Annotated in this window: 43 protein-coding genes and 1 pseudogene; 26 read left to right on the top strand and 18 right to left on the bottom strand. The window is 71.2% G+C overall.

What is annotated here, in order from left to right:
* Positions 1-86: 86 nt before the first annotated feature.
* The 3 genes from AC5WRT_RS23085 (at position 87) to AC5WRT_RS23075 (ending at position 6,886) form a co-directional block, all read left to right on the top strand.
* Positions 87-2,315, top strand: coding sequence for a bifunctional glycosyltransferase/CDP-glycerol:glycerophosphate glycerophosphotransferase (locus tag AC5WRT_RS23085; protein WP_496100567.1), 2,229 nt, complete (start codon positions 87-89; stop codon positions 2,313-2,315).
* Positions 2,316-2,467: 152 nt separating this feature from the next.
* Positions 2,468-4,669 carry a bifunctional glycosyltransferase/CDP-glycerol:glycerophosphate glycerophosphotransferase gene (locus AC5WRT_RS23080; protein WP_496100566.1) on the top strand — a complete coding sequence of 734 codons (2,202 nt, stop codon included), beginning with the start codon at positions 2,468-2,470 and terminating at the stop codon, positions 4,667-4,669.
* Between the two features lie 6 nt (positions 4,670-4,675).
* Positions 4,676-6,886 (top strand): bifunctional glycosyltransferase/CDP-glycerol:glycerophosphate glycerophosphotransferase, encoded by a 2,211-nt coding sequence (locus AC5WRT_RS23075; RefSeq protein ID WP_496100565.1) that lies wholly within the window; start codon positions 4,676-4,678, stop codon positions 6,884-6,886.
* A gap of 72 nt (positions 6,887-6,958) precedes the next feature.
* On the opposite strand, the gene AC5WRT_RS23070 is transcribed toward AC5WRT_RS23075, so the two are convergent.
* The gene (locus tag AC5WRT_RS23070; protein ID WP_496100564.1) at positions 6,959-7,372 is read right to left on the bottom strand and encodes an organic hydroperoxide resistance protein; all 414 of its coding nucleotides are present in this window, start codon (positions 7,370-7,372) and stop codon (positions 6,959-6,961) included.
* A gap of 105 nt (positions 7,373-7,477) precedes the next feature.
* Between AC5WRT_RS23070 and AC5WRT_RS23065 the strand changes: the two genes are divergently transcribed.
* Positions 7,478-7,960, top strand: a complete 483-nt coding sequence (locus AC5WRT_RS23065; protein ID WP_496095499.1) for a MarR family winged helix-turn-helix transcriptional regulator — start codon at positions 7,478-7,480, stop codon at positions 7,958-7,960.
* A 202-nt stretch (positions 7,961-8,162) separates the two neighbouring features.
* On the opposite strand, the gene AC5WRT_RS23060 is transcribed toward AC5WRT_RS23065, so the two are convergent.
* Complete coding sequence (locus AC5WRT_RS23060) at positions 8,163-9,884, bottom strand: glycosyltransferase family 39 protein (protein ID WP_496095536.1); 1,722 nt, start codon at positions 9,882-9,884, stop codon at positions 8,163-8,165.
* Positions 9,885-10,128: 244 nt separating this feature from the next.
* On the opposite strand from AC5WRT_RS23060, the gene AC5WRT_RS23055 reads away from it, so the two are divergent.
* The 3 genes from AC5WRT_RS23055 (at position 10,129) to galE (ending at position 14,251) form a co-directional block, all read left to right on the top strand.
* Complete coding sequence (locus AC5WRT_RS23055; protein ID WP_496095500.1) at positions 10,129-11,397, top strand: glycosyltransferase 87 family protein; 1,269 nt, start codon at positions 10,129-10,131, stop codon at positions 11,395-11,397.
* 44 nt (positions 11,398-11,441) lie between these two features.
* A complete protein-coding gene (locus tag AC5WRT_RS23050) occupies positions 11,442-13,127 on the top strand; it encodes a glycosyltransferase family 2 protein (protein ID WP_496095537.1) in 1,686 nt (561 codons plus the stop codon).
* A gap of 143 nt (positions 13,128-13,270) precedes the next feature.
* Positions 13,271-14,251 (top strand): UDP-glucose 4-epimerase GalE, encoded by a 981-nt coding sequence (gene galE / locus AC5WRT_RS23045; protein ID WP_496100563.1) that lies wholly within the window; start codon positions 13,271-13,273, stop codon positions 14,249-14,251.
* 244 nt (positions 14,252-14,495) lie between these two features.
* Here galE and AC5WRT_RS23040 read toward each other — a convergent pair whose 3' ends face one another.
* Positions 14,496-15,122: a TetR/AcrR family transcriptional regulator gene (locus tag AC5WRT_RS23040; RefSeq protein ID WP_496095502.1), complete on the bottom strand. Its 627-nt coding sequence runs from the start codon at positions 15,120-15,122 to the stop codon at positions 14,496-14,498.
* Between the two features lie 200 nt (positions 15,123-15,322).
* Between AC5WRT_RS23040 and AC5WRT_RS23035 the strand changes: the two genes are divergently transcribed.
* The 4 genes from AC5WRT_RS23035 to AC5WRT_RS23020 all read left to right on the top strand — a co-directional run bounded on the left by AC5WRT_RS23035 (position 15,323) and on the right by AC5WRT_RS23020 (position 21,071).
* Complete coding sequence (locus AC5WRT_RS23035; RefSeq protein WP_496095503.1) at positions 15,323-16,237, top strand: ABC transporter permease; 915 nt, start codon at positions 15,323-15,325, stop codon at positions 16,235-16,237.
* Complete coding sequence (locus AC5WRT_RS23030; RefSeq protein ID WP_496095504.1) at positions 16,230-17,054, top strand: ABC transporter ATP-binding protein; 825 nt, start codon at positions 16,230-16,232, stop codon at positions 17,052-17,054. Before AC5WRT_RS23035 ends, AC5WRT_RS23030 begins: the two co-directional genes overlap by 8 nt.
* A 148-nt stretch (positions 17,055-17,202) precedes the next feature.
* Positions 17,203-19,410: a CDP-glycerol glycerophosphotransferase family protein gene (locus AC5WRT_RS23025; RefSeq protein ID WP_496100562.1), complete on the top strand. Its 2,208-nt coding sequence runs from the start codon at positions 17,203-17,205 to the stop codon at positions 19,408-19,410.
* Positions 19,407-21,071, top strand: coding sequence for a glycosyltransferase family 2 protein (locus AC5WRT_RS23020; protein WP_496095506.1), 1,665 nt, complete (start codon positions 19,407-19,409; stop codon positions 21,069-21,071). Before AC5WRT_RS23025 ends, AC5WRT_RS23020 begins: the two co-directional genes overlap by 4 nt.
* Positions 21,072-21,197: 126 nt before the next feature.
* Here AC5WRT_RS23020 and AC5WRT_RS23015 read toward each other — a convergent pair whose 3' ends face one another.
* From AC5WRT_RS23015 to AC5WRT_RS23005, 3 genes are all read right to left on the bottom strand, one after another.
* Positions 21,198-22,709, bottom strand: coding sequence for a hypothetical protein (locus AC5WRT_RS23015; protein WP_496095507.1), 1,512 nt, complete (start codon positions 22,707-22,709; stop codon positions 21,198-21,200).
* Complete coding sequence (locus tag AC5WRT_RS23010; protein WP_496095508.1) at positions 22,690-23,169, bottom strand: GtrA family protein; 480 nt, start codon at positions 23,167-23,169, stop codon at positions 22,690-22,692. Before AC5WRT_RS23010 ends, AC5WRT_RS23015 begins: the two co-directional genes overlap by 20 nt.
* Before the next feature lie 137 nt (positions 23,170-23,306).
* Positions 23,307-28,247 carry an NAD-glutamate dehydrogenase gene (locus AC5WRT_RS23005; RefSeq protein ID WP_496095509.1) on the bottom strand — a complete coding sequence of 1,647 codons (4,941 nt, stop codon included), beginning with the start codon at positions 28,245-28,247 and terminating at the stop codon, positions 23,307-23,309.
* A gap of 725 nt (positions 28,248-28,972) precedes the next feature.
* On the opposite strand from AC5WRT_RS23005, the gene AC5WRT_RS23000 reads away from it, so the two are divergent.
* Positions 28,973-29,539, top strand: coding sequence for a DJ-1/PfpI family protein (locus AC5WRT_RS23000; RefSeq protein WP_496095510.1), 567 nt, complete (start codon positions 28,973-28,975; stop codon positions 29,537-29,539).
* A 25-nt stretch (positions 29,540-29,564) separates the two neighbouring features.
* On the opposite strand, the gene AC5WRT_RS22995 is transcribed toward AC5WRT_RS23000, so the two are convergent.
* Together AC5WRT_RS22995 and AC5WRT_RS22990 are read right to left on the bottom strand one after the other, a co-directional pair.
* Positions 29,565-30,233 (bottom strand): HAD family hydrolase, encoded by a 669-nt coding sequence (locus tag AC5WRT_RS22995; RefSeq protein WP_496095511.1) that lies wholly within the window; start codon positions 30,231-30,233, stop codon positions 29,565-29,567.
* An 81-nt stretch (positions 30,234-30,314) separates the two neighbouring features.
* Positions 30,315-30,827 (bottom strand): DUF6912 family protein, encoded by a 513-nt coding sequence (locus AC5WRT_RS22990; RefSeq protein WP_496100561.1) that lies wholly within the window; start codon positions 30,825-30,827, stop codon positions 30,315-30,317.
* A gap of 332 nt (positions 30,828-31,159) precedes the next feature.
* Here AC5WRT_RS22990 and AC5WRT_RS22985 point away from each other — a divergent pair, with 332 nt between their 5' ends.
* Entirely contained in the window at positions 31,160-31,684 is a 525-nt protein-coding gene (locus AC5WRT_RS22985; RefSeq protein WP_496095513.1) for an Rv3235 family protein, read from the top strand.
* Positions 31,685-31,773: 89 nt separating this feature from the next.
* On the opposite strand, the gene secA is transcribed toward AC5WRT_RS22985, so the two are convergent.
* Positions 31,774-34,584: a preprotein translocase subunit SecA gene (gene secA, locus AC5WRT_RS22980; RefSeq protein ID WP_496095514.1), complete on the bottom strand. Its 2,811-nt coding sequence runs from the start codon at positions 34,582-34,584 to the stop codon at positions 31,774-31,776.
* Between the two features lie 252 nt (positions 34,585-34,836).
* Here secA and AC5WRT_RS22975 point away from each other — a divergent pair, with 252 nt between their 5' ends.
* The gene (locus tag AC5WRT_RS22975) at positions 34,837-35,409 is read left to right on the top strand and encodes a GNAT family N-acetyltransferase (protein WP_496095515.1); all 573 of its coding nucleotides are present in this window, start codon (positions 34,837-34,839) and stop codon (positions 35,407-35,409) included.
* 49 nt (positions 35,410-35,458) lie between these two features.
* The gene (locus tag AC5WRT_RS22970) at positions 35,459-36,634 is read left to right on the top strand and encodes a winged helix-turn-helix domain-containing protein (protein ID WP_496100560.1); all 1,176 of its coding nucleotides are present in this window, start codon (positions 35,459-35,461) and stop codon (positions 36,632-36,634) included.
* A gap of 16 nt (positions 36,635-36,650) precedes the next feature.
* On the opposite strand, the gene AC5WRT_RS22965 is transcribed toward AC5WRT_RS22970, so the two are convergent.
* The 8 genes from AC5WRT_RS22965 to AC5WRT_RS22930 all read right to left on the bottom strand — a co-directional run bounded on the left by AC5WRT_RS22965 (position 36,651) and on the right by AC5WRT_RS22930 (position 45,677).
* Positions 36,651-37,394: a response regulator gene (locus AC5WRT_RS22965; protein ID WP_496095517.1), complete on the bottom strand. Its 744-nt coding sequence runs from the start codon at positions 37,392-37,394 to the stop codon at positions 36,651-36,653.
* 206 nt (positions 37,395-37,600) lie between these two features.
* A complete protein-coding gene (hpf, locus tag AC5WRT_RS22960) occupies positions 37,601-38,290 on the bottom strand; it encodes a ribosome hibernation-promoting factor, HPF/YfiA family (RefSeq protein ID WP_496095518.1) in 690 nt (229 codons plus the stop codon).
* Between the two features lie 312 nt (positions 38,291-38,602).
* A complete protein-coding gene (locus AC5WRT_RS22955) occupies positions 38,603-39,487 on the bottom strand; it encodes a ComF family protein (RefSeq protein WP_496095519.1) in 885 nt (294 codons plus the stop codon).
* Between the two features lie 121 nt (positions 39,488-39,608).
* Positions 39,609-41,444: an LpqB family beta-propeller domain-containing protein gene (locus AC5WRT_RS22950; RefSeq protein ID WP_496095520.1), complete on the bottom strand. Its 1,836-nt coding sequence runs from the start codon at positions 41,442-41,444 to the stop codon at positions 39,609-39,611.
* Entirely contained in the window at positions 41,434-43,533 is a 2,100-nt protein-coding gene (gene mtrB / locus AC5WRT_RS22945; RefSeq protein ID WP_496095521.1) for an MtrAB system histidine kinase MtrB, read from the bottom strand. Before mtrB ends, AC5WRT_RS22950 begins: the two co-directional genes overlap by 11 nt.
* 1 nt (position 43,534) lies before the next feature.
* Positions 43,535-44,224: a two-component system response regulator MtrA gene (gene mtrA / locus AC5WRT_RS22940; RefSeq protein WP_187279108.1), complete on the bottom strand. Its 690-nt coding sequence runs from the start codon at positions 44,222-44,224 to the stop codon at positions 43,535-43,537.
* Positions 44,225-44,420: 196 nt separating this feature from the next.
* On the bottom strand, positions 44,421-44,699 hold the full coding sequence (locus tag AC5WRT_RS22935; RefSeq protein ID WP_496095522.1) for a ScoMcrA-related endonuclease: 279 nt from the start codon (positions 44,697-44,699) through the stop codon (positions 44,421-44,423).
* Positions 44,700-44,966: 267 nt separating this feature from the next.
* A complete protein-coding gene (locus AC5WRT_RS22930; protein ID WP_496100559.1) occupies positions 44,967-45,677 on the bottom strand; it encodes an SDR family oxidoreductase in 711 nt (236 codons plus the stop codon).
* An 88-nt stretch (positions 45,678-45,765) separates the two neighbouring features.
* On the opposite strand from AC5WRT_RS22930, the gene AC5WRT_RS22925 reads away from it, so the two are divergent.
* The 6 genes and pseudogenes from AC5WRT_RS22925 (at position 45,766) to AC5WRT_RS22900 (ending at position 50,419) form a co-directional block, all read left to right on the top strand.
* A complete protein-coding gene (locus tag AC5WRT_RS22925; RefSeq protein ID WP_496095524.1) occupies positions 45,766-46,359 on the top strand; it encodes a TetR/AcrR family transcriptional regulator in 594 nt (197 codons plus the stop codon).
* A gap of 3 nt (positions 46,360-46,362) precedes the next feature.
* A complete protein-coding gene (locus AC5WRT_RS22920) occupies positions 46,363-47,199 on the top strand; it encodes an SDR family NAD(P)-dependent oxidoreductase (RefSeq protein WP_496095525.1) in 837 nt (278 codons plus the stop codon).
* 787 nt (positions 47,200-47,986) lie between these two features.
* Positions 47,987-49,030: pseudogene (gene repSA / locus AC5WRT_RS22915) on the top strand (replication initiator protein RepSA); the annotation flags it as partial.
* Positions 49,027-49,215 carry a helix-turn-helix domain-containing protein gene (locus AC5WRT_RS22910; RefSeq protein ID WP_496095526.1) on the top strand — a complete coding sequence of 63 codons (189 nt, stop codon included), beginning with the start codon at positions 49,027-49,029 and terminating at the stop codon, positions 49,213-49,215. The pseudogene repSA and the gene AC5WRT_RS22910, both read left to right, overlap by 4 nt.
* Positions 49,215-49,688 carry a tyrosine-type recombinase/integrase gene (locus tag AC5WRT_RS22905; RefSeq protein ID WP_496095527.1) on the top strand — a complete coding sequence of 158 codons (474 nt, stop codon included), beginning with the start codon at positions 49,215-49,217 and terminating at the stop codon, positions 49,686-49,688. The genes AC5WRT_RS22910 and AC5WRT_RS22905 overlap by 1 nt, the downstream gene beginning before the upstream one ends.
* Positions 49,667-50,419: a tyrosine-type recombinase/integrase gene (locus AC5WRT_RS22900; protein WP_496095528.1), complete on the top strand. Its 753-nt coding sequence runs from the start codon at positions 49,667-49,669 to the stop codon at positions 50,417-50,419. The genes AC5WRT_RS22905 and AC5WRT_RS22900 overlap by 22 nt, the downstream gene beginning before the upstream one ends.
* A gap of 305 nt (positions 50,420-50,724) precedes the next feature.
* On the opposite strand, the gene mtnA is transcribed toward AC5WRT_RS22900, so the two are convergent.
* Entirely contained in the window at positions 50,725-51,861 is a 1,137-nt protein-coding gene (gene mtnA, locus AC5WRT_RS22895; protein ID WP_496095529.1) for an S-methyl-5-thioribose-1-phosphate isomerase, read from the bottom strand.
* A 140-nt stretch (positions 51,862-52,001) separates the two neighbouring features.
* Between mtnA and AC5WRT_RS22890 the strand changes: the two genes are divergently transcribed.
* The 5 genes from AC5WRT_RS22890 to AC5WRT_RS22870 are packed head-to-tail and all read left to right on the top strand — an operon-like array spanning position 52,002 to position 57,633.
* Positions 52,002-53,360 (top strand): glycerophosphoryl diester phosphodiesterase membrane domain-containing protein, encoded by a 1,359-nt coding sequence (locus tag AC5WRT_RS22890; protein ID WP_496095530.1) that lies wholly within the window; start codon positions 52,002-52,004, stop codon positions 53,358-53,360.
* Positions 53,361-53,364: 4 nt separating this feature from the next.
* On the top strand, positions 53,365-54,141 hold the full coding sequence (locus tag AC5WRT_RS22885; protein WP_496095531.1) for a DUF4129 domain-containing protein: 777 nt from the start codon (positions 53,365-53,367) through the stop codon (positions 54,139-54,141).
* The gene (locus tag AC5WRT_RS22880) at positions 54,138-55,334 is read left to right on the top strand and encodes a DUF4350 domain-containing protein (RefSeq protein ID WP_496095532.1); all 1,197 of its coding nucleotides are present in this window, start codon (positions 54,138-54,140) and stop codon (positions 55,332-55,334) included. The genes AC5WRT_RS22885 and AC5WRT_RS22880 overlap by 4 nt, the downstream gene beginning before the upstream one ends.
* Positions 55,334-56,323, top strand: coding sequence for an AAA family ATPase (locus AC5WRT_RS22875; RefSeq protein WP_496095538.1), 990 nt, complete (start codon positions 55,334-55,336; stop codon positions 56,321-56,323). The genes AC5WRT_RS22880 and AC5WRT_RS22875 overlap by 1 nt, the downstream gene beginning before the upstream one ends.
* The gene (locus tag AC5WRT_RS22870) at positions 56,323-57,633 is read left to right on the top strand and encodes a DUF58 domain-containing protein (RefSeq protein ID WP_496095533.1); all 1,311 of its coding nucleotides are present in this window, start codon (positions 56,323-56,325) and stop codon (positions 57,631-57,633) included. Before AC5WRT_RS22875 ends, AC5WRT_RS22870 begins: the two co-directional genes overlap by 1 nt.
* Positions 57,634-57,671: the final 38 nt, after the last annotated feature.

Here is a 57,671-nt window from a genome sequence, read left to right as displayed (position 1 = left end):
ATGCCGTACGAACCGTAACCAATTCACTCCATCGGCCGTTCCCGGTCAGAAATCCCGCGCCGACCGACGACCCATGGATGCCCGCCTTGCCCAGGTTCAGTGTCATTGTCCCCGCGCACAAGGTCCAGGCGTATCTCTCCGAGTGCCTGGACTCGGTGCTGTCGCAGTCGTACCCCGATCTCGAACTGATCGCCGTGGACGACTGCTCGCCGGACGCCTGCGGGGAGATCATCGACGAGTACGCGGCCCGGGACGCGCGCGTGCGGCCCGTGCACCTGGCCGGGAACCAGGGGCTCGGACCGGCGAGGAACGCGGGGACGGCCCAGGCGACCGGTGACTATCTCGTCTTCCTGGACAGCGACGACACGCTCGCCCCGGACGCGCTGCGCGCGATCGCCGACCGCATCGAGGAGTCCGGCGAGCCGGACGTGCTGGTGTACGACTACGCGCGCACGTACTGGGACGGCCGGTCGGTGCGCAACCAGTTCTCCGGCCCGCTCACCGAGCAGGGCCCGGCGCCCTTCCGTCTCCAGGACCGGCCCGGGCTGCTGCGGGTGCTGATGGTGGCCTGGAACAAGGCCTGCCGGCGGGAGTTCGTCGAGCGCCACGGCTTCGCGTTCCCGCCGGGCTACTACGAGGACACCCCGTGGACGTTCCCGGTGCTGATGGCGGCGGAGTCGATCGCCACCCTGGACCAGGTGTGCGTGCACTACCGGCAGCGCCGGCAGGGCAACATCCTCGGCACCACCAGCCGCAGACACTTCGATCTCTTCGAGCAGTACGACCGGGTGTTCGCGTACGTCGACGCGCATCCCGAACTGGACTGCTGGCGGCCGGAGTTGTTCCGTCGCATGATCGACCACTACGCGACGGTGTTCACCAAGAGGGGCCGGCTGCCGCGCGGCAGCCACGGTGAGTTCCTGCGCCGCGCCCGCGCCCACTACCGCCGCCACCACGCCCCCGGCGCCCGGATGCGGCGCCGCAACATCCTGGTCCGCTTCGGACTGCACCGCACGTTCCGTGCCCTCCGGCTGGCCTCGGCCGTGCGTCGGCGCACGCGGAAGGCCGCGGTGCGACTGGCCCGCGTCCTGCGCACCGGTGCGCTGCGGCTGCACTACCGGATCCAGCGGCGGCTGCCCGTCCGCGCCGACCGGGCGGTGTTCGCCCCGGGCGCGGGCCGGGGTTACGGCGGCGACCCGGGCGCTCTGGAGGAGGCGTTCCGCACCCACGTCCCGCATGTCCGCACCGCCTGGATCGCCCGCCCCGAGCACGAGCACACGGTGCCGCCCGGCCCGCGCCGGCTGCACCCCGGCACGGCCGCCTACTGGACGGCGCTGGCCCGTGCCAAGTACCTGGTCACCGACGACGCCCTGGACCGGGGCCTGCGCAAGCGGCGCGGGCAGATCCTGGTCCGCAGCCTGCCCGGCACGCCGCTGGGGCACACGGGCCTGGACCTCCAGGAGCACCCGGCCGCCGCCCGCGACACCGACTTCGCCCACCTGCTGCGCGACGTCGACCAGTGGGACCTCGTGCTGTCCGGCAACCGGCACTCGACGCTCGTCTGGGAGCGGGTCTTCCCGGGCCGCTACCGCACGCTGGAGTACGGCTCGCCGCGCAACGACGTCTTCCAGCGGGCCACCCCGGCGGACGTGGCCCGGCTGCGCGAGTCGCTCGGCATCGCCGAGGGCGCGGTCGCGATCCTTTACACGCCGGCCCACCGGGACCATCTGCGCACCCAGCGCCCGCCGCTGGACCTGGAGCGGCTCGCCCGCCGGCTCGGCCCCCGCTTCGTGATCCTGGCCCGCACCCACGGCGAGCGATGTCCCGGGGACCCCCGGATCATCGACGTCCGCGACCACCCGAGCGTGCAGTCCCTGTGCCTGGCATCGGACGTCCTGCTCACCGACTACGCGTCGATCATGTTCGACTACGCCGGCCTGGACCGGCCGATCGTGCTGCACACGGGCGACTGGGAGACGTACCGGGCGGCCCGTGGCACCTACTTCGACGTGCGCGGCATCCCGCCGGGCGAGGTCGCGCACAGCGCGGACGAGCTGGTCGGCATCTTCGCGACCGGCCACTGGCGCGACGCGCGCTCGTCCCGGCTGCGGGCGGTGTTCCGGGAGCGGTTCTGCCCGTACGACGACGGACGCGCCGCCGAGCGGGTCGTACGGCGTGTGGTGCTGGGCGAGACGGATCCGCCGCCGATGATCCCGTTCGCCGGACGCAAGCCGGTGCCGTCGGCCTGCGCCGGGTCGCCGCCGGCCACCGTGCCGCAGCCGTCCGGTCCCCTCACCGTCACCGAGAGGTGCTGAACGGCGTTGGTCCCTGAGGGAGTTCCCGTGCCCCTCGGCTCGACGCGGCCCGCCCCGAGCCGGCCGCCCGGCCGCCGTCCGGCGGGGCGGCCCGGGCGCGCGACAGGTCCCGTCCGCAGCACACGCGTCCGCAAGACAACAGAGAGAACAGCATGCCCCGCTTCAGCATCATCGTCCCGTCCCACGGGGTCGCCGGCCGGCTGTCCCAGGCGCTGGACTCGGTCCTCGGCCAGTCCTTCGGCGATCTGCAGCTGATCCCGGTCTGCGACGCCCCCGACTCCCCGGCCGTCGAGGTGGCCGCCGGCTTCGCGGCGCGGGACTCTCGGGTGACCCCGGCCGACTCGCCGCCGTCCGCAGGTCTCAGCGGGGCCCGCAACGCGGGGATCCGGGCGGCGACCGGCGCGTACGTGCTGTTCCTCGACGGCGATGACCTGCTGTTGCCGGGCGCGCTCGCGGCGCTGGACGCCCGGCTGACCGAGACCGCCGACGTGGACGTGCTCTACGTCGAGCACGAGCGCGTGCCCTGGTGGGAGGGCGAGCCCACGAACCCGGCCGCGCCGCTGTTCGCGCGCGCCCCGAAGGGCGCCTTCGCCCCCACGGAGCTGCCGGAGCTGACCGGCGTGCAGCTTCCGGCGTGGAGCGCGGTGTACCGCCACACCTTCCTCACCGAGCACGAACTCGCCTTTCCGAACGGCTGCTTCACCGATCTGGGCTGGGGCGGGCTGACGACGCTGGCCGCCGGGCGGATCGCGGTGCTGCGCCGGGTCGTCGTACGGCACCGACTGCGCCGGCAGGGCAGCCGGCTCAATCTGCCGGGGCCGCACCAGCACGATCTGCTCGACCAGGTGGACCTGGTGCTGACGCGGGCCGCCGAGCGGGAGCTGCCCGCCGAGCGGACGTGCGCACTCTTCGAGCAGTTGTTCGGCCAGGTGCTGAGGACGGCGGCCCGGCCGGAGCGGCTGCCGTCCGGGCACCGGGCGTTCTTCCGCCGCGCCGCCCATCTCTACCGGCGCCACCGGCCGGCCGGTTTCCGGGCGCCGGGCGGCAGCCTGGGCGTGCAGCACCGGCTGCTGGCGACCGGCGCGTACAGCGCGTTCCGGGCGCTGCGCGGCGCCAACCGGGTGGCCGCGAACACCGCCGGAAGTCTGCCCCGCCCGCGCGCGGTGCGCACCCGGCTGCGCTACGCCCGCGACCTGCGCCGTCCCCTCGACGAGAACCTGGCCGTGTATTGCGCCTACTGGGGCCGCGGCTATGCCTGCAACCCGGCCGCGATCCACGCCAAGGCCCGTGAACTCGCCCCGCACATCCGCTCGGTGTTCCTGGTCGAGGCCGGCCAGGCGCACGCGATGCCGAAGGACGTGGAGTACGCGGTGATCGGCTCGCGCCGCTACTGGGAGGTGCTGGCCCGCGCCAAGTACCTGATCAACAACGCCAACTTCGCCGAGGGGATCGTCAAGCGCTCCGGCAGTGTGCACCTGCAGACCCAGCACGGCACCCCGCTGAAGACCATGGGCGTGGACCAGTCGCCGTATCCGGTGGTGGCGGCGCAGTCCGGCAGCTACACCCGGCTGCTCGGCCGCGTCGACCGCTGGGACTTCAACCTCTCCGCCAACCGCCACTCCACACAGATGTGGGAGCGCGCCTTCCCCGGCTCCTGGGAGGCGCTGGAGTACGGCTATCCGCGCAACGACGTCTACTACACGGCGACCGCGCAGGACGTGGCCCGCGTCCGGCGGGAGCTGGGGGTGCCCGAGGGCGCGACGGCCGTCCTCTACGCGCCGACCCACCGCGACCACCACACCGGCTTCGAGCCGGGCCTCGACCTGGAGGCCTTCTGCGCGGCGGCGGGCGAGGACGTCGTCGTGCTGCTGCGCGCCCACTACTTCTACGACCAGGGGTCCGAGAAGAGTTCCGGCCGGATCATCGACGTCACCGCGCACCGCTCCTCGGAGGACGTGTGCCTGGCGGCGGACGCGCTGGTCACCGACTACTCGTCGATCATGTTCGACTATGCCAACCTGGACCGGCCGATCGTCGTGCACGCCGACGACTGGGACGTCTACCGGGAGACCCGGGGCGTCTACTTCGATCTGACGGCCGAACCGCCGGGGCCGGTCACGCGCACCCCCGAGGAACTGGCCGCCGTCTTCCGCGACGGCTCGTACGCGGGCGCGGACGCGGCGGCACTCAGGACCGCGTTCCGGGAGCGGTTCTGCGAGTTCGACGACGGCCGGGCCGCCGAGCGGGTGGTACGGCGGGTGCTCCTCGGGGAACCTGCCGAGGCCGTTCCGCCGGTGGTGCCGCTCGCGCGGCGCGTCCCCGCCCCCGCCGCCGCGACCCTCGTGAGGAGCTGACCCGCCGTGCCCCGCTTCAGTCTGATCGTGCCCTGTTTCAAGGTGCAGGGCTTTCTGCGCGAGTGCCTGGACTCGGTGTTGCTGCAGTCCTTCAACGACTTCGAGCTGATCGCCGTGGACGACCGCTCACCGGACGGCTGCGGCGCCATCCTCGACGAGTACGCCGAACGGGACCCCCGGGTGAAGGTGCTGCACCTGCCGGAGAACGTGGGCCTCGGCCGCGCGCGCAACGCCGGGATGCCGCACGCCACCGGCGACTATCTGTTCTTCCTGGACAGCGACGACACGCTCACCCCGGGCGCACTGGAGGCGACGGCCGACCGGCTGACGGAGGCCGGTGACCCGGACGTGCTGGTCTTCGACTACGCCCGCACGTACTGGTGGGGCGGCACCCGGCGCAACGCCCTGGCCGAGGTGCTCGCGGAGGCCGGCCCGGGCACCTTCGCCGTGGACGAGTTCCCCCGGATCCTGGACCTGCTGATGGTGGTGTGGAACAAGGTCTACCGGCGGGAGTTCATCGAGGCGGAGGGCTTCGAGTTCCCGCCGGGCTACTACGAGGACACCCCCTGGACCTTCCCGGTCATGCTCAGCGCCCGGCGGATCGCCACGCTGGACCGGATCTGCGTGAACTACCGACAGCGCCGGCAGGGCAGCATCCTGTCCACCACCAGCCGCAAGCACTTCGACATCCACGACCAGTACGACCGGGTCTTCGCGTTCGTCGGGCAGCACCCGGAACTGGCGCGCTGGCGGCCGTGTCTGCACCGCAAGATGGGCGAGCACTGCCTGGACATCCTGGCCAAGCCTGACCGGCTGCCGGCTGCCGACAAGGCCGAGTTCTTCCGGCGTACGGCGGCGAAGTTCCGCGCGTACCGGCCCGAGGGCGTCCTGGCCGACGGAGAGCTGCGCCTGCTGGAGGGCTCCTGGACGGGATACCGGATCAAGCGGCAGGCGGCGCGGGCCGGCGGGGAGGCGGCCCGGCTGGCCGGACTGGCGCGGGGCGCGGCGGCCGCACGGGCCCGCTCCGGCTGGGCGGCCCTGCACGCGCACCGCCCGCTGGATCCGGACCTGGTCGTCTACTCGGCGTCCTCGCACCGGGGGATGCTCGGCGACCCGGCCGCCGTGTATGCCAAGGCTCGGGAGATCGCCCCCCGGCTGCGCGGGGTCTGGGTGGTGAGGGACGAGGAGACGGCGGCGCAGCTGCCGTCCGGCGTGGAACACGTGATCGTGGGCTCGCGGCGGTGTCTGGAGATCACCGCGCGGGCGACGTACTTCGTCAACGACGTCAACTGGCCCGGCACGCTGGTCAAGCGGCCCGGCAGCGTGCACATCCAGACCCACCAGGGCACCCCGCTGAAGTACATGGGCGCCGATCTGCTGGACAGGCCGGGCGCCCGGCTCGGCTTCGACGTGCCGCAGATGCTGCGCCGGGCCGATCGCTGGGACTACAGCCTGGTCGCCAACCGCCATTCCGAACTGGTCTGGGAGCGGGCCTACCCCTGCCGCTTCACCTCGCTGCGCACCGGCAGCCCGCGCAACGACGTGCTGGTGAACGGCGGTGACAGCGACTTCCGGCAGCGGTACGGCATCCCGGAGACGGACACGGTGGTGCTGTACGCACCGACCCGCCGGGACTACCGCCGCAGCGGGCATGCGGACCGGATCGATCTGGCCCGGTTCGCAGCCGACCTGGGCGAGCGGCACACGCTGGTGGTCCGGCTGCATCCGTCGCTGGCGGCGGGCCCCGCACGCGGGATGGGCCTCGCGGAGCTGGCCCGGCGCGGGATCGTGGTCGACGCGACCGACGAGCCGCGCGCGGAGGACGTCCTGCTCGCGGCGGACGTGCTGGTCACCGACTACTCGGCCGTGATGTTCGACTACGCCAACCTGGACCGGCCGATCGTGGTGCACGCCGACGACTGGCCCGCGTACGCGGCGAGCCGGGGCGCCTACTTCGACATCACCGCCGAGCCGCCGGGCCATGTCTCGCGTTCCCACCGGGAGCTGGCCCGGCTTTTCGCCTCGGGGGCCTGGCAAGACGAGGAGTCGGCGCGGCTGCGGGCGGTCTTCCGGTCCCGGTTCTGCGAGTTCGACGACGGCCGGGCCGCCGAGCGGGTCGTACGGACGCTGCTGCTGGGCGAGCCGCTGACCGGGCCGGGTGCGGTACGGATCCCGGGGCAGCCGGACGGCCGGAACGCGATGGCGCCGGCCTGGTAGTGCCTCGCCCTGAGGCCACGCGCGCGAGGGTGCCGGCCGGGGACCGGCACCCTCGGCAGGTTTCTCGCGGGCTTACTCGATGACGAGGTCGACGTCGATGTTGCCGCGGGTGGCGTTGGAGTAGGGGCAGACCTGGTGGGCGGTCTCGACGAGCTTGCGTCCGGTCTCATGGTCCACGGTGTCGGGCAGTTCGACGCGCAGCGTCACCTTCAGCCCGAAGCCCTCCCCCTGCTTGCCGATGCCGACCTCGGCGGTCACGGCCGCGTCGCTGACGTCGACCTTGGCCTGCCGGCCGACCAGGCCGAGGGCGCTGCCGAAGCAGGCGGCGTAACCGGCGGCGAAGAGCTGCTCGGGGTTGGTGCCCTCGCCGTTGCCGCCCAGCTCCACCGGCGGGGCCAGCTTGAGGTCGATCCTGCCGTCGGAGGAGACGGCGCGACCGTCACGGCCGTGGGTGGCGGTGGCGACTGCGGTGTAGAGCGCGTCCATGGTGACCCGTCCTTCTCGATGCGGTTCTGCGGGCTTGCGGAGACAAGTAGAGCACACAATTAAGTTGTGCACAACCAAATGGCCCACCAGCGCTACCCTGGACACATGACCGCCTCGCCCGCTTCCCCCGCCGCCGGCTGGCTCCGCCTGGACCGCCAGATCTGCTTCTCCCTGCACGCCGCGTCCCGCGCCTTCAACGGCCTCTACCGCGTGCTCCTCAAGGACCTCGGGCTGACCTACCCGCAGTACCTGGTGATGCTGGTCCTCTGGGAACAGGGCGACCTGCCCGTCAAGACGCTCGGCGAGCATCTGCGGCTCGACTCCGGCACGCTGTCGCCGCTGGTCAAGCGGCTGGAAGCGGCCGGCCTCGTGCGCCGGGAGCGCAGCGTGCGGGACGAGCGCTCGGTGCAGGTGCGGCTCACCGAGGAGGGCGCGGCGCTGCGCGAACGGGCCCTGGAGGTGCCGCGCCGCATCATGGGAGCGACCGGCTTCGACCTGACGGAGATCACCGAACTGCGCGAACGCCTCGACCGCCTCACGACCGCCCTGGACGCGGCAGTCCTGACAGCGGAGAGCGAGGCCGGCTAGGGCGTGTTTCGAAAGTGGCGTCGTCCGCCCGGAGGGCGGGGTCCGCGGCGTCTGGTGCGGTGCATCGCAAGGCGGAGGGTCGCCCTCGTACCGGGCGTACGTGGACGATCCCGACAACGCGGCGAGGTGCCTGGCCAGGCGTCGCGGACCAGACGGGACTTTCGAAACACGCCCTGGTGCCGCGGCAGGCAACGTTTGCCCGTCAAGGAGCGGCGTCCGGTGCGTGCTCTCGGCGTGCCGGGTGCACGCCCTCGTACTGGATGTACTTGGATTTGTGCCCGGTGCGGCGAGTGGGGGCACCTCCCACGCCCTTGAGGCAGTGGGGGAGCGTGCCGGGCGTCGCGACGGGGCGAACATCGCCTGTTGCGGCACCAGCGGGTCCCGGCAGTGGGTTGCGCACATACAGCCGTACGACCAGCCCTCCTCGCCGGGTCCCTTCCTGCCCGGTGAAGTCCCGGCGCAGCACGGCGAGTTTGGCCCGCTCGACGGGGCTCGCCGGGCTCCAGTGCCCGGCGAGCAGATCCGGGTCCGCCACGACCCACACCCGGTCCAGCAGGTGCACCCTCCGCCGCACCTCACGTGGCCCGGCCTCGCGGCCGTACAGCGTCCCCGACCCGGCGGCCCCCTCCACCAGCGCCACATCGCGCACCCCGCGGAACGCCCCCGGATAGGTCAGCGCCACATTCCGCGCGTTCGCCGGCAGAAACAGCACCGCGTCCCCCGCCGCGACCTTCCGCGCCACCACCCGCGACACGGCTCCGAGGTCGTCGGGCCGGGTACGAGGGTCACGATCGGCCCGCAGAACCGGAAACTGGTGAAGGAAACCGATCCCGACGGCCAGAACCCCGGCCAGCGCAACAAGCCGTGGCCGCAACCGGGAGCGCGAACGAGGGGGCCTTCTCGGCCGACCGTCGCCCTGCGGGCTGTCGCTCCGCAGGGCGACGGGGATCCCCCCGCTCGAGCGAAGCCGGGAGTGGGCGAGCGCGGGCACACGACGACCGACAGCCCCGGCCAGCCGCTCGGCCCCCGCCGCGACCAGCAACGGCGCCCCGCTCAACGCGTACAGCACATACCGGTCGACGAACAGCGGCGACACCTGGGAAGCCAGCATCAGCACCACCGGCGGCACCACCGTCAACGGCAGGGCCACCCCCACAAGAGTGATGTTTTCCCGCCGCCCCACCAGCCCCGGCAACCCGACGAGAACCAGGCCCAGACACACCGCGCACACCGCACCCGACGGCCCGAAGAACGCCTGCGCCAGTTCTTCCGCGTCGGCCGCCGTAGGCCTCCGTACCCACGCGACCTGCGCCGCCTGCTCACGCGACACCAGCACCATCGGCACCAGCGAGACCACGACCCAGCCCGCCGCACATCCCCACCCGCGCCACACCCGGGCCCCGGCCCGGGCCAGCGCCAGCGACGCCGCGTGGGCGCACAGCAGCAGCACCGCGAACTCGTGCAGCCAGCAGGTGAGCCCGAGGACCACACCGTACGTCCCCCAGGTCCGCGCCCGCGAACCCCCCTCGACGGCACGGACGAACAGCAGCGTCGCCCCGGTCGCCCCGGCGGCGACCAGGGCGTACGAGCGGCCCTCCTGCGCGTAGTGGCCCGCCATCGGCGTGACGGCGTACAGCAGTCCGGCCCACAGCCCCACCCGCGGCCGCCGGAGCCGCACGCCGAGCGCCGCCACCAGCGCGGCAGTCGCTGCCGCCGCGCACACCGACGGCAGCCGCAGCACGACCTCGCCGGGGTGCTCGGTCAGGACGGCGTGCACGAGGAGGTAGTACAGGCCGTGCACGGCGTCCACGCCGTGCAGCAGCCGCCAGATCTGCGGCACCGTACGCCGCCCGACCTGCAGGCTGACGGCCTCGTCGCGCCACATTCCGTTCCGGTCGAGCCCCCAGAGTCCGACCGCGAGCATCACCGGCGCGGGCGCGCCCACTGCGACCCGGCGGCGGGCCCGCGCCCGGTCGCCGCGCGGCGCGCGTGCCGTGCCGGGCGGCGCGACGACCGCCTTGGCAGCCGCCCCGCGGGACCGCGGTTTCACAGGTAGCCCGACGTTCACCACAGCGTCCGCCCGATCTATTGCGATTAGCCAATGTTTTTGCGCTCATGACGGCGTATCGACCAGGACATGCGATCCGCGCCGCTTAGGCTCGCATGCGATGAACCGTCTCCGTGTCAACTCCGGTCGGGTCCTCTACGTCACTGTCGCCTGGTCGGCCACCCGCGCCCTGATGCTGTGGCTGCTCACCCACGACAGCGCTCCGCTGCTGGGCGGGGGCACGGTGGCGCGTGAGGTGTGGCAGCTGTACTTCGGCTGGTACGCCGTGCTCGCGCACGGCTCCTTCCCGACGCACGACACGCTGTGGCAGTACCCGCCGGGCGCCGGCGCGGTGCTGGTGGCACCACGCATGCTGCCCTGGCTGACGTACTTCCAGGCGTTCGTGGCGCTCACGCTGGTCGCGGACGCGCTGGTCACGGTCGCGCTGACGCGCGCGGGACGGCTTCGGGGGCGCAGCCTGCGCGGCGCGGCCCTGTGGACGTGCGGCCTGCCCCTGCTGCTGCAGCTCCCGCTCGCCCGGTACGACGTCCAGGCCACCGCCCTCGCCGTGCTCTCCCTGCTGGCGCTCAGGCGCTCCTCGCGCGCGTGCGGTGCGCTCGGGGCGCTGGGCGCGTTGGTGAAGGTATGGCCGGCGCTGGTGCTGCTGGGCACGCCCCGGGGGCCCGCGACGCGCCGGGCGTGGGGATGGGCGACGGCGGCCGGAGCCACGGCGTTCGGTGTCCTCGCCGTGCGGTTCGACCATCCCCTGTCCTTTCTGCGCGAGCAGGGCGGACGGGGCGTGCAGATCGAGTCCCTGGGCGGCACCGCGCTGAACCTGGCGCGGCACGCCGGCTGGCCGGGCCGGGCGCGCTACCGGTACGGCGCCACCGAACTGGTCGGGCCGCACGTGGGAGCCGTCGCCGACGCGTCCCTGGCGTTGACGGCGGCAGCCTTCGGCCTGCTGGTGCTGTGGCGGGTGCGGGCGCGGCGCTGGAGCGAGGCCACGCCGTTCGACGCCGCGCTGAGCGGGGTGCTGCTGTTCACGGTCACCAGCCGGGTGATCAGCCCGCAGTACATGATCTGGCTGCTCGGTCTGGCCGCGGTGTGCCTGACCTCACGGCACACCTGCCAGCGGCCGGTCGCCGCGCTGGTCCTGGCAGCGACGGCGCTGAGCACCCTGGTGTTCCCGATGAACTATGGTGAGGTGATCGCCGGCACCTGGACCGGCTGTCTGCTGATGCTGGCCCGCAACGGGATCCTGGCCGTCGCGGCCGTGCTGTCGCTGGTCCGCTTGTGGCGCGCGGCGAACCCGGAGGGAAAGACCGGGCAAACAACGGAACCCCGGCCCGGTTCCGACCGTCTTCCGGATCGAGCGCTAAGCCTCTCTTAACGGCGTATTACCGAACATTTCTACGCTCCCGGCCCGTGGACCCGATGCGATCAGACCCGAACGACACAGCCGATACGGCAGACACCGCCGACTCGCCGCGCACGGCGCAGGTCGGTGTCGTCGTCATCGGCTACAACGACCGTACCCATGTGGGCGACGCCGTGCGCTCGGCGCTGGCGCAGGGACCGGCGGTCGCGGAGGTCGTCGCCGTGGACGACTGCTCCACGGACGGCAGTGCCGAGGTCCTGGACCGGCTGGCCGCCGAGGAGCCCCGGCTGCGGGTGGTGCGCCTGGGCACGAACAGCGGCGGCTGCGGCAGCCCGCGCAACGCCGGGATCGACGCGGTGACCACGCCGTACGTGATGTTCCTGGACAGCGACGACGTACTGCCGCCCGACGCGGTGGACACGCTGCTGGCGGCGGTCACGGGGGCGCACGCCGAGGTCGCGAGCGGGCTGTGCGTGCGCCGGGAGCTGCCCTCGGGGCGTGAACAGCCCTGGCAGGCGCCCCTCTACACCGCGCACACCGTACTCGCGCGTCCCTCCCAGCGCCCGCGCCTGGTCCACGACACGCTGTGCGTCAACAAGCTGTACCGCACCGACTTCCTGCGCGAGCACGGCATCCGCTTCCCCGAGGGCCGCTTCCTCTACGAGGACATCGTCTTCACCGCACACGTGCTGGCCGCCGGCCCGCGCATCGCGCTCGTGCCGGACCGCGTGTACGTGTGGCACGTGCGCCGCTCCGCCGAACAACTGTCGCTCTCGCTGAACCGGGAGCACATAGACAACTGGAAGGCACGTGTGGAGGCGTGCGCGCTGGCGTACGACATCCTGCTGGGCGCCGGGCAGAAGGAACTGGCCAGGGCGGCGCGGGCCAAGTTCCTCGACCACGAGGTGCGTATGTACGCGCGCGAGCTGGAGTTGCGCGACGCGGACTACCAGCGCGCGTGGTGGGCGCACACCCGGGAGTACCTCGCGCGCTACGACGCCGCCGACTGGGAGCTGAACCCGAGCGCTCCCGGCCGGGTGCTGGCGCGGGTGGTCGTGGAGTCGCCGGAGCCCCGCGACCTGCCCCGGCTGCGGGAGCTGGCCGCGCGTCCGGCGCGGCTGCTGCCGCCGTACGCCCGCACCCCCGACGGCGTCCCCGTCTGGTCCGCCGATCTCCCCCAGGTCACCCTCACGCCGTTCCTCACCCGCCCCACCGGTGTCCTGCCGCTCGCGGTCGACGCGGAACTGCGGCCACGCGCGCGTGCCTCCCTGCTGCGCCTGCGGCTGCACGAGCTGTACGGCAGGGTCGCCGAGGCGGGCCCGCGCGAGCTGGACGTGGAGTGGCAGTCCCGGGACGACGAGCGGATGCGGGGGCGCACGACCGTGCCGCTCACGCCCTCCGGCGCCGCGAACGACGTGCACGCCGGTTCGGAATCAGGTGCGAATGTCGCCGCGGACAGCTGGTCGGCCGAGCTGCCCGTCGTCCTGGACGCGCTCGGCGCCGGCACCTGGGACCTGCGACTGACCGTGCGCTTCGCGGACGGCACGCACCGGGAGGCCACGGCGCACGCCCTGACCGGCGCCGGCCGGCTGACCCGGCGCGCCGTCCCGAGCCTCCGGCACGGCCTGCTCCTGGTGCAGCCGTACGCCACGCACTCCGGCGCACTGGCGATACGCGTGGCGACCGGCGCGAGCGGGGTACTGCGGGTGGTGCGCGGCCGGCTCCGCCGCCTGCTTCACTGAGACGGCCCCGGATTCACCGGGACGCCCGCCGCGTCACCAGGGACATCGAGTGCGCCGACGGGACGCCCACTGCTTGACCGAGAGATGCCCGCTTCCGCTCCGCCGAGCGGTCGCACGGGCCGACTGACGAGGAGACGGCCGCAATGACCTGGCTGATCACCGGCGGTGCCGGATACATCGGGGCACACGTCGTACGGGCGATGACCGAGGCGGGCGAGCGCACGGTGGTCTACGACGACCTGTCCACGGGCATCGCCGAGCGCGTGCCGGCGGAGGTTCCGCTGGTGCGGGGCTCCGTGCTGGACGCGGACCGGGTGGCCCGCACGCTCGCGGAGCACGAGATCAGCGGGGTCGTGCATCTGGCGGCGAAGAAGCAGGTCGGCGAGTCGGTGGAACGCCCGCTGGACTACTACCGGGAGAACGTCGAGGGTCTGCGCACCCTCCTGGAGGCGGTGACGCGGGCGCAGGTGCCGTCGTTCGTCTTCTCTTCCTCGGCCGCCGTCTACGGCATGCCGGACGTCGACCTGGTGACGGAGGAGACCCCGTGCCTGCCGATGTCCCCCTACGGCGAGACCAAGCTGGTCGGGGAGTGGCTGGTGCGCGCGACGGGCCGGGCGACCGGCCTGTCCACGGCCTCCCTGCGCTACTTCAACGTGGCAGGCGCGGCCTCCCCCGAACTCGCCGACACCGGTGTGTCCAACCTCGTCCCGATGGTCTTCGAGAAGCTCACCGAGGGCGCGCCGCCGCGGATCTTCGGCGACGACTACCCCACGCCGGACGGCACCTGTGTGCGCGACTACATCCACGTGGTCGACCTGGCCGAGGCCCATGTCACCGTCGCCCGTGCCCTGGCCTCCTCCCCCGGCACCGACCTGACGCTCAACATCGGCCGCGGCGAGGGCGTGTCCGTCCGCGAGATGATCGACCGCATCAACGCGATCACCGGCTACGCCCGCCCCCCGGCCGTCACCCCCCGCCGCCCCGGGGACCCGGCACGCGTGGTCGCCTCGGCCGCCCGCATCGCCACGGAACTGGGCTGGCACGCGAAGTACGACGTCCAGGACATGATCACCTCGGCCTGGGAGGGCTGGGTACACCACCACCCGGAGGCGGCACGGTTCTAGGGCGTGTTTCGAAAGTCCCGTCTGCCGCGCCGGTACGAGGGCCTGGGGCCGGCATGCCGAGAGCACGCACCTGACGCCGCGCGGCCGCCCTTCCAGCAACGACGCGAATTGCCGGACAGGTCCTCCAGGCCGCGCGGCGGCTCCTCGCACGACCCGCACAGCTGCGGGCCGCCCCGTCGGCGCGGGCGGGGAAACCGCCCCCGCCCAGCGCCGGCACCACGCACCGCTCGGCGCCGGCACCCCCTCACAGCGCCTTGAGCGCCCCCGCCGTGGCCCGGGCCAGGTTTTCCAGGTAGCCCTTCGGCAGCTTCGGCGAGCGGATCACCACCGCACGCCAGTACAGAGGGCCGGAGATCAGGTCGAGGGCGAGGTCGGGGTCGACGCCCGCGCGGACCTCGCCCCGTTCCTCCGCCGCCGCCACGATCTTGCTGGCCACGCCCTCCTGGCCGTCCCGCAGGGCCTTCTGGAAGGCGTCGGCGATGTCGGGGTTGCGGGCCGCCTCCGCCTGGAGGTCGGGGATGATCTGCGAGGCGACCGGATGGCGCAGGGCACGGGAGGTGACCTCGTAGAGCAGGCGCAGGTCGCCCTCCAGGGAGCCCGTGTCGGGCACCGGCAGCCCCAGCACCGCCATCGCCGAGACGACGTCCAGCACCAGGTGCAGCTTGGAGCGCCAGCGCCGGTACACCGCGGTCTTGCCGACGCCGGCCCGCCGCGCGATGCCCTCGATGGACATGCGGGCGTAGCCCACGGCCGCGAGCTCTTCGAAGACCGCTGCCCGGATGGCCTCGGTCACATCCTCCCGGAGTACGGCGGCCCCGGCGGGCGTCCGGCGGCGCGGGCGCGTCGTGGGCTCGTCGGCGTTCGTCGTCATGACCCACAGCATAGGCCGTTACGACGAAACGGTTGCGTTCCGACGTCGATTGGTTCTACGCTCCCGATGCGACGATACGGTCCCGTTCCGACGTAAGAGAACGTGAAGAGAAACGTAAGGAAACGTCGGATCGCGTGACCGGAGCGCCCCGGCTGCCGGCCGGGCCGCGGCATCCCCTCCCCCGAGCGAAAGCAGCGGATGTGAGCCAGGTCCTCGACACACCGCCCCCCACCCAGGCCCCGGCCGACGACGATCTCGCGGCGCTCGCCGCCCGGCACGGCCTGTCGGTCAGCGGCGCCCGCCCGACCCTGCCGGAGTACATCCGCCAGCTGTGGGCCCGGCGGCACTTCATCACCGCCTTCGCCACGGCCAAGCTCACCGCGCAGTACAGCGAGGCCAAGCTGGGCCAGGTCTGGCAGGTCATGACCCCACTGCTGAACGCGGCGGTCTACTACTTCATCTTCGGCGTGCTGCTCGGCACAAAGAAGGGTGTCCCGGACTACATCCCCTTCCTGGTCACCGGCGTGTTCGTGTGGACGTTCACACAGAGCTCGATCCAGGTGGGCACCCGCGCGATCTCCGGCAACCTCGGCCTGGTGCGCGCCCTGCACTTCCCGCGCGCCGCCCTGCCGATCTCCTTCTGCATCCAGCAGCTCCAGCAGCTGCTGTTCTCGATGGCCGCGCTGGTCGTCATCCTGCTGAGCTTCGGCCTGCCGGTCACCCCCGGCTGGCTGCTGGTGATCCCGACGCTGATCCTGCAGTTCCTGTTCAACGCGGGCACGGCGATGATCATGGCGCGGATGGGCGCCAAGACCCCGGACATCGCCCAGCTGATGCCGTTCGTGCTGCGCACCTGGATGTACGTGTCCGGTGTCATGTGGAGCATCGGCAAGCTCACCAAGAAGGACCACCTGCCGCACATCGTCACGGTCCTGCTGGAGAGCAACCCGGCCGCGGTGTACATCGACCTCATGCGCTACGCGCTGATCAAGAGCTTCCACGCCAAGCAGCTCCCCCCGCACGTCTGGGCGACGGCCACCGGCTGGGCCCTGGTCGCCGGCATCGGCGGCTTCATCTACTTCTGGAAGGCTGAGGAGAAGTACGGCCGTGGCTGAGCAGACCCCCACCGAGAGCATCCCCACCGTCATCTGCGACGGCGTCGACATCGTCTACCGCGTCAACGGCACCGGCGCGGGCCGCGGCTCCGCCACCGCCGCCCTCAACCGCATCCTGCGCCGCAAGCAGGCCGAGAAGGCGGCCGGCGTGCGCCGGGTGCACGCGGTCAAGAACGTGTCCTTCATCGCCTACAAGGGGGAGGCGATCGGCCTCATCGGCACCAACGGATCCGGCAAGTCGACGCTGCTGAAGGCCGTCGCCGGGCTGCTCCCCGTCGAGAACGGACACATCTACACCAACGGCCAGCCCTCGCTGCTCGGCGTCAACGCGGCCCTGATGAACGACCTCACGGGTGAACGCAACGTCCACCTCGGCGGTCTCGCCATGGGCATGTCCCGCGAGCAGGTCCGGGAGCGCTACCAGGACATCGTCGACTTCTCCGGGATCAACGAGAAGGGCGACTTCATCACCCTGCCCATGCGCACCTACTCCTCCGGCATGGCGGCCCGGCTCCGGTTCTCCATCGCCGCCGCCAAGGACCACGACGTGCTCCTCATCGACGAGGCCCTGGCCACCGGTGACCGCCGGTTCCAGATGCGCTCCGAGGAGCGGATCCGCGAACTGCGCGAGCGCGCGGGCACGGTCTTCCTGGTCAGCCACAACAACAAGTCGATCCGCGACACCTGCGAGCGGGTCCTGTGGCTCGAGCGCGGCGAGCTGCGCATGGACGGGCCGACCGAGGACGTCATGAAGGAGTACGAGGCCTTCACCGGCGACAAGGGCGACAAGAAGGCGGACGGTAAGAAGGCGGCGTAAAAGTTGCCGGAAAGGAAACCCCGGACTACGGAACCCCATCTTCCTTTCCGGGCGTCTCTTACTCCACGTGCGGTTATCCCTTTCATCCGCTTAGTGACAGTATGTTATGAAGGCTGTCCACGCCGACCAACCGAAGGAGTCCACTGCGATGCCCCAACTCAGCGTCATCGTCTACGGACCGAACGCACAGGGGCATCTGACAGAGCTGCTGGATTCCCTGGAGTCCCGGCCGCTGCCCGACGCCGAGGTCATCGTCGCCGCGGTCGGCGACTGGGCGCTGGAGACGGCCGAGGGCCACGCACCCGAGACCGTGGTCGTACCGCTGCCGGAGGACACCTCCGACGCGGCGGCCCGCGCCGCCGGTGCCGCCCGCGCCACCGGCCGCTGGCTGCACTTCGTCCACGCCAAGGACAGCCTGCCGGCCGGTGCCCCCCGGCAGATCGCCGAGCGGACCGCCGAACTGGACGCCGCCGGCGCCGAGGACGCCGACGTGCTCCTCTTCGACCATGTCAGCACCACCTGGCAGACCGCCGGCACCCCCTCCCGCGACGGCCGCCTCCTCGCCGCCGTCGGCCGCGAGAGCCTCCCCCTGGACGGGGCCGCCGACCTGCTGCGCCTCACGCAGATCCTCGGCAACCGCGCCCTGCGCGCCGGCTTCTGGCGGGCCCACGAGGAGCAGTTCACCACCGACGACGAAGCACAGGCCGCGCACGCCGTCCTGCTGCACGCCGGCCACGTCGCCTGCCTGAACCAGGTGGCGTACGACAACCGTGAACTGCGCCCCGAGAGCCTGCCCCCGCTCGCCCCCGAGGACCGCTTCGCGCTGATCGAGCGCTACGAATCGCTGCTCGCGCTCGTCAAGGACCGCCACGCCGCCCGCGCGGTGCTCTACGACCTGATGATGCGCGACCTCGTGCGCACCTTCGCGGGCGAGAACCTGCCCGACGCGGTGGCCCGCGAGTTCTTCCGCCGTGCCTCCCTCGCCGCGGTCCGCTGGCGCCCCGGGAACCACGAGCGCCCGGCCGGCGTGGAGGGCGTGCGGCACGCCCTGCTGGAGGAGGGCGCGTACACCAAGTACCGCGCGTTCCAGGCCGCCAACCGCACCCGCCGCGCCGCCAAGAAGGCCGTACGGAGCCGCAAGAAACAGGTCGGCACCAAGCTCCGCGACCAGCAGTACCGGCGCGCCCTGAGCCGCCCGGTCGACGACAACCTGGCCGTGTTCGCCGCCTACTGGGATCGCGGCGTGGCCTGCAACCCGGCCGCGATCGCCGTCAAGCTCACCGAACTCGCCCCGCACATCCGCCAGGTGTGGACGGTGTCGAAGGAGAACACGGCGCTGCTGCCGCCCGGCACCGACTTCGTGGTCCCCGGCACCCGCCGCTACTGGGAGACGCTGGCCACCGCCAAGTACCTGACGAACAACGTCAACTTCCCCAACGCGGTGGTCAAACGCCCCGACGCGATCCACGTCCAGACCCACCACGGCACCCCGCTCAAGCGCATGGGCCTGGACCAGATGGAACACCCGGCCGCCTCCAAGGGCCTGGACTTCGCCGCCCTGCTGGCCCGCATCGACAAGTGGGACTACAGCGTCAGCGCCAACAGCCACACCACCCGCATGTGGGAACGCGCCTACCCGGCCCGCTACACCTCCCTCGACTACGGCTATCCGCGCAACGACGTCTTCTACACGAGCGGCGCGGAGGAGGTCCGCGCGGCCCGCGAGCGTCTCGGTATCGCCCCGGGCAAGACGGCCGTGCTGTACGCCCCGACCCACCGCGACTACGAGGCCGGCTTCACCCCGCGCCTGGACCTCGCGGCCTTCGCCGACCGGCTCGGCGAGGACACCGTGCTGCTCGTGCGCGCCCACTACTTCTACGGCGGCGCCGCCTCCCCGCTGACCGGCCTGCGCCGCTCCGGCCGGATCATCGACGTCTCCTCCTACGACCCCGTCGAGGAGCTGTGCCTGGCCGCCGACGCGCTGGTCACGGACTACTCCTCGATCATGTTCGACTACGCCAACCTCGACCGCCCGGTCGTCGTCTACGCCGACGACTGGGAGACCTACCGAACCACCCGCGGCGTCTACTTCGACCTCATGACCGACCACCCCGGCCAGGTCGCCCGCACCCAGGAGGAGCTGACGGAGATCTTCGCCTCCGGCGCCTGGCGCGACGAGAGCGCGGCCAAGGCACGGGCCGCTTTCCGGCGCCGCTTCTGCGAGTACGACGACGGCCGTGCCGCCGAACGGGTCGTACGACGGGTGTTCCTGGGCGAACCGGAGGAGTCGCTGCCACCGGTGATCCCGCTCGAGGAACGCACCCCCGCCCCGACCCCCGAGGAGGCCTCGGCATGACGACCCCCGACGTGACGGTGACGGTCATCGTCTACAACGACGCCGCCCGCCTTCCCCGGGCGGTCGCCTCGCTGCGCGCGCAGACGCACGCGAACATCGAGATCATCATCAGCGACGACCACTCCACGGACGACACGCCCGCGGTGGCGCGCCGGCTGGAGTCGGAGGACTCCCGCATCCGCTACCTCCGCCTGCCGGAGAACAGCGGCGGCTGCAGCGCCCCGCGCAACCGGGCCATCGAGATCGCCCGGGCGCCGTACCTGATGTTCCTCGACAGCGACGACGAACTACCGCCCCGCGCGGTCGAGTTGCTGCTCGCCGCGCACCGCGAGCGCGAGGTGGACTTCACCATGGGCGCGGTGCAGCGGCACCGGGTGGACACCGGGCGCCGCACGACGTGGATGCAGAACCTGTTCGCCGAGCGGCGCACGGTGGAGAGCATCGAGTCGGAGCCGGACCTGCTCTTCTGGCCGCTGTCGACGAACAGGATGTACACCGCCGACTTCCTGAACCGTCACAACCTCCGTTTCCCCGAGGGCGTCCACTACGAGGACCAGCTGTTCTCGATCCAGTCGTACTGTCTGGCGAAGACTTTCACGATCATCCCGGACCCCGTGTACGTCTGGTACATCGAGCCGTTCGCGGCGGCGGACGAGGCCACGATCTCCAACCAGCGGCACAAGATCTCCAACGTCGAGGACCGCATCCGCGTGCACCGGATGATCGACGACTTCTTGGTGGAGAGCGGACACACCGGGCTGCGCGAGGACAAGGACTTCAAGTTCCTCAAACACGACTTCAGGTTGTACGCGGGCGATCTGCCCTACCGGGACGACGAGTGGCTCCAGGCGTTCGCCGACATCATGAACCCGTACCTGGAGACGCTGTCCGACGGTGCGTACGTCCGTCTGCCCCGGCAGGAGCGGGTGGTCCTGGAGCTGCTGCGGCAGGGCCGGTTGGAGGAGACCAGGCTCGCGGCCCGCGGACTCGGACACGAGGTCGCTCCGCGCCAGGTCACGTCCGACGCCTCCGGTGTCCCGTACTGGGGTGACGAGGTTCCCCCGACCGACCGCGCCCGCCGTGAACTGGCCGTGTCCGACCTCGAGCTGGACACGCGTCCGTTCCCGAGCGCGCTGTTCCGGCACGAGATCACGGAGCTGACGCCGGGCCCCGGGGCCTGTCTCACCCTGGCCGTCCGCACGTACGACCCGGGCCTGCGCCTGCCGGTCGGCCCGCAGCGCGCCGGCCTGATCCTGTCGCCGGGCAACCGCCGTTTGACGGTGCCCTTCCGGCTGGACCCGGTCAGCCCTGGTGTCTTCGAGGGCACGGTCCGCCTGGACCTGAGCGAGGCCCCGCTGCCCCTCCAGGGCTTCGAGGGCGTACGGCACCCCCTGGTCCGGCTCCAGCAGCAGGGCCTGTCCAACCCCGGTCTGCTGCTGGCCCCGCTGACCTTCCCGACCCTCAGGGCCCGCATCGAGTACCGCTCCGGCGCGGCGCCGCACGAGCTGACCATCGAGCCCGAGGGCCGCAACCCCGGCCGCATGCAGTTCCGCTGGCGCCCGGTGGGCGTGACGGCCCATGTGATCCGCCCGGTCGTCCGGAAGGTAGCCCGCCCCCGCGTCCGCAAGGCGGCGAAGCTGCTCTCGAGCGTGCTGCGGTAAGAGAGCAGCCGCCCTCGAGGCGCCGTCGTTCCTGAAGGGGCCGCGTGGCTGTGCCGCGCGCCCCTTCAGGTGTTTCTCGCCCCGGCGCCCGGCCGGAGGCGGTGAGCGCCCCCGCTCACCGCCAGCTCATCGGACCACTCGGTACAGGACCTGGGAAGCCGGGCCGACCTTCACCTCGCGAAGTCCCGGTCCCGCCAGGCCTCTGGGACCCACGACCCACTTCACGTCGTACTCCCGCAGAATCCCGGACCGCCCCGAAGCGGACGTCCCGGCGGCGAAGTACCGCGTCACCGCCGCCTCCCGACGCCCCGCGTCCCGCAGGAACACATCCGGATACCCGGGCGCCACGGTGTACGCCCCGTACGCCGGAATCTGCCGCGCGGGGAACTCCCGGGCCATCACGACGTCCCCGTACTTCACCCAGGGCGTGATCCAGTGGTAGCCGACCCACGGTGTCCGGTACTTCGCGGCGACGGCGGACGGCAGCGCGCCGCGACCCGTCACATAGCCGAGGGTGCCGACCTGCGTCCACGCCCCGACGAGCAGCGCGGCGCCCAGCACGCACGCCCAGCCCACCCGCACGGCCCGCCGCCCGGCCGACACGACCTCCAGCGCGGCGGCGAGCTGCGCCGGGACGAGCGCGGCGGGCAGGGCACGGCCCCAGGAGTAGTGGCCGCTCAGCCCGCCCGCGGCGAACACCAGCACGCCCAGCACGAAGAACAGCGCCAGCGGATCCCACCGGTCGCGCCGGAAGCGCAGCACCAGCGCCGCCACTCCGAGCAGCACCAGGCCGAACCGCGCGGGCAGATGGTCGTACAGCGGCTTGTGGATCGCCTCCAGATCCGCTCCGGCGGAGAAGAGGGAGAAGAAGTCGTAGTACGGCCACAGCCAGAGCAGCAGCACGCCCAGGGCCAGTGCGCCGGCCAGGCGCAGCAGCACCGGCCGGGGCGGGCGAGCCGCGATCACCGTCGCCAGCGCGCCGAGGGAGGCCACGACTCCGGTGAACTGGTGGCACAGCAGGATCAGGGCCCACAGCACGCCGAGCCACAGCCACCGCCCCCACGTCGCCTCCTCGTGTGCCGCGCGCGTGAGCCAGGCCCAGAAGTGGAAGGTGAGGCCGAGGGCGAACACGCTGGGGTACGAGACCGTCAGCGCCAGGGAGTTCAGGCCCAGGAAGCCGGACCAGTTGAACAGCAGCGTGCCCCACAGGAAGAGCAGGCTCAGCAGGGCCAGGGCGGGGGCCGCGCGGTGCACGGAGAAGGTGCGGACGTACCGCCACACGCCGGTGACCAACAGGGTCAGGCCGGTCAGCGCGGCGAGCCGCAGCACCACGAACACCGACAGGCCGGTCAGCTTGGCGACGGTGCCCAGGACCAGCATCCACGGCGAGTAGTAGGGGCTCGGTGTGTCGGCGTCGACCAGCGGGTTGCCGGGGTGGGCCAGATGGTGGCTCAGGCGCTGGATGGTCGCCGCGTGCATGCCGAGGTCGCCCGCCCAGGGCAGGCGGACGATCACCAGGAGCAGCAGGACCACGACGAGCGCCGCGGCCGCCTGCGGCAGTGCTCGGCCGGCGCGCGCCGCGCCCGTCGGCGGTTCGGTGCGGCTCACCGGCTCGGTCTCAGACGGTGCGGTGTGCATCCTGCTGGAACACCCAGGTGCGGTAGACGAGGAAGCGGAACGCGGAGGCGAGCACGATCGACAGTGCCTTCGCCACATTGGACTCCAGCACGCTCTGCAGGCCGAGACCGTGGTAACCGATCCAGAACAGACCGATTTCCATCACGACACCGAGGCCGCTGAAGACGAAGAACAGGATGATCTGTGCGCGGGTGCGCGAGGCCCGGTCGCGATAGGCGAAATAGCGGAAGCCCAGGTAATTGGTCGCCATCGCGATACAGCTGGCCAGGACGGTCGCGGTCATCGCCTGCCAACCCAGACCGTGCAGCAGCACGTTGAAGATCAGGAAATTGACGAGGACACCGCTGCCGCCGACGAGCCCGAATTTCACGACCTCCAGCACGACCCGGGTGGCGGGCCGCCGGGCCGGAGCCGGCGCGGGGGGCGCTGCCGGGCGCGTCTCGGTGAGTTGAACAGTCACAGCGCAGACCCTATCCGAAACCCATCGATTAGCAGGAAACGGTAAATTCGTTGATCTTTTTTGACTAATCCTCGGCAAGAAACGGAACGCCCCGGGCCGATTCCCCGTCGGCCCGGGGCGCCCGCACCCTCGTGCGGCTACGAATGCGTGCGCAGCAGCGTCCGCATCGTCCGCATCGCCACCGAGAGGTTGGCGAGGTCGAACGTCTCCGAACTACGGATCTCCTCCAGGGTGGTGCGCGCGCGGCTCAGGATGGGCGCGTTCTTCTGCTCCCAGGCCTTGAAGCGCTGCTCCGGCGTGGAGGTGCCGTTGCCGACCGCGAGGACGTCCGCGGTGAGCGCCGCGTGTGCCGCGTACAGGTCCTCGCGGATGGAGGCGCGGGCCATGGACTGCCAGCGGTCGTTGCGGGGCAGCTCGATGATGCGGTCCATCAGCTGGGTGATGTTGAGCCGGTCGGCGAGGTCGTAGTACACCTCGGCGACGTCCAGCGGCTCCTTGCCCATGCGGTCGGCCACCGACACGATGTCGAGCGCCGGGAAGGCGGAGGAGAACCCGGCCACGCGCGTGGCGAGTTCGTCCGGGACGCCGGCCGCGGACAGCTCGTCGTACACGTGCTGGTACCACTCCAGGTCCCCGCCCCTGAGCAGCTTCGGCAGCTCCTGCCAGACCCGCTCGACCCGCTCGGCGAAGAACTCGACCGTCTCGGCGAGCTGCAGCGGCTGCGGCCGGTTGTTGAGCAGCCAGCGCGTGCCGCGTTCGACGAGCCGACGCGAGTGCAGCCGGATCCGGGTCTGCACCGCGGCGTCGACCTTGTTGTCCAGGTCCTCCACCGCGTCCCACACCGGTGCCGAGAGGAAGATCGCGCGGGCCGCGGTCTGCGCCCGGACGATCTCCTCCAGGGAGGCCCCGGTCTCCTCGCGCAGCCGGTGCAGATAGGTCGTACCGCCCGTGTTGACCGTGTCGTTGACCAGCACGGTCGTGGTGATCTCACGGCGCAGCGGGTGGTTGTCGATGGCCTCGGCGAACCGCTCGCGCAGGGCGGTCGGGAAGTACGCGTGCAGCAGGCCGCGCAGGTACGGGTCGTCGGGCAGGGTGGTGTGCAGCAGCTCCTCGGCAACCGTGATCTTCGTGTACGCCAGGACGACGGCGGTCTCCGGGCCGGTCAGCCCCTGCCCCTGGGCGAGCCGCTCGCGGATCTGGCGGTCGGTCGGCAGGAACTCCAGCGCCCGGTCCAGGTGGCCCTCGCGCACCAGGTGGCGGATGAACCGCTGCTGGGCGTGGAGCATGTCCTTGGCCTGGAACAGGGCGTTGGCCAGAGCGGTGTTCTGCGCGTAGTTGTTGCGCAGGACCAGCTCACCGACCTCGTCGGTCATCTCGGCGAGGATCTTGTTGCGCTGCTTGACGGTCATGTCGCCGTCCGCGACCAGGCCGTTCAGCAGGATCTTGATGTTCACCTCGTGGTCGGAGGTGTCCACGCCGGCGCTGTTGTCGATCGCGTCGGTGTTGATCTTGCCGCCGTGCATGGCGAACTCGATCCGGCCGAGCTGGGTCAGGCCCAGGTTGCCGCCCTCGCCGACGACCTTGACCCGCAGGTCGCTGCCGTCGACCCGGATGGCGTCGTTGGCCTTGTCGCCGACGTCCGCGTGCGACTCGGCCGACGACTTCACGTACGTGCCGATGCCGCCGTTCCACAGCAGGTCCACCGGCGACCTCAGGATGGCCTTCATCAGGTCGGCCGGGGTCATCTTGGTGACCTTGTCCTCGATGCCGAGGGCCTCGCGGATGTGGGCGTTGACCGGGATCGACTTGGCGCTGCGCGGGAAGATCCCGCCGCCGGCCGACAGCAGCTCGGTGTTGTAGTCGGCCCAGCTGGAGCGGGGCAGCTCGAACAGCCGGCGGCGCTCGGCGTAGGAGGTGACCGCGTCGGGGGTCGGGTCGATGAAGATGTGCCGGTGGTCGAAGGCGGCGACCAGGCGGATGTGCTCGGACAGCAGCATGCCGTTGCCGAACACGTCACCGGACATGTCACCGATGCCGACGACCGTGAAGTCCTCGGACTGCGTGTCCACGCCCAGCTCGCGGAAGTGCCGCTTCACGGACTCCCACGCGCCGCGCGCGGTGATGCCCATGCCCTTGTGGTCGTAGCCGGCCGAGCCGCCGGAGGCGAAGGCGTCACCGAGCCAGAAGTTGTACTTCTCGGCGACCCCGTTGGCGATGTCGGAGAAGGTGGCGGTGCCCTTGTCGGCCGCGACGACCAGGTAGGTGTCGTCGCCGTCGTGCCGGACCACGTCCTGCGGGGGCACGACCTCGCCGGCGACCATGTTGTCGGTGATGTCGAGCAGCGCCGAGATGAACGTCTTGTAGCTGGCGATGCCCTCGGCCAGCCAGGCGTCGCGGTCCACGCTCGGGTCCGGCAGCTGCTTGGCGACGAAGCCGCCCTTGGCGCCGACCGGCACGATGACGGTGTTCTTCACCATCTGCGCCTTGACCAGGCCGAGGATCTCGGTGCGGAAGTCCTCACGCCGGTCGGACCAGCGCAGACCGCCGCGCGCGACCTTGCCGAAGCGCAGGTGGACGCCCTCGACGCGTGGCGAGTACACCCAGATCTCGTACGCCGGGCGCGGCGCCGGCAGGTCCGGAATGGCCTGCGGGTCGAACTTCATGGAGACGTAGTCGTGCGGCCTGCCGCCCTCCGCCTCCTGGAAGAAGTTCGTGCGCAGGGTCGCCTTGATCACGGTGAGGAAGGAGCGCAGGATCCGGTCCTCGTCCAGGCTCGCCACCTGGTCCAGGGCCGCGTCCAGCTCCTCCAGCAGGGCGTCCGTGATCTCCAGGCCGGCCTTCTGCCGGTCCGGCGACATCCGCGCCTCGAACAGCGAGATCAGGAGGCGGGTGGTGTGGACGTTGTTGCGGAGGGTGTCCTCCATGTAGTCCTGCGAGAAGGTGGAGCCGGCCTGCCGCAGGTACTTGGCGTAGGCGCGCAGCACCATGGCCTGCCGCCAGCTCAGCCCGGCGCTCAGCACCAGGGCGTTGAAGCCGTCGTTCTCCGCCTTGCCGGTCCAGGTGGCGGCGAAGGCCTCCTGGAAGCGCTCGCGGGCGTCGTCGCCGAGGTACTCCCCGGCGGCGCCGGCCGCCTTGGGCATGCGCAGACCGAAGTCGTAGATCCAGGCGGTGGTGCGGTCGGCGCAGCGCAGCTCGTACGGCCGCTCGTCGGTGACCTCGACGCCGAGGCGGCTGAGCACCGGCAGCACCTTGGACAGGGAGACGGTGCCGCCCTTCTGGTAGATCTTGAACCGGCGCTCCTCCGGTCCGGCGCCCACCGGCTCGTACAGGCTCAGGCTGAACGTCTTGTCCTCGCTGAGCTGCTCCAGGTGGACCAGGTCGGCGACCGCGGCGCGCGGGGTGTGGTCGGCCTTGTAACCCTCGGGGAAGGCGTTGTTGTAGCGGCGCAGCACCTCGGCCGCGCGCTCCTCGCCGCACTCGGCGGTCAGCGCCTCGGCGAACGCGTCGGCCCAGGACCGGGCCGCCTCGACCAGACGGGCCTCGATGCGGTCCCGGTCGGCGTCCGACAGCTGGGGCAACTCGGTGCCCGGCGGGACGCGGACGACGAAGTGCAGCCGGGAGAGGATCGACTCGGTGTTCCAGGCGGTGAAGTCGACGCTGACGCCGCCGAGCTCCTCCTTGAGGATGTCGATGATCCTCAGCCGGACCCCGGTGGTGTAGCGGTCGCGCGGCAGGTACACGAGGGCCGAGTAGTAGCGGCCGTACTCGTCCTGGCGCAGGTAGAGCCGCAGCCGGCGCCGCTCCTGCAGGTAGAGAACGCTCGTGACGATGGACTGCAGTTCGGCGGCGGGCGTCTGGAACAGCTCGTCGCGCGGGTAGGTCTCCAGGATCTGCAGCAGGTCGCGGCCGTCGTGGCTGTGGGGCGAGAACCCGGCGCGCTCCAGCACCTCGTCGACCTTGCGGCGGATGACCGGGACGCGACGCACGGACTCGGTGTAGGCGGCGGAGGAGAACAGGCCCAGGAAGCGGCGCTCGCCGACGACATTGCCGTCCGCGTCGAACTTCTTGACGCCGATGTAGTCCAGGTACGACGGCCGGTGCACGGTGGCGCGGCTGTTGGCCTTGGTCAGCACGAGCAGCCTGTGCTCACGGGCCTTGGCGCGGGCGTCGGCCGGCAGTCGCTCGAAGGAGGGGCTGACCGGATGCTTCTCGTCCTCGGCGTGGTGCGGGTCCGAGCGCAGTATGCCCAGGCCGGTGCCGGGGACGGCGGCCAGCGTGTCGTCCTCGCGCAGCTGGTACTCGCGGAAGCCGAGGAAGGTGAAGTGGTCGTCGGCGAGCCAGCGCAGCAGCTCGCGGGCCTCCTCGGCCTCGGCCCCGGGCAGGTCGCCGGGAAGGGGCTCGCTCTGCAGGCCGTCGGCGAGGCGGGTCGCCGCGTCCCGCATCTTCTCCCAGTCCTCGACGGCCTCGCGAACGTCGTTCAGCACGCGCAGCAGGTCGGCGGTGATCTGCTTCAGGTCGGCGCGGTCGGTCTCCCGGTCGATCTCGACGTGGATCCAGGACTCGAAGTGCGCGTCGTGCGGCAGGTCACCGCTCGGCGGGGTCGGCAGGACCTCGATCAGCCTGCCGGTCAGGTCACGCCGGACGACGAACTGCGGGTGGACGACGACGTGGATGCCGCGTCCGCGCCGGGTCAGCTCATTGGTGACCGAGTCGACGAGGAAGGGCATGTCGTCGGTGACGACCTCCACGACCGAGTGACTGCAGGTCCACCCGTTCTCCTCCACGGTCGGGGTGTGGACCCGCACGTTCGCCGTGCCCTGGGGGCGGTTCTCGGCGAGACGGTAGTGCGAGACCGCGGCACCGAAGACGTCGACCGGGTCGCGGTCGGTGAGGTCTTCCGGGGCGGTGTGCAGGTAGTAGCGCTGGAGGAACGCGAGCACGGACTCGCTGTCCGGGGTGCCCGGGGAGCCCTCGCCCGCGGTCCCGGTCGGTAGGTACCCCCCGACCGGGCTGTTCTCAGCTACCCGGGCAGCCCTCTCGAGCAGCTCGGCCTTTGCTTCGTCCAGCTTGGTCTGCATTGTCCTCTGACTCCTGTCGCGCGCCGTTGCGTGACGTAGAAGGAAGTACGGTCTCTTTCCCTCCGGCTCGACGCCACGGCCCGGGGTCTCCGGTCCGCATCGACGCTATGCCGCGAGGTGAGATGAGCGGGGGGATTTCAGCCATTCTCGATACGCCCGTCGGGTGTGACGCTGCTCTCGGCACCGCCGACTCCGGGGGTGTCCTCGGCGTCCAGGGAGCTGCGACGGCCCCGTCCCGCCCGCGAAGACCAGCGACCGCCGCCCGGTCACGGAGGTGCTCCGTGCAACCCGGGCGCAGGGCAGGGGCGGCGTTGCCCCCGCGAGATATCGCGCTGATCACGCCACAAGGCTATCGCTCCTCACCCGGGGCCCGTCATGAGCCGTATGTGTACAAAACCGGGGGGTGAAGTTTGACGTTCTGCACAGGGGTGGGGTGGGCCGTGGTGACGTATCCGGAGGGTGGTGACGCATCCGGGGTTGCCCGGTCGCGCCGGGCGGAGCGCGCCCGCACTCTGAGAGCAGGACGCCCTGCCACCCCGCGGGTGCCGGCGCCGGGACGGCGGACGTGGGCCGGAACGGCGACGGCCCTCTTGGCAAGCACGCCCGGTGTTGGCACGTTGCCGGAGACAGCGAGTCCCGCGCAGGAGCACACGGAACGCACGGACGGCGCGCGGGCAGTGCGCACAGGCCGTGGCAGGAGAACCGGAGCACCCGGAGGAGCCGACATGCCCACGAAGATCCTGATCGTCACCGGCGATGCGGCGGAGTCCCTGGAAGTCCTCTACCCGTACCAGCGCCTTCGCGAGGAAGGATACGAGGTCCACATCGCGGCCCCGTCCCGCAAGACCCTCCGCTTCGTCGTCCACGACTTCGAAGCCGGCTACGACACCTACACCGAGAAGCCCGGCTACACCTGGCCCGCCGACCTGGCCTTCGCGGACGTGGACCCCGGCGCGTACGCGGCCCTCGTCATCCCCGGCGGCCGGGCACCCGAGTATCTGCGCAACGACCCGGAACTGCGCAAGATCCTCAAGGCGTTCTTCGACTCCGACCGGCCGGTGGCCCAGATCTGCCACGGCCCCCTGCTCACCGCGGCGATCGACAGCCTGCGCGGCCGCCGGGTCACGGCGTACCCCGCACTGGAGCCGGACATGCAGGCCGCCGGAGCGAGCTTCCAGGACGCCGAAGCCGTGGTCGACGGCACCCTCGTCTCCTCCCGGGCCTGGCCCGACCACCCGACCTGGATGCGCGAGTTCCTGAAGGTGCTGCGCTCCAAGGCACCGGTGAGCTGAGACCGGGCGGCGGAGGCGCTCTCGGCTACGCCGCTATGCGCTGGGCCTCCTCCACCGCCTCCGCCAGTGTGTCCACCACCGGCACGCCCACTGCCTCGAGGCTGGCCCGGCCGTGCGACCCCCCGGTGTACAGCACGGCCCGCGCTCCCACCCCCCGCGCCGCGACGGCGTCGTCCGCCGCGTCCCCGATCACGACGGTCCGGGCAGGCTCCACCACCCCGCTCAGCGCCGCCAGGTGCCGGACCATGTGCTCGGCCTTGCTCCCCCCGGACGGTCCCGTGCGCCCGTCGACCCGGAGGAAATGCGTCTCTATCCCGAAACCCCGCACGAGCGGCACCAGTTCCTCGTGCACGTACATGCTCAGCAGCGACTGGCTGTGGCCCGCCGACCGCCACCCCGCGAGCAGTTCCTCGGCCCCCTCGGTCAGAGCACACCGCGCTCGGTGCTCGGCGTAGTACCGGTGGAAGACCGCGTCCATCAGCTGCCACTCGGCATCGGTCGGCAGCCGCCCGATCAGCCGCTCGTAGAACTTCGGCACCGGCACGCAGTACAGCGCCCGGTACTGCTCCAGGGTGATCGGCGCCAGCCCCAGCTCGGCGAAGGCCGCGTTCGTCGCCCCGATGATCGCGTCATTGTCGTGGAACAACGTGCCGTTCCAGTCCCAGACGATGTGCGCGCTTTCGTGCATCCCCATGCCAAAGACCGTACCCGGCCCCACTGACAACCGCGTCGGCCGGCGACTGCGCCCGGCCGGCTCCGGGCGACGCGGGGGGGGTCAGGCCTGGACGATCAGGTTGGGGATCTCCTGCGTGGCATACCACAGCAGCTCATGGTCGTCCGCGCCGTCCACGACGAACTGCGCGTCGTCGTCCCCGCCGTCGGCCGCCTCCAGCGCCTCCGCCGCCGCGGCCACGTCCCGCGCCGCGTCTTCGGCGTCGACGTGCACCGCTGCCGCCTCGGCGAGCGGCACGGCAGCCGTCACGGCCACCTCACCGAGCGCGGACGGATCGAGCCCGCGGTCCGGGTCCACGCGCACGGCGCCGTCGGCCACGTCCACGGCGACCACGACCCGGCGCCGTACCGCACCCGGATCCGCCGCCAGCAGCCGCAACGACGCCAGCGCGGCCCGGGTGAGCGCCGCGTACTCCAGTTCCTCGATGTCCTCCGACAGGTACCACTCGCGCAGCGCGGGGGTGACGGCATACGCGGCGAAGGGGCCTGTCCCCAGCTCGCCGGTCTTGTGCGCCTCGGCGAGACCGGGGAGGGTCAGGGGGACGTAGACACGCATGCTGGCCGCTCTTTCCTGCTCAAAAGGCTCCGCTGGGGCCCCCGGGAAGGCCGACTGCCGCGTCTCCCGGAGAACCCTCAGGATACGCGTGCGGCCGTCCCCTTTCGGGTCTGTGCCCGCACCCCGGGAGCCGTCCACCGCGTGCCCGGCATTCACCCGCCACGCCCGCCACGCCTCGGGGCCCGGCGGCCCCCGCCTCCCTCGGATAGGTGAACCCGTCCGGCCCGGCCGCCACGTCCTCGCCTTCCTTGCCACTCCCTTCCCGGCCCCGTACAAGATCCCCACCAGCGAGTTACCGCCCGGTACGTCCGGGCCCGCCGAACGGGGACGCCATGAAAAAGGTCATGAGCCGCACCACGCCCGGGGCGACGAGCCGCACCCCGCACCCGCGCCACCGCCCGCCCACCCGGCACGACACCCGTCGTCCGGGCGGTGCCCCGCCCCGCAAGCCGCCGATCGGGAACCAGCGCCAGATGCCACCGGCCACACCGGACAGCGCGAGCCCGGCCCGTACGGCGCCGGTGGCCGTCCTGCCGCCGCCACGCCCCACAGACCTCTTCGCCGACCGTCTGCTGGCCGTCCTGAGCGGTCAGCGGCCCGTCCACTGGATGCTCCGGCACACCACCGGCCGGGCCTACGACGAACTGGCCCGCCTCGCCGAACGCAGCCCTCTGCGCACACGCGGAACCCGCCCGGTCGTCCGCGACCTCGGCTACTACGTCCCCAGCGAGGGCGCCCTCGAGGTCTTCGCCCGCATCGCCGCGGGCGACCGGCTGCGCGCCCTGGCCTTCCGCCTGGAGCGCGGTCAGGACCTCCGCTGGCGCTGCACGGCCGTGGAGACCGGTCCCCGCCCGTAGTCCGAGCCCCTGCCCGGAGCAGTGAGCGGAGAAGGGCCGGGCCCCGAAAGGAACCCGGCCCTTCTCAACGGCCACTGAACGGCGGCGCGTCACTTCTTGCGGCGTCGGCCGCCCTTCGCCTGCCGCCGCCGCTCGGCCCGCGTGAGACCGTCCGCCTCGGAACGCACCGGCTCCTCGTCCTCGAGGTCGCGCTCCACGATGCCGCCCTCACCGTCCACGGTCGGCGCCGAGAAGTGCAGGTCCCTGCGCTGCGGAACGTCCAGCCCCTTGGCCCGGATCTCCGGCCGCGCCCCGGCCTGCGCCGGAACCGTGTCCTGGACACCCTCGCCGGCCGACTCCAGGGCCTCGACCGGGACTTCCTCGACCTGCTGCTCGACCTGGACCTCCAGGTTGAACAGATAGCCGACGGACTCCTCCTTGATGCCCTCCATCATCGCGGTGAACATGTCGAAGCCCTCGCGCTGGTACTCGACCAGCGGGTCCTTCTGCGCCATCGCGCGCAGTCCGATGCCCTCCTGGAGGTAGTCCATCTCGTAGAGGTGTTCGCGCCACTTGCGGTCGAGGACCGACAGCACGACCCGGCGCTCCAGCTCCCGCATGATCTCGGAGCCGAGCTGCGCCTCCCGGGCCTCGTACTGCTCGTGGATGTCGTCCTTGATGGACTCGGAGATGAACTCGGCGGTCAGACCGGCCCGGTCGCCGGCCGCGTCCTCCAGCTCCTCGATGGTGACCTTCACCGGGTACAGCTGCCGGAAGGCGCCCCACAGCCGGTCCAGGTCCCAGTCCTCGGGGAAGCCCTCGGAGGTCTCCGCGTGGACGTACGCGTCGATGGTGTCGTCCATGAAGTGCTGGATCTGCTCGTGCAGATCCTCGCCCTCCAGCACGCGGCGCCGCTCGCCGTAGATGACCTCGCGCTGCCGGTTGAGGACCTCGTCGTACTTCAGAACGTTCTTACGGGTCTCGAAGTTCTGCTGCTCGACCTGCGACTGCGCGGACGCGATCGCGCGCGTGACCATCTTGTTCTCGATCGGCACGTCGTCCGGCACGTTGGCCATGGACATCACGCGCTCGACCATCTGGGCCTTGAACAGGCGCATCAGGTCGTCACCGAGGGAGAGGTAGAAGCGGGACTCACCGGGGTCGCCCTGACGGCCGGAACGGCCGCGCAGCTGGTTGTCGATACGACGCGACTCGTGCCGCTCCGTGCCGAGGACGTAGAGACCGCCGAGAGCCTCGACCTCCTCCTTCTCGGCCTTGACCGCCGCCTCGGCCCGCTCCAGCGCCGCGGGCAGGGCCGCGGCCCACTCCTCGATGTGCTCCTCGGGGTCGAGGCCACGCTGACGCAGCTCCGCCTCGGCGAGGTCCTCGGGGTTGCCGCCGAGCTTGATGTCGGTACCACGACCGGCCATGTTGGTGGCCACGGTCACCGCGCCCTTGCGGCCGGCCTGCGCGACGATCTGCGCCTCACGCTCGTGGTGCTTGGCGTTCAGCACCTCGTGCTGGACGCCGCGCTTGCTGAGCTGCTGCGAGAGGTACTCCGACTTCTCGACGGAGGTCGTGCCGACGAGGATCGGCTGGCCCTTCTCGTGCTTCTCGGCGATGTCGTCGACGACCGCCTCGAACTTGGCGACCTCGGTGCGGTAGATCAGGTCCGACTGGTCCTTGCGGACCATCGGCTTGTTGGTCGGGATCGGGACCACGCCGAGCTTGTAGATCTGGTGGAACTCGGCGGCCTCGGTCATCGCCGTACCGGTCATGCCGGAGAGCTTCTCGTAGAGGCGGAAGAAGTTCTGCAGGGTGATCGTGGCGAGGGTCTGGTTCTCGTCCTTGATGTCCACCCCTTCCTTCGCCTCGATCGCCTGGTGCATGCCCTCGTTGTAGCGGCGGCCGGCGAGGATACGGCCGGTGTGCTCGTCGACGATCATGACCTCGCCGTCGATGACGACGTAGTCCTTGTCGCGCTTGAAGAGCTCCTTGGCCTTGATGGCGTTGTTCAGGTAGCCCACGAGCGGGGTGTTCACCGACTCGTAGAGGTTGTCGATGCCCAGCCAGTCCTCGACCTTGGAGACGCCGGACTCGTGGATGGCGACCGTGCGCTTCTTCTCGTCGACGTCGTAGTCGCCGGTCTCCTCGACGCCCTTGAGCGGGTTGCCGGCCTCGCCGCGCTTGAGGCGGGTGACCAGTTTGGCGAAGTCGCCGTACCACTTGGTGGCCTGGTCGGCCGGGCCGGAGATGATCAGCGGCGTACGGGCCTCGTCGATGAGGATCGAGTCGACCTCGTCGACGATCGCGAAGTTGTGCCCGCGCTGCACCAGCTCGTCCTTCGACCACGCCATGTTGTCGCGCAGGTAGTCGAAGCCGAACTCGTTGTTCGTGCCGTAGGTGATGTCGCAGTTGTACTGCTCGCGGCGCTGTGCCGGGGTCATGCTGGCGAGGATGACGCCGACGTCCAGGCCCAGGAACTTGTGGACGCGGCCCATCATCTCGGAGTCGCGCTCGGCCAGGTAGTCGTTGACCGTGACGATGTGGACGCCGTCACCGGACAGGGCGTTCAGATACGCGGGCAGGGTGCCGACGAGGGTCTTGCCCTCACCGGTCTTCATCTCGGCCACGTAGCCGAGGTGGAGGGCGGCGCCGCCCATCAACTGCACGTCGTAGTGCCGCTGGCCGAGTACGCGCTTGGCCGCCTCGCGGACGGTGGCGAACGCCTCCGGGAGCAGGTCGTCCAGGCTCTCACCATCGGCGTACCGCTGCTTGTACTCATCGGTGAGGGCCCGCAGCTCGGCGTCGGAGAGGTTCACGAAGTCCTCTTCGATGGAGTTGACCTGGTCCGCGATGCGGTGCAGCTTGCGCAGGATCTTGCCTTCGCCTGCACGCATGATCTTCGAGAGGACGGACACGGGGGTTTGTCTCCTTGCCGGTCGGGCCTGGGACGGTCGGTTTCCGTTTGACTTACTGAGCAACGGCCATCGTATGCGAGGACCCGGCTGGGCCGGGAGGCCCGGCGCCCCGACGACTGCCTCATCCAGGACAACGCACGGGGCGCGCCGATAGTGCCGCGGCCGGGCGGGGTATTGCGCGAATCGTGATCACATGATCACGTACAGCGAAAAACGTTGGCCCGACCGGGGGACGGCGAGCACAATCAGCCGATGGAACCCGTCACACTCACCACGAAGCGCCTGCTCCTGCGCACGGTCGGCGCGCACGACACCCAGGCCGTGTACGACGCCGCGCAGGACCCGGACATCCAGCGCTGGACCACCGTGCCGTCGCCGTACCTGCCCGAGCACGCGAGCGGCTTCACCGAGCAGATGGTCCCGGACGGCTGGGCGCAGGGCTCGATGTTCACCTTCGGCGTGTTCCTCGACGGCGGGGAACTCGCCGGCATGCTCAGTCTCACCATGCGCTCGCTCGGCGTGGCGGAGGTCGGCTTCTGGGGGGCCAAGGAGCATCGCGGCCGCGGTTACGTCACCGAGGCCACGCTCACCGCCTGCCGGTGGATCTTCACCGAGGTCGGCGTCGACCGGGTCGAATGGCGCGCCGAGGTCGGCAACCACGCCTCCCGCGCGGTGGCCGAGCGCGCGGGTTTCACCATGGAGGGCACGCTGCGCTCCGCGATCAACAACAAGGGGGTGCGCCGGGACTGCTGGGTCGGATCCCTGCTCCCCTCGGACCTGGGGCTGCCCTCCACGGCGCCGTACCTGCCCGCGAGCGTGCAGTGAAACCGCAGGTCACACCGCATTGTCAGTGCCACCTTCTATCGTCCGGGGCATGACGACCCTTCCGCGCCCGACCACCACGCTCACCGCGGACGACGCCCGCCGTATCGCCCTGCGGGCCCAGGGCCTCCTCGGCGCGCCCGACCGGCGGGCCGGCGTCCGCGGCGTGCTGCGCCACCTCGGCGCGGTCCAGCTCGACACGATCTCGGTGCTCGCCCGCTCCCATGAACTCGTGCCGTACGCCCGGCTCGGCGCGGTCGGCCGCAAGGCGGTCGAGGCGGCGTACTGGGAGGGCACGCGCGCCTTCGAGTACTGGTCCCATGCGGCGTGCGTCCTGCCCATCGAGGAGTGGCCGTACTTCGCCTTCCGCCGCCGCGCCTACCGCAACCGCCCGCACTGGAACCACGAGCTGCCCGCGGGTGTCTACGACCAGGTCATCAAGCAGCTGCGCGGGGAAGGCCCGCTGACGTCCACGGAACTGGGCGGCGCGAAGAGGACGAGCGACTGGTGGGACTGGTCCGGCACCAAGGTCGCGGTGGAGCGCGCGCTGATGTACGGCGAGGTGGTGTGCGTCGAGCGGCGCGGCTGGAAGCGGGTGTACGACCTCGCCGAGCGTGCCGTCCCGAACACGTTGCTGCACGACGAGCTGGACGACACCGAATGCCTGCGGCGCCTGGTCCGGCTGGCGGGCGAGTCCCTGGGGGTCGGCACGCGCGCGGACATCGCCGACTACCACCGCCTCAAGGGTGATCAGGTCGACGCGGTGATCGCCGACTCGGGTCTGGTGCCGGTGGAGGTCGAGGGCTGGGGAAGGCCGGCCTGGGCCGACCCGGCGGCGCTGGCGACACCGCCGCGCGGCCGGCACCGGACCACGCTGTTGTCGCCGTTCGACTCACTGATCTGGGAGCGGGCGCGCACCGAGCGGATCTTCGGCTTCACCCATCGCCTGGAGGCGTATGTGCCCAGGCGGAAGCGGGTGCACGGCTACTTCGCCATGCCGGTGCTCGCGGGCGGGCGGCTCGTCGGGCGGGTCGACCCGGCGCGCGAGGGGCACACGCTGGTGGCCCGTCAGGTCACCCTGGACGACGTGAAGGCGGCCCCGGCGGTGGCTCAGGCCCTGCTCGAGGCGGCGACCTGGGTGAACTGCACGGACGTCCGGGTGGAGCGGGTCGACGCCCCGGCTCTGCGCGAGCCTGTGGCCCGAGAGCTGGCCCGCGCCCTCGCCTAGGCAGGCACGGCGGCGGCTAGCGGATCTCGAGGATCTTCTCCCGCATCGCGTAGACCACCGCTTCCATCCTGGAGTGCAGCTGAAGCTTCTCCAGGATGTTGCGGACGTGGTTCTTCACGGTGTTCTCGGAGATGAACAGCTCCTTGGCGATGTCCCGGTTGTTCATCCCGGTGGCGACGAGCTTGAGAACCTCCAGCTCCCGGTCGGTCAGCCGCGGCGCGGGCACCAGCCGGCGCTCGTCGGTCCGCTGGATCATCGACTTGAACTCGGTGAGGAGCTTGGACGCCATGGACGGGCTGATCTGCGACTGCCCGTCGGCCACGGCACGGATGGCGGTCGCCACCTCGTCCGTGGAGATCTCCTTGAGGAGGTACCCGGTCGCGCCCGCCTTGATCGCGTCGTAGAGGTCGGCCTCCTCGTCGCTGATCGTCAACATGATGATCTTGGCACTGGGTGCGACCTCCTTGATGGAGGTGCATGCCTCGATACCGCCGCGCTTGGGCATGCGGACGTCCATCAGCACGATGTCGGGCAGCAGGTCGGCGGCCTTGTCCACGGCCTCGGCACCGTCGCCGGCCTCGCCGACGACCTGGATGTCCTCCTCGGCCGCGAGCACGATCTCCAGGCCACGCCGGAAGAGGGCGTGGTCGTCCACGACCAGGACTCTGATCGGCTCCGCTCGTACGGAGCCCGCTTCAGGGCCCGTGCCGATGACACCGTCGTCATCCTCGTCCCGCATCGGTCCGAAGGTGTCCGCCATCGTTCCTCCCCCTGAGGCTGTGGCCTGTGGTCCTGCGCCATCGCCAACCCAAGGCAGCGGCCAACCGGTTGGGCCGGTCCGGCCATGATTTCATGCCCCGGCGACACCGAGGTGACGGGCGAGGCGTGAACTGGTCGCACACAGGTGCCCCTGGGGGCGCACACGCGCTTCCAGGGGCACCGGCTCGCGTGGGGCCGCCGGGTCGGTCAGCCGCCCAGCGTGCCGCCTGCGGCGGGAGGCTGGGCCTCGGCGACCATCGGGTCCGTGCTGAGGTGGATGACGCCGTAGTCGTAGGCGTGACGCCGGTAGACGACGCTCGGTTCCTTCGTCTCCGCGTCGACGAACAAGTAGAAGTCGTGGCCGACCAGTTCCATCTCGTAAAGCGCCTGGTCGAGGCTCATCGGGGCGGCGACATGGGTCTTCTCGCGGACGACGAGCGGGCCTTCTCCCTTGACCTCCAGCGAACCGATCCTCTTCGTCGGCACGTCGTCCGTCTCCTCCCCGACGGGGAGGCCGCTACCGTTCAGCGTCGCAGCGCCCGGAACGTGGTCGGGAACCTCGGCCGCCGAGATCCGGCGTGCGCCTCGCCGGGAGAAACGCTTGTCGTGCTGCTTGCGCAGCCGGGCGTCCAGCTTCTCCGCCGCCAGGTCGAGTGCCGCGTACGGGTCGCTCGCCGCTGCCTCCGCCCGGATCACCGGACCGCGGGAGCGGAGCGTGATCTCCACCCGGTCACAGCGGTCGGCCTGTCGGGGGTTGGGCTCCTTGGACACCTCGACGTCGAGGCTGATCACCTTGGCATCGAGCCTCTGGATCTTCTCCAGCTTCAGCTTCTCGGCCACGTGCTTGCGGAACCGCTCGGGCACCTCGGTCTTGCGGCCCTTGACGACGATGTCCACGCAGAACTCCGTTCCCGGATCGCTCCGCTCGGTCGGCGGAGCATCTCCCTTTCGCACCAGGTCCGGTGAGCACCGGACCTCGGACTCGGTGACTTCCACCTCCTCCTCCCCCACGGGCGAGATCTCCACCCCACCGGCCCGGGTGATTGCCCAAAACCCGCGGCACGGCATTCCGATATGAGAGGTGTGGCCTGCGCCTTTCCTCACAACCGAACATATCTCGCCCGGACGGATGTCGTCACCCTCTACTCCGGCGTACCCCCGTTCAGGTGAATTCTCCTTCTCGCTACCTGCAACGATGCAGGTCGGCGGTCAGTTCCTGTTTATTTCGAAAGAATCCCGCGGAGCGGCGATCACGGCCGCACGGAGGGCATGCCGGGCGGTCTTCCCGGCCACCTTTTCCGGTGCACCATGCACCCAGTTCTCGCTCTCCGCTCGCGCTCCGATCCATCGTTCATCCCTTCCTTCCCGAGTTACGGCTCCGTACACGACTGTTCTCACTCGAGTTCGCTCCTGCGCCGCATCCCGGACGGCCCGTGCCGCCTCCGCGAGGCTGGCACCGGTCGTGATCAGGTCGTCGACGAGGACGACCTGTCCCGTGCCGAGCAGCCGGCCGCCACCCGCCGTCACCTCCAGCGCGCCCGCGAGGTTCGCGCGGCGCCGCCGCGCGTCCAGCCCGGTCTGGTCCGCCACCGGCCGCCGCTGGCGGAGCACGGCCGCCACCCTGGCCGGCGTCCCGGTGCGCCGCAGCTCACCGGCCGCCGCGAGCGCCATCCTCCGCACCGGGTCGTGCCCACGCGCCCGCACCGCCCACCGGGCCGACGGCACCGGGACGAGCAGCACGGTCCCGCGGCCCCCGGCACCGACAGCAACGCCGGCACGGCCGACGACACCGGCACCGCTCCCGACGAGCCCCGCTCGCACGACCCCCGCCAGCGCCGCGCCCAGCGCTCCCGCGAGGGCCAGCGCGCCTCGCTCCTTGTGCGCGAGAAGCAGCGTGCGCACCTCCTGCGCGTACGGCGCCGCCGCGTGCACCACCGGCAGCCCGGCCGGCTCCGGCACCGGCCGCACCCGCCGCGGCGCGTGTGCGTACAGCGCGGCCCGGCACCGCGGGCACAGCGCCGTACGAGGTGCTCCGCAGCCCGCGCAGTCGGCCGGCAGCACCAGGTCGGTCAGGTCCTGCCACCACCCCCGCATGTGCACCACTGTGCCAACGCCGCAGCGGCACGGCCACCCCTGTGGAAAACCCCTGTGGACAACTCTCGGAGACGCGTACCGCCCCTCACCCGCGGGGAAGGGGCGGTGTGCGACGGGGGGCTCAGCCCGGATAGACGGGTGCCGTGCCGTCCTTGTCGACCTTCTGCCACTGGGACCCGGACGGCAGCAGTACGATCCCGTCCTCCGAGTAGGCCACCAGCGGCACCCGCTCGTCCTCGGACGCGGCGATCGACTTGACGCCGGTGAGCGCGCCCGGTGCCGGCCCGTCGAGCGCGGAGCCGTCGACCTGGACGTACCGCATCTGCAGCACGCCGCCCTGCTCCCGGCCGACAACGAGCAGCCTGCTGTCCCCCGCCCACGACAGAGCGCTGACCTGCTCCAAATCGGGTGCGGCGGACCGCAGTTCGACCACCGCCGGCCCCTGCCCCGAGCCGTCGTCGCGCTGGATCCTGCCGATGAGCAGAGCCTGCTTGCCGTCCTTCTCCACCACCAGCGCGATCCGCACCCCGTCGGCGGCGACCCGCACGTCCCTGATCCGCCCGGACAGCTCCGGGACGGCGACCTGCGCCGGTTTGGTGGTGCCCTGTTCCAGGACGTACAGCCGCGAACGGCGCGGGTCCCGGTCGGCCACCCACAGATCGCCGCGGGCGTCCCAGCTCGGCGTGGTCAGTCGGTCGTCCGGGGTCGGGCCCTGGCTGGTCACCAGTGCGTTCCCGAGCGAAGCGCCCGACGCCAGCGAGGTCACGTACAGCGACCTGCCCTGGTCACCGACGCCGGCCGCGCTGTGCTCGTCCCGGGAGACCGCCACCGACTCGAAGGCCCTGTCACCCTGGCCCAGGGGTCCCGGCACCGGTACCGCGGCGGTGGTCGTGGGCCCCGCCGGCATCCGCACGAGCCGGTGCTTGGCGTCGAGGTAGTACAGGTTCTCCGGGCTCTTGGCCGCCCCGTGCCAGGCGGTGGCCTCGGCGCGCCCCTCGTTCAGCTCGCACAGCCGGTGGCCGCCGATGCCCTGCAACTCCACCGACTCCAGCGTCGGCGCCAGGCTCCGCAACGTGAACAGCACCTGCGTCGCCATCTCCGTGCACTTGGTCGCCGCGACCTGCGACACCTTCAGGTTCAGCGGCACGGTCAGCTTGTTCTGGTCGTCCGGCGCCAGCCCCGACACGTCCTTCTGCAGTGCCGTACCGGTCGGGAAGCTGGACCTGACGACCGGTCCGAGCCAGCGGGTGGGGCCGCCCACCAGCGAGCGGACGATCTGCGTCATCGGGTCGACCTTGCTGCGCACGAACACCGGATCGGCGACGGCCACCGGTTCCCCCGTCGACCCGACGGTCGTGTCGGAGGCGAAGTAGTACTTGTCGACCGACGTGTAGTTGCGCTGGAAGTCCGACTTGCCCATGACGACACCGTCGGGCAGCTCGTCGATGCGCCACTGGCCGTTCTTGGGGTCCCGGGTGAGGTGCACCTTCTTGCGGTAGGTGCCGGCGGCGGGCTCGTACGCCTGCTGCTCGTCCACGGTCGCGACCCTGCTGCCCGCGAGGACGCAGGTGATGCTGCTCGTGTGCTCCGTGCCCGGGCCCGGCCGGCAGTCCGGCTCGATGCTCGGCCCGTTGGCGAGGACGGTGGTGGACCGCTCGGGCCGCCACGTGTGCGCGGCCGCGGTCGTCAGGTACTTGCGGGCCGTGTCATACGCCGGATCGTCGCTGGTCAGCGCCTCCAGGAAGCCCTGCATGATCTCGGCGGGCCCGGCGCCGTCAGCCGGCGGCATGGCGAACACCCGTACCCCGGTGTCCTGCCGCGGCGTGGACTCCACGTTCCGCAGATCCCCGCTGTCGGGCATCGAGGCGCACCCGGCCAGCAGTACGGTCCCCAAGGCCGCCCATGTCACCGCGCGTCCCGGACCGAGCCGGGCGCCTCCCTCGCGGTCAGCGCCCACGAAATGCCTCCCCTGGCTCGGTCGAGTCCTGCGCATCGGCCGCGTCGGTACGGGCGGGGCCCGTGCCCGCGGCCGGAGTGGTGCCGGCTCTGTCCTCGGCGCGCCGTGCGCCACCGGTGGGCCGGGGCACCACGCGCGCGCCGTTGCCGGGCAGCGCGGCCGGATCGGCGGTGGGGGCCGGCCGCGACGCGATCGGGGCCCGCGGCGGCAGCGCGGACGACCGGGCGCTGCCCTTCTGCACCGGGACGGTCGCCCGCTTCTCCTCGCCACCGTCGGAAAGCCCGGCCTCGTCGAGGCCTCGGTTGCGGCGCGAGTCCTTGGGCTCCAGCGGTATCGGCGAGCCCCGCAACGGCTCGTCCGCGGTCCTGGGCAGCGTCAGCCGGAACTGGGAACCGCCGCCCGGCTCGCCCCAGGCCTGCAGCCAGCCGCCGTGCAGCCGCGCGTCCTCCAGGGCGATCGACAGCCCGAGGCCCGTGCCGCCGGTGGTACGCGCGCGTGCCGGATCCGCCCGCCAGAAGCGGCTGAAGACACGGGTCGCCTCGCCGGGCTTGAGCCCCACGCCGTAGTCGCGCACCGCGACGGCGACCGCGCCGCCCGCCGCGGCGAGCTTGACGACGACGTCCTTGCCCTCGCCGTGCTCGACGGCGTTGACCACGAGGTTGCGCAGCACGCGCTCCACCCGGCGGGCGTCCGCCTCGGCGATGACGGGCTGCTGGTCGCCGACCACGCGTATGTGCGTCCCCTTGCGCTCGGCAAGCGGCTCGGCGCCGCTGACCACGCGCCGTACGACCTCCCTGAGGTCGATCGGCTCCGCCTCCAGCGCCGCCGCGCCCGCGTCGAAGCGGCTGATCTCCAGCAGGTCGGCGAGCAGCGACTCGAACCGGTCCAGCTGGTCGGCGAGCAGCTCGGCCGACCGCGCGGTCACCGGGTCGAAGTCCTCGCGCGCCTCATGGATGACGTCGGCGGCCATACGGACGGTCGTCAGCGGGGTGCGCAGCTCGTGCGACACGTCCGACACGAACCGGCGCTGCATCCGCGACAGGTCCTCCAGCTGCTGGATCTTCACCTGGAGGTTCTGCGCCATCTTGTTGAAGGCCTCACCCAGACGGGCGATGTCGTCCTCGCCGGTGACCTTCATCCGCTCCTGCAACCGCCCCGCGGACAGCCGCTCGGCGATCCCGGCCGCCATCCGCACCGGCGTGACGACCTGGCGCACCACCAGCCAGGCGATCGCCCCGAGCAGCACGACCACGAACAGCCCGGCCGTCGCGAGCGTGCCCTTGACCAGGCTGAGGGACTTCTCCTCCTGGGTGAGCGGGAAGAGGTAGTACAGCTCGTACGGCCGCCCGTTGGGGTCGTTGACCTGCTTGCCGATGACGAGCGCCGGCTGCGAGTCCTTGCCGTTGGAGTAGACGATCCGGGTGTAGCTCTGAGCGGCGGTCGTCCCGCTGTTGACGCGCTCGCGCAGGTCGTCGGGGATGCTGGAGGTCGGGTTGACGTTCCCGGAGCCGCGCGGGCTGCGGCCGCCGCCGCTGTCGTCGCCGACGGGGAGCGTGACGACGTCGAAGGCGCCGGCGCCACCGCTGGACAGCGACTCCACGAGGTCGCTCATCCACTGGATGACGTTCTGGGACTGCCGACCGTCCGCGCTCGCCGTGCCGTCGGCGGTGCCGCTCCCGGCGGTCGCCCCCGTCCCGGTCCCGCCGGCCGCCTCGTCGGCCTTCTGCTTGGCCACCGCGAAGCCGCCGGTGGCCTGGCTCTGCGAGGCCTTCACCTTCGCGTCGAGCAGGCCGTTGCGCACCTGCCCGATCACGACGAAGCCCAGCAGGAGAACGACGCCCAGGGACATCACCAGGGTGGTGGCGACGACCCGCAGCTGGATGTTGCGCCGCCACAGCCGCATCACGGGCAGCAGCGGGCGGCGCACCCAGCGCAGGAACAGCCTGATGACCGGGCTGCCCTGGACCCCGCCCTGCAGCAGCCCGCCGTCGAAGAGAGCCCTCAACCGCGCACCCGCCGTCCGGCCGACAGGCCGCCCCGGCCGGATCCCGGACCGGCCGGGAGCCGAAGCGGCGCTGTCCCGGGACATGTCAGCTCGGCCCTGCCTTGTAACCCACGCCACGGACGGTCACCACGATCTCCGGCCGCTCCGGGTCCTTCTCGACCTTGGAGCGCAGCCGCTGGACGTGCACGTTGACGAGCCGCGTGTCGGCGGCGTGCCGGTAGCCCCACACCTGCTCGAGCAGCACCTCACGGGTGAACACCTGCCACGGCTTGCGGGCGAGCGCGACCAGCAGGTCGAACTCCAGCGGGGTCAACGCGATCGACTGCCCGTCCCGCTTCACCGAGTGCCCGGCCACGTCGATGACCAGGTCACCGATGGTCAGCTGCTCCGGCGCCGGCTCCTCCGACCTGCGCAGCCGCGCGCGGATCCGGGCGACCAGCTCCTTCGGCTTGAACGGCTTGACGATGTAGTCGTCGGCGCCCGACTCGAGGCCCACGACCACGTCGACGGTGTCGCTCTTGGCCGTGAGCATCACGATCGGCACCCCGGACTCGGCCCGGATCAGCCGGCACACCTCGATGCCGTCCCGTCCGGGCAGCATCAGGTCCAGCAGCACGAGATCGGGCTTGCTCTCGCGGAACGCGGCCAGCGCCTTGTCGCCGTCGGCTACGAAAGACGGCTCAAAACCTTCACCACGCAGCACGATGCCGAGCATCTCGGCCAGTGCGGTGTCGTCGTCGACGACAAGGACTCGTCCCTTCATAAACGACATCATCCCATTCTCGTAACAGCGACAGGCGCCCTGGTGAGGGAGGTCACTGGCCTGTGACGATAGTCGTATGGGGGCGTCACTGTCTGCCCTCGTCCGCGGTTGTTGATGTCAACCACGGATGTCAGCCCGGCCCGCCAGGATGGCCGCTGCTCGCCCCTGGCGCCTCGGCTCATCCTCGTCGTGGCCCGACTGATAGTCACTAGATCAGCTTCTCGACCTGGAAGCCAAGGCGCTTCAACCAGGCGACTGCGTGATCCTTGCCGCCGCTGAACTCGCCGGGCGCCAGTGCGCGGCCCTGATCCCACTTGTGCGCTACTCCGGCGATCGCCTTCGAGTCGTACTGCCGCCCCTGGTGCACGAGGACGTACCAACGGGCCTTGCCGAAGCGGTACGTCTCTAGGAACGCCTCGCGGCCCAACTCGTCGTGCTCGGCGATGGCCTTGAGCACGGACGCCCGTGTGATTGCTCCTCTATGCATGGCCGAAGGTTACGGCCAGCCACTGACACACGCGGTCGGCGTAGCGACCTTAGGCGAAGCCCCCGTCAGTTGTCCGCTCGACGAGTCGACGGCGTCCTTCGATGGCTAGAGGTGCGTTGGCGTACGTCACGAGAAGGCTCCTTGAGGCGGCGCAGAATGGGGTCGCGAGCAGCGGCTCGCGACCCCGTTCTGCATGCAGGCCATCACTTGCTCGCCGAAGCCGTTCCGTGTCACGACGGTGCGGCGGCTGGGCATGGCGAAGAAGTGTCAGGCAGTGAGACGTGCGCCGCCATCTGTTTCGATGACGGTTCCGGTGATGTTGGGGTTGGTGGCCAGCAGGACGATGGCCTCGGCGACATCCGGGGCGGTGGCTATGCGCTTGGTGGGCAGGGCGTCGGCAGCCTGCTTGAAGAACGCGGATCGGTCCTCGGCGGCGAGTCCGTCCCACCAGGGCGTATCGACGTATCCCGGCGAGACGGCGTTGACCCGGATCGGCGCCAGTTCGGCGGCGAGCGGTTGGACGAGCCCTTCGATGGCGGCGTTGAGCGAGCCGATCCCGGCGGTGCCGGGCAGGGCAGCCCTCGCTGTGACAGCTCCGACGACGGTGATCGAGGCGTCCTCGCTGAGGTGAGCGAGCGAGGCCTGCAGTGCGGTGACGGTGGGCCAGTACTTCTCCTCGAACGCCTGCCGCAGGCCATCGAGCGGCAAGTCGCCGAGCGGGCCGGCGCCGCCCTTGCCGGCGAGGGTGATGACGAGGTGGCGGATCGGGGCGATCTTCGCCGCGAGCGCGGCGGCCGCCTCCGCATCGGCGGCGTCGAGAACGTGCCCATGGACATCTCCGTCGATGGCCGCGGTTGCCCGGTTGAGTCGCGCTGCGTTTCGTCCGGCGATGTGAACCTCGTGTCCTCGGCTGGTGAGTTGCCGCGCGACCGCCAGGCCGACCCCCGACGTGCCACCGATCACGAGTGCAGTGGTCATGCTCGCTCCTTATTTCGAGACGTGACGTCTCGATGAGCCTAGCCCATTCCTAGACGTGACGTCTCGATAATGGATTAGGCTGACACGCATGACCGGCGCTACGACACCCGCCCGCGGCCGCAAGCGCAGCGAGCAGACAAGGCTCGCGATCCTCACCGCGGCCTACGAGCTCACGACCGAGGTCGGCTTCCCAGACCTCACCATCGAGGGCATCGCCGCCCGCGCCGGGGCGGGCAAGCAGACCGTGTACCGCTGGTGGCCCACAAAGGCGGACGTCCTGCTCGAAGCCCTGGCGCTCAAGGCAGATCTGAAGGTCTCAACCGCGGACCAGGGTTCATTCGACGCGGAGCTGGACGCGTTCCTGCGTGACTCCGCCGCCCTAATGGCCTTCCCAGGGGTGGTCCCCGTCCTGCGCTCCTTGATGGCCGAGGCACAGCGCGACGCAGACTTCCGGCGCCGCTTCCAGGACGGCTTCCTGACCAAACGCAGGGCCGCGCTCGAGACCATCGTCGAGCGGTCCGCAGCCCGCGGCGACAAGCCCGCTCACCTGACCGCAGCCTTCGCCGCCGACCTGGTGTTCGGCCTGATCTGGTACCGGGTCCTCGCCACCGAGCGCCTGCTCGGCCAAGACGACATCACCGCCATCCGACGACTGCTGAACGCACACCCCGGCCAGGAGTAGCAGATGCCCGATCGAACCATCGTCATCACCGGAGCAACCGACGGACTGGGCCGCGCACTCAGCGGCGCCCTCGCACGCCAGCCCGCAACGACACTCATCCTCCACGGACGCAACCAGAGCCGCCTCGACGAACTGGCCACCACGCTGGCCGATGCACCGGCCTCGATCCACACGATCCGGGCCGACTTCTCCGAGCTGGCGCAAGTACACCGCCTTGCGGACGAGATCACCGAGTTCACCGATCACGTCTCGGCGCTGGTCAACAACGCCGGCATCGGCGGCGGCGAACCAGACGGAACCGACCGCCGACTCACCGTCGACGGGCACGAGCTCCGCTTCGCGGTCAACCATCTCGCCCCGTTCGCGCTAACCCAGCACCTGCTGCCGCTGCTCGACCGCGGAGCCCCCGCCCGTATCGTCAACGTCGCTTCGATCGGCCAGGCCCCCATCAACTTCGACGACCCCACCCTCGAACACGGCTACTCGGGCACGCGCGCATACGGCCAGTCCAAACTGGCCATGATCACCACCGGCTTCGCGCTCGCCCGACAACTCGACCCGCACCAGGTCACGGTCAACAGCCTGCACCCGGCCACCTACATGCCGACCAAGATGGTCCTGGACTCGGTCGGTTACAGCATCGACTCCCTCGAAGCCGGCCTGCACGCCACCCTGCGCCTCATCCTCGCCCCCGAACTCGACGGGGTGACCGGACAGTTCCACGACCGCACCCGTGCCGCAAGGGCACACGCCGATGCCTACGATCCGAGCATCCAGCAGAAGCTCTGGGACCTCAGCACCAGACTCACCAAGCGCCCTGAACGACCCTCGAAGATCTAACAGCACTGCCCGACACCCCGTCGGCGCCACCAACCTCATGGCCCGCAACAACTAGCCCCCTCGATGCGAACTACGGGCGGGACGGTCGCTGCATCTCGCTGCTGTACAGGTTTAGCAAGTCTCATCCAGGAGCAACATCGAACGGCCGTCGTCCGACTCAAACTCGTACGCCTTATACACCGGCTCGATCGGCCAATCCGGGCCTTTGATGACCCCTCCCGGACCTTCGTAGCGCTTCTCTGCGCACGACCAGGTCTCGGCGCGCTGGTCGACGGGGACATCTCGGATCCTCGTACTTGCCCCGTGCCCAACGACCACCAACGATGCTGAGACGGCCAATCGCCGAGCCACCCGAATGTCCAGAGGACCACGCTTCAAGTGCCACCGAGCTCCGGCGTGCTCGTCGATCACGCCAGTCTCGACAACGGACATCCACGCTTCGGGCGGATCAGCTGGTTCCATCGATGCGAGGAACTGCTGAAACGACTCGTTACGACGAGGCTTGCGGGGCATGGTCCCAGTCTGAGTGCTCAGCCGACGACGAGCCAACCTACCCAACCCCCGTGTGCTCGTTCGCTGACCTGCGCATCATGCCCCGTCAGTTCCTCTGGAAGTGGTGATCCAAGACTGGCTGTCATCGTCTGTCAACGTCGGTTCGCCTCGGACGGCCCAGTGACGGTCCCGGGTTCGACCACTGTCCCGGTGTGCCGGGCTGGTACCTCCAGTGAGTCCCCGGGGTGTACTCGCGATTGCCGAGCACCAGACGGTGGCCGCTGACCGGCCTGGACGATCTCACCCCGGACGACTCTTCGCCACCCTCACCGCCCCCTCCTTCGGCCCCGTCCACAACCGCCCCGACCGAGGCACCTGCCGCTGCGGCACCCACCACCCCGCCGACGACCCCGCCATCGGCACCGCCATCGACCCGGAAACGTACGACTACGCGGGGGCGGTGCTGTTCAACAACCACGCCGGGCAGCTCTGGCAGCGCTTCACCACCCGCCTGCGCCGTGAGATCGCCGCCCGTGCCGGCCTTTCCCGCCGGGAACTCCCCGATCACCTCCGCGTTTCCTACGGCAAGGTCGCCGAGTTACCGAAGCGCGGTGCCCTTCACTTCCACGCCGTCATCCGCCTCGACGGCCCGGAAGGCCCCGACACCCCGCCGCCTGCGTGGGCCACCGTCAGCCTCCTCACCGACGCCATCAGCGCCGCCGCCGCACACTCCTGCACCTCGGTCTCCGTTCCGGCCGCCGAAGAGCAGCCCGCCCGGACCTTCCGCTGGGGCGCCTAACTCGACGTCCGACCCGTGAAGGCCTTCGGCGACGGCTCCGACATCACCGAACAGGCCGTCGCCTCTTACGTCGCCAAGTACGCCACCAAAGCTGCCGAGAACACCGGCACCCTCGACCGCCGCATCGGTGAGCTCGCCGAACTCGACCGCCACCAGGTCCCCGACCACACCCGCCGCCTCATCCAAGCGTGCAAGGAACTCGACCCGCTCTACCCCGACCGCCGCCTGTGGGCCTGGGCCCACATGCTCGGCTTCCGCGGCCACTTCAGCTCCAAGTCCCGCCGCTACTCCACCACCCTCGGCGCCCTCCGCCAGGCACGCGCCGACTACCGCGCCGCCCAGGAACGCGAGGCCCTCGGCCTGGAGGACGCCGAGCCGGACACCGTCCTGGTCCTGGCCGACTGGCAATACGCCGGCCACGGCCACACCCCCGGCGAATCCACCCTCGCCGCATCGATCGCACGTGACCTCCAGCTCAACCGAGAGACCGCCCGCGAAGCCCTGCAAGACCCACGCACCGAGGAAGGAGCCGCCGCATGACCACCGTCACTCCAGAGCCGCTGACCGTGCCGGAAGTCATGACGCGGCTCAAGGTCGGCCGGTCCAAGGTCTACGACCTGATCCGTACCCGCCGCCTCGTCTCGATCAAGATTGACCGGTGCCGCCGCATCCCGGCTGACGCCGTACAGGACCTCATCCGCGGGCAGATCGAGGAGGCTGCCTGATGCCTCGGCGCAAGCGGAACCCGAACGGCTCGGGCACGGTGATGAAGCGGGCTGACGGCCGGTATCAGGCGGCGGTCTACGTCCCTCAGCCGGACGGGACTGTGAAGCGGAAGTACGCGTACGGCAAGACCTACGAGGACTGCGACCGGAAGCGCCGGGAGCTGATCGACCGCTCCAACGGCGGCGTTCCGACCCCGACGCGCGACATGACCTTGGGGCAGTGGTTCGACTACTGGCTTGAGGTCGTGGTGCGGCCGAACCTGGCGACGAACAGCTACACCGCGTACGAGCAAGCGGTGCGGCTCCACCTTCGCCCTCGCCTCGGCTCCAAGGTCATGACGAAACTGGGCGTCACGGAGCTGCGCGGGGTCGCACAGCGGCTCGCAGAGGATGAAGGAGCAAGACCGCCAAGCGGGTGCTACGGGCCCTCTCAGCGTCGCTCACGGCCGCGATGGTCGAAGACATCGGCCTGACGCGGAACGTGGCGAAGCTCGTCCATGTGCGGACGGCCACGGACAGCGGCAAGAGCTGGGATGCCGTGACGGTGCTCCGGTTCCTGGCTGCTGCTCGGTGGCTGACCCCGTACTACCCGGCCTTCCTGCTGTTGTGCCTGCTCGGCCTGCGACGGGCTGAGGTCTGCGGCATCCGCTGGGAGAACATCGACTTGGACAACCGGATCATCTGGGTAGAGCAGCAGCGACAGCGCACAAGCGCCGGCACAATCGATGTGGAGCTGAAGAGCACCACCTCAAAGGCTCCGCTTCCGCTGCCCGCGCAGTGCATCGCCCCGCTGCGCTGGACCAGGATGCGCACCGCCATGCTGCGAGAGCGCGCGATCACTCGGGGGCGCCCTTGGTTCGACGACCCCGAGGGGCACGTGTTCGTCACGCGCACCGGTCGGCCGCTCCAAACGGCTCACCTGTACCTGGTCATGCAGCGGATCATCAAGGCTGAGGGGCTGGGCCGGATGAACCCCAAGGGGCTCCGGAAGTCCTGCGGAACACTCCTGGTGCATCTCCGGGTGCACCCGCGGATCGTCAAGGCAGTCCTGAGGCACAGCCGGATCGCTACGACCATGGACATCTACGCTGAGGCGCTGGACCCGGACGTGATCGAGGCGGTTGGACAGCTTGACCGGCTGCTGCGGCAACCGGCCCGGATCCGGGAACTTGAGGTCGGCCGACCCGGCTCCGAAGCCGCTTGATGTCACCTTTGGATGTCACGGCCCCTTTGCCCGCGCATCGGCGCAGGTGGAGGGGCCGTTTCCGTTGATCGGTCCGCCACCGTTCCATTCTCATAACAGCGACAGGTGCCCTGGTGAGGGAGGTCACTGGCCGGTGACCTTAGTCGTACCGGGCCGTCACTGTCTGCCCCTGTCCGCGGGCGCTGATGTCAGTGCCGGATGTCCGCCTCTCCTCGGGACGGGCCCCGGAGCCGGTTCTGGGCGCGGCTCGACAGCTCTGCCACTTCCGCGCACATGGCTGTTTTCGTCGGTCGAGCCGGCACAGCTCAGCCGATCGTCGTCTCGCGTGACCTGGCGCACAGCTCCGCGAGAGCCTCGGCCGTCACCGGTGAGACGGCTCCCTCCTCGGTGACGATGGCCGTCACCAGCTCGGGCGGCGTGACGTCGAACGCCGGGTTGTACGCCTGGGTCCCCAGGGGCGCCACCGGAATCCCGCCTCCCGCTCCCGCCACCTGAGGTGCGGTGATCTCCGTCACCTCGAGGCCGGGTCGCTGCTCGACCTCGATGGACGCCCCGTCGGGGGTGTCCGGATCGACCGTCGTCACCGGCGCCACCACGATGAACGGCACGTGGTGGTACCGCGCCAGCACGGCGAGCGGATAGCTCCCCACCTTGTTCGCCACCGAGCCGTCGGCCGCGATCCGGTCCGCCCCGATCAGCACCGCGTCCACCTCTCCCCCCGCGAGCAGCGAACCCGCCGCGTTGTCGGTGAGCAAGGTGTAGGCCATACCGCTGCGGGCCGCTTCGTACGCCGTGAGACGAGCTCCTTGCAGCAACGGACGCGTCTCATCCACCCACAGACGCCGCAGCCGCCCCTCACGATGCGCCGCGAGGGCCACCGCGAAGGCCGTGCCCTCCCCGCCCGATACCAGCGAACCGCTGTTGCAGTGGGTGAGGATCCGGTGCCCGCCGCCCGGCAGCAACTCGTCCAGCAGCGCCAGCCCGTGAGCCGCCATCCGCGCACTGGCCTCGGCGTCCTCCCGGTGCAGCGCCCGCGCCGCGGCCAGCGCGGCCGTCGCCGCCTCGGTGGGATCGCCGGTCTTCGCCAGCACGGCCTCATGGGCGGCCCGGGCCCGGCGCACCCCGACGGACAGGTTCACCGCCGTGGGCCGGGCGCCCTCGAGCAAGCGTGCCGCCTCGGCCACGTCGAAGCCGCGCGCGGCGGCGAGCGCGACCCCGTACGCCCCTGCGATCCCCAGCAACGGCGCCCCGCGCACGGCCAACGAACGGACCGCCTCCACCAGCGCCGACGCATCCGTGCACACCAGCTCGACCTCCTCGGCGGGCAGCCGTGTCTGATCGAGAAGGACCAGCACAGGGCCTTCGGGCGGTTCCTCCCATCGGATCGCAGGTATCTCGGTCGGCCGCTTGTCACCCTCGGTTCGCGCCTGCTGATCAGCCATGCCGTCAGTCTGCCCCGTATCCGGCGAACAATTGAAGGCATCCAGCCCCCACCGCCGCCGGTCCGCCGATGACCACCCCATGGCACGATGGCTGCCAACCTGCCGTCGCGACCGCGGACGGGCACCGAGAAGGAGCTTCGATGACAGACACTCCGGGCTGGGCCTCGCCCGGAACCGCCCCGTCGAACGAGGGGCGGGAACCCGGCACCGCCGGTCCCGCCGAACCTGCCGACCGCCCCGGCGACACCGCGCCCGCACCGCAGCAGGATCAGCATGCGCACGGCCGGGGTGTGAAGTGGTCCAAGGAGCAGCCGCCACCCGGCCAGTGGTCCGCGCCCACCGGTGTCCCGAGCCCCCAGCAGGCTCCGCCTACCCCGCCGCCCGGACCGGGCTGGACCGGACAGCCGTACGGCGGCCAGGGAGGCCAACCAGGCCGGCACGCAGGCCAGCCGGGCGGCTACGGCACCCCCGGCGGCTACGGAGCCTGGGGCGGCGGCTGGGGCGGCCCCCCGCCCGCCGCCAAGCCCGGCGTCATCCCGCTGCGCCCGCTCGGCGTCGGCGAGATCCTCGACGGCGCCGTCTCCACCATGCGCACCTACTGGCGCACGGTGCTCGGCATCTCACTGGCGGTCGCCCTCCTCCTCGACACCAGCACCGTCCTGCTGCAGGGCCTCGTCCTGAACGACACCGTCGTCCGGTCGACGCTCAACGACCCCAACACCAGCCCCGACGAGGCATTCCGCGCCCTGCGCGAGACCATGATCGGAGCTGGGATCGTCACGGTGATCCGCGCGGTCGCCGTCATCATCGCCACCGCCCTGCTCACGACCGTCACCAGCCGAGCCGTCCTCGGCCGACCGGTCGGCGCGAGGGAGGCCTGGCGCGAGTCCCGGCCGCAGATTCCGCGGCTCTTCGGCCTGCTCATCCTGCTCGCCCTGATCTTCACCGGTGTCACCGTCGGCGGCGCACTGCCCGGCTTCCTCCTCCTGCTCGCCGGCAACCACGCCGGCGGAGCCGCCCTGCTCGTCCTGGGCCTCCTCGGCGCAGCCGTCGTCGTGGTCTGGCTGGGCATCCGCTATTACCTGGCCGCGCCCGCCCTGATGCTGGAACGGCAGGGCGTCGTGAAGTCCATGAAGCGCTCCGCCAAGCTCGTCCGCGGCTCCTGGTGGCGCACCTTCGGCATCGTGCTGCTCACCGTGGTCATCACCGCCATCGTCTCGGCGGTCATCACCATCCCGTTCACCGCCTTCGGGGCCGCCGTGAGCGGCGACGGCATGAACAGCCTGCTCGGCACCGGCGGCCACATCAGCTGGGCCTCCCTGATCGTCCAGGGAATCGGCGCCCTGATCGGCACCACGCTCACCCTCCCGATCAGCGCGGGCGTCACCGTGCTGCTGTACATCGACCAGCGCATCCGGCGCGAGGCCCTCGACCTCGAACTGGCCCGCGCCGCCGGCGTCCAGGGCACCGCCGGCCCCGGTGCCGTCCCGGGGAGCTGATGCGGTGAGTCCCACGGGGGGAGTGCCCACGGCGGCGGCCCCGGCCCACGCCGACGGCACAGCCGTACGCGGCCTGCTGCACGCGGTGGACACCGTCCTGCGCGCGGCGGGCGGCCCGTCTCCCGGGCCACCGGTGACACTCCCGCGTGAGCCCGCACGGGAGGCGGCTCGCCGCGAGCTGTCCAAGCGGATGTACCACGAGAACGATCCCGGGCTGTTCCAGCGTGCCCTGAACGCGTTCTGGAACTGGCTCGACCGGCTGTTCGGCTCGGCCGCCTCGGCGACCCCCGGCGGCACGGTCGGCCTGATAGTCGTGATCCTGTTCATCGCCGCCGTCCTGGCCGCCCTGTGGTGGCGCCTGGGCACACCACGCCGGCAGCCCTCCTCCGCCGCCGCCCTGTTCGACGACCGCCCCCGCAGCGCCGCCGAACACCGCGCGACCGCCGAGGCACATGCGGCCCAGGGCCACTGGAACCACGCCGTGCAGGAACGCATGCGGGCCATCGTCCGCTCCCTGGAGGAACGCACCCTGCTCGACGTCCGCCCGGGCCGCACCGCCGACGAGGCGGCCGCCGAGGCCGGCGGAACCCTGCCCGCACACACCGACCGACTGCGCACCGCGGCCCGCGAGTTCGACGACGTGACATACGGCGGACGCAGGGCCACCGAGGAGTCGTACCTCCGTATCTCGGAACTCGACCGGGACCTGGAACGCACGAGGCCCGTCAGCCACAGCAGCATCGGCACGGCCCACAGCACCCGCCAGGGGGCCGCCGGGTGACCGCCGAGGCCACGGTACCGACCGCCTCCACCGCGCCCAGCGTCCGCCAGGTGTGGACGCGCGAGCGAGGCGTCGCGCTCGCCGCCGTGCTGATCCTGGCGGCAGCCGTCGTCATGGCGGTCGTACGCTCCACCGACCGGCACGGCGAACTCGACCCGCGCTCCGCCGACCCCTACGGCAGCCGTGCCGTCGCCCAACTCCTCGCCGACCGGGGCGTCTCCACGCGCGTGGTCACCACGCTGGGCGCCGCACGCGCCGCCGCCGGGCCCGACACCACTCTTCTCATCGCCGTACCCGACCTGCTGACCGACCGGCAACAGGACCGGCTGCACCAGGCCACGGCGAACTCCGGCGGACGCACCGTGCTCGTCGCTCCCGGCAGCCCGTCCGTGGAGCGACTCGCCCCCGGAGTCGCCGCGGACCCCGCCACCAGCACCGGCACCACACTGGCCCCCCACTGCCACCTGCCCGAGGCCCGGCGCGCGGGCAGCGCCGACACCGGCGGAGTCCGCTACACCACCACCCACCTCGACGCCGACTCCTGCTACCCCAGCGCACGCCTCGCCACCCTGCTGCGCATCCCGCAGACATCCGCGGACGGCGACACCGTCGTGCTCGGCGCGCCCGACATCCTCCTCAACGACCGCCTCGACAAGCAGGGCAACGCCTCGCTCGCCCTCCAGCTTCTCGGCTCGCGCCCCCATCTGGTCTGGTACCTCCCCTCGCTCTCCGACACGTCTGCCGCGGGCGACGGCGACCGCAGGAACTTCGTCGACCTGCTCCCCTCGGGCTGGCTCTGGGGCACCCTGCAGCTCTTCGTCGCAGCCGCCCTCGCGGCCTTCTGGCGGGCACGCCGCTTCGGCCCCCTCGTGCCCGAAAAGCTCCCCGTCGCGATCCGCGCCTCCGAGACCGCCGAAGGCCGCGCCCGCCTCTACCGCAAGGCCGACGCCCGCGACCGCGCGGCCGCCGCTCTTCGCTCCACCACCCGCACCCGCCTCGCCCCCCTCGTCGGCGTCCCCGTCGCCCAGGCGCATTCGCCCGAGGCCCTGCTCCCCGCCCTGTGCGCTCACCTCACCGGCGGACAACAGGCCCTGCACTCCCTCCTCTTCGGACCGCCGCCCGGCGACGACGCGGCCCTCATCGCACTGACCGACCAACTCGACGCCCTCGAAAGAGAGGTACGCCGTCCATGATGGACCCGACCACTGACAACGCCGGGAACACCGGGGACGCGAGCACCGCCCGAGCCTCCCTGGAAGCCCTGCGCGCCGAGATCGCCAAAGCCGTGGTCGGCCAGGACCCCGCCGTGACCGGCCTCGTCGTCGCCCTCCTGTGCCGCGGACACGTCCTCCTCGAAGGAGTCCCCGGAGTCGCCAAGACACTGCTCGTGCGCACCCTCGCATCCGCACTCGAACTCGACACCAAGCGCGTCCAGTTCACCCCCGACCTGATGCCGAGCGACGTCACCGGCTCCCTCGTCTACGACGCCCGCACCGCCGAGTTCTCCTTCCAGGAAGGCCCGGTCTTCACCAATCTCCTCCTCGCGGACGAGATCAACCGCACCCCGCCCAAGACCCAGTCCTCCCTCCTCGAGGCCATGGAGGAGCGCCAGGTCACGGTCGACGGCACCCCACGCCCGCTCCCCGAGCCGTTCCTGGTCGCGGCTACCCAGAACCCGGTCGAGTACGAGGGCACCTACCCTCTCCCCGAGGCCCAACTGGACCGTTTCCTCCTCAAACTGACGATCCCCCTGCCCTCCCGGCAGGACGAGATCGACGTCCTCACCCGCCACGCCTCGGGCTTCAACCCGCGCGACCTGCGCGCCGCCGGCGTACGCCCCGTGGCGGATGCCGCCGACCTCGAGGCGGCCCGTGCCGCCGTCGCCAAGACGACCGTCTCTCCGGAGATCGCCGCCTACGTCGTCGACATCTGCCGCGCCACCCGCGAGTCGCCCTCGCTCACCCTCGGCGTCTCCCCCCGCGGCGCCACCGCTCTGCTGGCCACCTCACGCGCCTGGGCCTGGCTCACGGGCCGCGACTACGTCATCCCCGACGACGTCAAGGCCCTCGCTCTGCCCACCCTGCGCCACCGGGTCCAGTTGCGACCCGAGGCCGAGATGGAAGGCGTGACGGCGGACTCCGTCATCAACGCCGTCCTCGCCCACGTCCCGGTCCCCCGCTGATGGCACTCACCGGACGCGCCGCCCTCCTCGCGGCACTCGGCTCTCTCCCCGTCGGCATCCTGGAACCCGGCTGGACGGGCATCCTCGCGGTCAACGGCTCCCTGGCCCTCGTCTGCGCCTGCGACTACGTGCTTGCCGCCCCCGTACGACGGCTCGTCCTGTCCCGGTCCGGCGACACCTCCACCCGCCTCGGCGACTCCGCCGATGTCACACTCACGGTCACCAACCCCTCCCGACGTCTCCTGCGAGCTCACCTGAGGGACGCCTGGCCGCCCAGCAGTTGGCGGCCCGGCACCGAGGTCGAGGCCTCCCGCCACCGGCTGACCGTCCCGCCGGGCGAACGCAGACGCGTGACGACGAGACTGCGCCCCACCCGCCGTGGCGACCGCCATGCGGACCGCGTGACGATCCGCTCCTACGGGCCCCTCGGCCTGTTCTCCCGCCAGGGCTCCCACAGGCTGCCCTGGTCGGTACGAGTTCTGCCCCCGTTCACCAGCCGAAAGCACCTTCCGTCGAAACTCGCCCGATTGCGTGAACTCGACGGCCGCACCAGCGTGCTGACACGCGGCGAGGGAACGGAATTCGACAGTCTCCGGGAGTACGTCCCCGGCGACGACACCCGCTCGATCGACTGGCGCGCCACCGCTCGTCAGACCACCGTGGCCGTCCGCACGTGGCGCCCGGAACGGGACCGTCACATCCTGCTCGTCCTGGACACCGGCCGCACCTCGGCCGGCCGTGTGGACGACGCACCACGCCTCGACGCATCCATGGACGCCGCGCTCCTCCTGGCGGCCCTGGCCTCCCGGGCCGGCGACCGCGTGGCGCTGTTGGCGTACGACCGCCGGGTACGCGCCCTGGTCCAGGGCCTTTCCGCCGGGGACGTGCTGCCGGGTCTGGTGAACGCGATGGCGACGCTGGAACCGGAACTCGTCGAGACGGACGCCCGTGGCCTCACCGCGGCTGTGCTGCGTACGGCACCTCGCCGATCCCTGATCGTCCTGCTCACGACGCTCGACGCCGCGCCGGTGGAAGAAGGCCTGCTTCCTGTGCTTGCGCAGCTCACTCAGCGACACACACTTCTGGTCGCCTCGGTGGCCGACCCACGCATCGCTCGCATGGCCGAGGCGAGGGGCAGCGCGGACGCGGTCTACGAGGCCGCGGCGGCGGCACAGGCGCGGAACGAGCGCGGACGCACCGCTGAGCAGCTGCGCCGGCACGGGGTGACGGTCGTGGACGCGACGCCGGAGGACCTTGCCCCGGCACTGGCGGACGCATATCTCGCGCTGAAGGCGGCGGGCCGCCTCTGAGCGGCCATGGTCCGGCCGCCCTCCGTGTGGTCAGAAAT

It is taken from the genome of Streptomyces sp. NTD91, from assembly GCF_059510455.1.
Note: the sequence above shows the minus strand (reverse complement) of the source record. Positions and strands in the feature narration are given on the sequence as shown.

Excerpts from the sequence above, each read along its gene's own strand:
- AC5WRT_RS23080 (WP_496100566.1), top strand. The coding sequence starts at position 2,468 with ATGCCCCGCTTCAGCATCATCGTCCCGTCCCACGGGGTCGCCGGCCGG.
- AC5WRT_RS23070 (WP_496100564.1), bottom strand. The coding sequence starts at position 7,372 with ATGGACGCGCTCTACACCGCAGTCGCCACCGCCACCCACGGCCGTGAC.
- AC5WRT_RS23065 (WP_496095499.1), top strand. The coding sequence starts at position 7,478 with ATGACCGCCTCGCCCGCTTCCCCCGCCGCCGGCTGGCTCCGCCTGGAC.
- AC5WRT_RS23060 (WP_496095536.1), bottom strand. The coding sequence starts at position 9,884 with ATGCTCGCGGTCGGACTCTGGGGGCTCGACCGGAACGGAATGTGGCGC.
- AC5WRT_RS23055 (WP_496095500.1), top strand. The coding sequence starts at position 10,129 with ATGAACCGTCTCCGTGTCAACTCCGGTCGGGTCCTCTACGTCACTGTC.
- AC5WRT_RS23050 (WP_496095537.1), top strand. The coding sequence starts at position 11,442 with ATGCGATCAGACCCGAACGACACAGCCGATACGGCAGACACCGCCGAC.
- galE (WP_496100563.1), top strand. The coding sequence starts at position 13,271 with ATGACCTGGCTGATCACCGGCGGTGCCGGATACATCGGGGCACACGTC.
- AC5WRT_RS23040 (WP_496095502.1), bottom strand. The coding sequence starts at position 15,122 with ATGACGACGAACGCCGACGAGCCCACGACGCGCCCGCGCCGCCGGACG.
- AC5WRT_RS23025 (WP_496100562.1), top strand. The coding sequence starts at position 17,203 with ATGCCCCAACTCAGCGTCATCGTCTACGGACCGAACGCACAGGGGCAT.
- AC5WRT_RS23020 (WP_496095506.1), top strand. The coding sequence starts at position 19,407 with ATGACGACCCCCGACGTGACGGTGACGGTCATCGTCTACAACGACGCC.
- AC5WRT_RS23015 (WP_496095507.1), bottom strand. The coding sequence starts at position 22,709 with ATGCACACCGCACCGTCTGAGACCGAGCCGGTGAGCCGCACCGAACCG.
- AC5WRT_RS23005 (WP_496095509.1), bottom strand. The coding sequence starts at position 28,247 with ATGCAGACCAAGCTGGACGAAGCAAAGGCCGAGCTGCTCGAGAGGGCT.
- AC5WRT_RS23000 (WP_496095510.1), top strand. The coding sequence starts at position 28,973 with ATGCCCACGAAGATCCTGATCGTCACCGGCGATGCGGCGGAGTCCCTG.
- AC5WRT_RS22995 (WP_496095511.1), bottom strand. The coding sequence starts at position 30,233 with ATGGGGATGCACGAAAGCGCGCACATCGTCTGGGACTGGAACGGCACG.
- AC5WRT_RS22990 (WP_496100561.1), bottom strand. The coding sequence starts at position 30,827 with ATGCGTGTCTACGTCCCCCTGACCCTCCCCGGTCTCGCCGAGGCGCAC.
- AC5WRT_RS22985 (WP_496095513.1), top strand. The coding sequence starts at position 31,160 with ATGAAAAAGGTCATGAGCCGCACCACGCCCGGGGCGACGAGCCGCACC.
- AC5WRT_RS22975 (WP_496095515.1), top strand. The coding sequence starts at position 34,837 with ATGGAACCCGTCACACTCACCACGAAGCGCCTGCTCCTGCGCACGGTC.
- AC5WRT_RS22970 (WP_496100560.1), top strand. The coding sequence starts at position 35,459 with ATGACGACCCTTCCGCGCCCGACCACCACGCTCACCGCGGACGACGCC.
- AC5WRT_RS22965 (WP_496095517.1), bottom strand. The coding sequence starts at position 37,394 with ATGGCGGACACCTTCGGACCGATGCGGGACGAGGATGACGACGGTGTC.
- AC5WRT_RS22955 (WP_496095519.1), bottom strand. The coding sequence starts at position 39,487 with ATGCGGGGGTGGTGGCAGGACCTGACCGACCTGGTGCTGCCGGCCGAC.
- mtrB (WP_496095521.1), bottom strand. The coding sequence starts at position 43,533 with ATGTCCCGGGACAGCGCCGCTTCGGCTCCCGGCCGGTCCGGGATCCGG.
- mtrA (WP_187279108.1), bottom strand. The coding sequence starts at position 44,224 with ATGATGTCGTTTATGAAGGGACGAGTCCTTGTCGTCGACGACGACACC.
- AC5WRT_RS22935 (WP_496095522.1), bottom strand. The coding sequence starts at position 44,699 with ATGCATAGAGGAGCAATCACACGGGCGTCCGTGCTCAAGGCCATCGCC.
- AC5WRT_RS22930 (WP_496100559.1), bottom strand. The coding sequence starts at position 45,677 with ATGACCACTGCACTCGTGATCGGTGGCACGTCGGGGGTCGGCCTGGCG.
- AC5WRT_RS22925 (WP_496095524.1), top strand. The coding sequence starts at position 45,766 with ATGACCGGCGCTACGACACCCGCCCGCGGCCGCAAGCGCAGCGAGCAG.
- AC5WRT_RS22920 (WP_496095525.1), top strand. The coding sequence starts at position 46,363 with ATGCCCGATCGAACCATCGTCATCACCGGAGCAACCGACGGACTGGGC.
- AC5WRT_RS22910 (WP_496095526.1), top strand. The coding sequence starts at position 49,027 with ATGACCACCGTCACTCCAGAGCCGCTGACCGTGCCGGAAGTCATGACG.
- AC5WRT_RS22905 (WP_496095527.1), top strand. The coding sequence starts at position 49,215 with ATGCCTCGGCGCAAGCGGAACCCGAACGGCTCGGGCACGGTGATGAAG.
- AC5WRT_RS22900 (WP_496095528.1), top strand. The coding sequence starts at position 49,667 with ATGGTCGAAGACATCGGCCTGACGCGGAACGTGGCGAAGCTCGTCCAT.
- mtnA (WP_496095529.1), bottom strand. The coding sequence starts at position 51,861 with ATGGCTGATCAGCAGGCGCGAACCGAGGGTGACAAGCGGCCGACCGAG.
- AC5WRT_RS22890 (WP_496095530.1), top strand. The coding sequence starts at position 52,002 with ATGACAGACACTCCGGGCTGGGCCTCGCCCGGAACCGCCCCGTCGAAC.
- AC5WRT_RS22875 (WP_496095538.1), top strand. The coding sequence starts at position 55,334 with ATGGACCCGACCACTGACAACGCCGGGAACACCGGGGACGCGAGCACC.
- AC5WRT_RS22870 (WP_496095533.1), top strand. The coding sequence starts at position 56,323 with ATGGCACTCACCGGACGCGCCGCCCTCCTCGCGGCACTCGGCTCTCTC.